The sequence below is a fragment of the Streptomyces sp. CB01249 genome (assembly GCF_001905735.1).
GTDB lineage: Bacteria > Actinomycetota > Actinomycetes > Streptomycetales > Streptomycetaceae > Streptomyces.
The window spans coordinates 1-57671 of the sequence record NZ_LISW01000001.1; the positions used below are offsets into that span (position 1 = coordinate 1).

General features: G+C 71.6%; 46 protein-coding genes and 1 tRNA gene (1 of these 47 running past the window's edge). 31 read left to right on the plus strand and 16 right to left on the minus strand.

Translation table 11 applies throughout. The features are described from left to right. Window positions 1-131 precede the first annotated feature (131 nt). Both AMK18_RS00005 and AMK18_RS00010 read left to right on the plus strand, forming a co-directional pair. Window positions 132-204 (plus strand) — tRNA-Thr (locus AMK18_RS00005). Window positions 205-307: 103 nt separating this feature from the next. After that, a complete protein-coding gene (locus AMK18_RS00010) occupies window positions 308-1093 on the plus strand; it encodes a DUF4253 domain-containing protein (protein WP_241836406.1) in 786 nt (261 codons plus the stop codon). 61 nt (window positions 1094-1154) lie between these two features. Here AMK18_RS00010 and AMK18_RS00015 read toward each other — a convergent pair whose 3' ends face one another. Beyond that, on the minus strand, window positions 1155-3761 hold the full coding sequence (locus AMK18_RS00015; protein ID WP_073861160.1) for a SpoIIE family protein phosphatase: 2607 nt from the start codon (window positions 3759-3761) through the stop codon (window positions 1155-1157). 411 nt (window positions 3762-4172) lie between these two features. On the opposite strand from AMK18_RS00015, the gene AMK18_RS00020 reads away from it, so the two are divergent. The 11 genes from AMK18_RS00020 to AMK18_RS00070 all read left to right on the plus strand — a co-directional run bounded on the left by AMK18_RS00020 (window position 4173) and on the right by AMK18_RS00070 (window position 19297). Further along, the gene (locus tag AMK18_RS00020; RefSeq protein ID WP_073862254.1) at window positions 4173-9599 is read left to right on the plus strand and encodes a HAMP domain-containing protein; all 5427 of its coding nucleotides are present in this window, start codon (window positions 4173-4175) and stop codon (window positions 9597-9599) included. 245 nt (window positions 9600-9844) lie between these two features. Continuing rightward, complete coding sequence (locus tag AMK18_RS00025; protein ID WP_018105279.1) at window positions 9845-10522, plus strand: response regulator; 678 nt, start codon at window positions 9845-9847, stop codon at window positions 10520-10522. A gap of 185 nt (window positions 10523-10707) precedes the next feature. After that, window positions 10708-13467, plus strand: a complete 2760-nt coding sequence (locus AMK18_RS00030; RefSeq protein ID WP_073862255.1) for a DNA translocase FtsK — start codon at window positions 10708-10710, stop codon at window positions 13465-13467. A gap of 201 nt (window positions 13468-13668) precedes the next feature. Beyond that, window positions 13669-14472, plus strand: a complete 804-nt coding sequence (locus AMK18_RS00035; RefSeq protein WP_073861161.1) for a helix-turn-helix domain-containing protein — start codon at window positions 13669-13671, stop codon at window positions 14470-14472. A 133-nt stretch (window positions 14473-14605) separates the two neighbouring features. Beyond that, window positions 14606-16084 carry a 30S ribosomal protein S12 methylthiotransferase RimO gene (gene rimO / locus AMK18_RS00040; RefSeq protein ID WP_073861162.1) on the plus strand — a complete coding sequence of 493 codons (1479 nt, stop codon included), beginning with the start codon at window positions 14606-14608 and terminating at the stop codon, window positions 16082-16084. Continuing rightward, complete coding sequence (gene pgsA / locus AMK18_RS00045; RefSeq protein WP_073861163.1) at window positions 16081-16890, plus strand: CDP-diacylglycerol--glycerol-3-phosphate 3-phosphatidyltransferase; 810 nt, start codon at window positions 16081-16083, stop codon at window positions 16888-16890. Before rimO ends, pgsA begins: the two co-directional genes overlap by 4 nt. After that, window positions 16887-17396, plus strand: coding sequence for a CinA family protein (locus tag AMK18_RS00050; RefSeq protein WP_073861164.1), 510 nt, complete (start codon window positions 16887-16889; stop codon window positions 17394-17396). The genes pgsA and AMK18_RS00050 overlap by 4 nt, the downstream gene beginning before the upstream one ends. Window positions 17397-17505: 109 nt before the next feature. After that, the gene (locus tag AMK18_RS00055) at window positions 17506-17889 is read left to right on the plus strand and encodes a helix-turn-helix domain-containing protein (RefSeq protein WP_018105285.1); all 384 of its coding nucleotides are present in this window, start codon (window positions 17506-17508) and stop codon (window positions 17887-17889) included. A 265-nt stretch (window positions 17890-18154) separates the two neighbouring features. Next, the gene (locus AMK18_RS00060; protein WP_026171807.1) at window positions 18155-18625 is read left to right on the plus strand and encodes a Dps family protein; all 471 of its coding nucleotides are present in this window, start codon (window positions 18155-18157) and stop codon (window positions 18623-18625) included. 48 nt (window positions 18626-18673) lie between these two features. Next, on the plus strand, window positions 18674-18862 hold the full coding sequence (locus AMK18_RS00065) for a CsbD family protein (protein ID WP_073861165.1): 189 nt from the start codon (window positions 18674-18676) through the stop codon (window positions 18860-18862). Between the two features lie 171 nt (window positions 18863-19033). Continuing rightward, window positions 19034-19297, plus strand: a complete 264-nt coding sequence (locus AMK18_RS00070) for a hypothetical protein (RefSeq protein ID WP_018105288.1) — start codon at window positions 19034-19036, stop codon at window positions 19295-19297. Between the two features lie 60 nt (window positions 19298-19357). Here AMK18_RS00070 and AMK18_RS00075 read toward each other — a convergent pair whose 3' ends face one another. Next, on the minus strand, window positions 19358-20182 hold the full coding sequence (locus AMK18_RS00075; RefSeq protein WP_073861166.1) for a DNA-formamidopyrimidine glycosylase family protein: 825 nt from the start codon (window positions 20180-20182) through the stop codon (window positions 19358-19360). Window positions 20183-20228: 46 nt separating this feature from the next. After that, window positions 20229-24902 (minus strand): Lhr family helicase, encoded by a 4674-nt coding sequence (locus AMK18_RS00080; RefSeq protein ID WP_073861167.1) that lies wholly within the window; start codon window positions 24900-24902, stop codon window positions 20229-20231. Window positions 24903-25003: 101 nt separating this feature from the next. Here AMK18_RS00080 and AMK18_RS00085 point away from each other — a divergent pair, with 101 nt between their 5' ends. Genes AMK18_RS00085 through AMK18_RS00095 form a run of 3 tightly spaced genes read left to right on the plus strand, consistent with a single transcriptional unit; the run spans window position 25004 to window position 27025 of the window. Beyond that, on the plus strand, window positions 25004-25867 hold the full coding sequence (locus tag AMK18_RS00085; protein ID WP_073861168.1) for an AraC family transcriptional regulator: 864 nt from the start codon (window positions 25004-25006) through the stop codon (window positions 25865-25867). A gap of 10 nt (window positions 25868-25877) precedes the next feature. Further along, window positions 25878-26723, plus strand: coding sequence for an AzlC family ABC transporter permease (locus AMK18_RS00090; protein WP_241836407.1), 846 nt, complete (start codon window positions 25878-25880; stop codon window positions 26721-26723). Continuing rightward, entirely contained in the window at window positions 26720-27025 is a 306-nt protein-coding gene (locus AMK18_RS00095) for an AzlD domain-containing protein (RefSeq protein WP_073861170.1), read from the plus strand. The genes AMK18_RS00090 and AMK18_RS00095 overlap by 4 nt, the downstream gene beginning before the upstream one ends. Window positions 27026-27110: 85 nt before the next feature. Here AMK18_RS00095 and AMK18_RS00100 read toward each other — a convergent pair whose 3' ends face one another. After that, the gene (locus tag AMK18_RS00100; RefSeq protein WP_073861171.1) at window positions 27111-28025 is read right to left on the minus strand and encodes a hypothetical protein; all 915 of its coding nucleotides are present in this window, start codon (window positions 28023-28025) and stop codon (window positions 27111-27113) included. Window positions 28026-28104: 79 nt separating this feature from the next. Here AMK18_RS00100 and AMK18_RS00105 point away from each other — a divergent pair, with 79 nt between their 5' ends. The 4 genes from AMK18_RS00105 (at window position 28105) to recX (ending at window position 32019) form a co-directional block, all read left to right on the plus strand. Continuing rightward, window positions 28105-28299, plus strand: a complete 195-nt coding sequence (locus AMK18_RS00105) for a DUF3046 domain-containing protein (protein ID WP_018105295.1) — start codon at window positions 28105-28107, stop codon at window positions 28297-28299. A gap of 172 nt (window positions 28300-28471) precedes the next feature. Beyond that, window positions 28472-29668 carry an AI-2E family transporter gene (locus AMK18_RS00110; protein ID WP_073861172.1) on the plus strand — a complete coding sequence of 399 codons (1197 nt, stop codon included), beginning with the start codon at window positions 28472-28474 and terminating at the stop codon, window positions 29666-29668. Window positions 29669-30249: 581 nt separating this feature from the next. After that, window positions 30250-31374 (plus strand): recombinase RecA, encoded by a 1125-nt coding sequence (gene recA / locus AMK18_RS00120; RefSeq protein WP_018105298.1) that lies wholly within the window; start codon window positions 30250-30252, stop codon window positions 31372-31374. 3 nt (window positions 31375-31377) lie between these two features. Continuing rightward, entirely contained in the window at window positions 31378-32019 is a 642-nt protein-coding gene (gene recX, locus AMK18_RS00125; protein ID WP_018105299.1) for a recombination regulator RecX, read from the plus strand. Window positions 32020-32030: 11 nt separating this feature from the next. On the opposite strand, the gene AMK18_RS00130 is transcribed toward recX, so the two are convergent. Beyond that, on the minus strand, window positions 32031-32675 hold the full coding sequence (locus AMK18_RS00130) for a DUF6197 family protein (protein WP_073862256.1): 645 nt from the start codon (window positions 32673-32675) through the stop codon (window positions 32031-32033). Window positions 32676-33727: 1052 nt separating this feature from the next. Between AMK18_RS00130 and AMK18_RS00140 the strand changes: the two genes are divergently transcribed. After that, window positions 33728-36283 carry an FtsX-like permease family protein gene (locus AMK18_RS00140; RefSeq protein WP_073861174.1) on the plus strand — a complete coding sequence of 852 codons (2556 nt, stop codon included), beginning with the start codon at window positions 33728-33730 and terminating at the stop codon, window positions 36281-36283. A 43-nt stretch (window positions 36284-36326) separates the two neighbouring features. Here AMK18_RS00140 and AMK18_RS00145 read toward each other — a convergent pair whose 3' ends face one another. The 8 genes from AMK18_RS00145 to AMK18_RS00175 form a co-directional block, all read right to left on the minus strand. After that, entirely contained in the window at window positions 36327-36716 is a 390-nt protein-coding gene (locus tag AMK18_RS00145; RefSeq protein ID WP_018105302.1) for a rhodanese-like domain-containing protein, read from the minus strand. Then, window positions 36713-37228, minus strand: coding sequence for a cysteine dioxygenase (locus tag AMK18_RS00150; protein WP_018105303.1), 516 nt, complete (start codon window positions 37226-37228; stop codon window positions 36713-36715). The genes AMK18_RS00145 and AMK18_RS00150 overlap by 4 nt, the downstream gene beginning before the upstream one ends. Window positions 37229-37332: 104 nt before the next feature. Further along, on the minus strand, window positions 37333-37419 hold the full coding sequence (locus tag AMK18_RS35640; protein WP_311307652.1) for a putative leader peptide: 87 nt from the start codon (window positions 37417-37419) through the stop codon (window positions 37333-37335). Between the two features lie 32 nt (window positions 37420-37451). Then, window positions 37452-39068 carry an FAD-dependent monooxygenase gene (locus tag AMK18_RS00155; RefSeq protein ID WP_073861175.1) on the minus strand — a complete coding sequence of 539 codons (1617 nt, stop codon included), beginning with the start codon at window positions 39066-39068 and terminating at the stop codon, window positions 37452-37454. Between the two features lie 221 nt (window positions 39069-39289). Continuing rightward, on the minus strand, window positions 39290-40201 hold the full coding sequence (locus tag AMK18_RS00160) for an amino acid ABC transporter permease (RefSeq protein ID WP_073861176.1): 912 nt from the start codon (window positions 40199-40201) through the stop codon (window positions 39290-39292). Then, complete coding sequence (locus tag AMK18_RS00165) at window positions 40198-40866, minus strand: amino acid ABC transporter permease (protein ID WP_073862257.1); 669 nt, start codon at window positions 40864-40866, stop codon at window positions 40198-40200. Before AMK18_RS00165 ends, AMK18_RS00160 begins: the two co-directional genes overlap by 4 nt. A 75-nt stretch (window positions 40867-40941) precedes the next feature. Further along, a complete protein-coding gene (locus tag AMK18_RS00170; protein WP_073861177.1) occupies window positions 40942-41784 on the minus strand; it encodes a glutamate ABC transporter substrate-binding protein in 843 nt (280 codons plus the stop codon). A gap of 69 nt (window positions 41785-41853) precedes the next feature. Beyond that, the gene (locus AMK18_RS00175) at window positions 41854-42642 is read right to left on the minus strand and encodes an amino acid ABC transporter ATP-binding protein (protein WP_026171813.1); all 789 of its coding nucleotides are present in this window, start codon (window positions 42640-42642) and stop codon (window positions 41854-41856) included. A 327-nt stretch (window positions 42643-42969) separates the two neighbouring features. Here AMK18_RS00175 and AMK18_RS00180 point away from each other — a divergent pair, with 327 nt between their 5' ends. Together AMK18_RS00180 and AMK18_RS00185 are read left to right on the plus strand one after the other, a co-directional pair. Then, window positions 42970-43662: a response regulator transcription factor gene (locus tag AMK18_RS00180; protein WP_018105309.1), complete on the plus strand. Its 693-nt coding sequence runs from the start codon at window positions 42970-42972 to the stop codon at window positions 43660-43662. 15 nt (window positions 43663-43677) lie between these two features. Then, window positions 43678-45072: a sensor histidine kinase gene (locus AMK18_RS00185; protein ID WP_018105310.1), complete on the plus strand. Its 1395-nt coding sequence runs from the start codon at window positions 43678-43680 to the stop codon at window positions 45070-45072. 12 nt (window positions 45073-45084) lie between these two features. Here AMK18_RS00185 and AMK18_RS00190 read toward each other — a convergent pair whose 3' ends face one another. Further along, window positions 45085-46083, minus strand: a complete 999-nt coding sequence (locus AMK18_RS00190) for a TAXI family TRAP transporter solute-binding subunit (protein WP_073861178.1) — start codon at window positions 46081-46083, stop codon at window positions 45085-45087. 99 nt (window positions 46084-46182) lie between these two features. Between AMK18_RS00190 and miaB the strand changes: the two genes are divergently transcribed. Beyond that, on the plus strand, window positions 46183-47703 hold the full coding sequence (gene miaB / locus AMK18_RS00195) for a tRNA (N6-isopentenyl adenosine(37)-C2)-methylthiotransferase MiaB (RefSeq protein WP_198956919.1): 1521 nt from the start codon (window positions 46183-46185) through the stop codon (window positions 47701-47703). Window positions 47704-47753: 50 nt separating this feature from the next. Beyond that, window positions 47754-48467 carry a class III extradiol dioxygenase subunit B-like domain-containing protein gene (locus AMK18_RS00200; protein WP_073861179.1) on the plus strand — a complete coding sequence of 238 codons (714 nt, stop codon included), beginning with the start codon at window positions 47754-47756 and terminating at the stop codon, window positions 48465-48467. A 57-nt stretch (window positions 48468-48524) separates the two neighbouring features. Here AMK18_RS00200 and AMK18_RS00205 read toward each other — a convergent pair whose 3' ends face one another. After that, window positions 48525-48770, minus strand: a complete 246-nt coding sequence (locus AMK18_RS00205) for an antitoxin (RefSeq protein ID WP_018105314.1) — start codon at window positions 48768-48770, stop codon at window positions 48525-48527. Window positions 48771-48915: 145 nt separating this feature from the next. Here AMK18_RS00205 and miaA point away from each other — a divergent pair, with 145 nt between their 5' ends. The 6 genes from miaA (at window position 48916) to hflX (ending at window position 56879) form a co-directional block, all read left to right on the plus strand. Further along, window positions 48916-49854: a tRNA (adenosine(37)-N6)-dimethylallyltransferase MiaA gene (gene miaA, locus AMK18_RS00210; RefSeq protein WP_026171815.1), complete on the plus strand. Its 939-nt coding sequence runs from the start codon at window positions 48916-48918 to the stop codon at window positions 49852-49854. Window positions 49855-49957: 103 nt separating this feature from the next. Beyond that, entirely contained in the window at window positions 49958-50410 is a 453-nt protein-coding gene (locus AMK18_RS00215; protein ID WP_018105316.1) for a hypothetical protein, read from the plus strand. 107 nt (window positions 50411-50517) lie between these two features. Next, window positions 50518-51390, plus strand: a complete 873-nt coding sequence (gene dapF, locus AMK18_RS00220) for a diaminopimelate epimerase (RefSeq protein ID WP_073861180.1) — start codon at window positions 50518-50520, stop codon at window positions 51388-51390. A gap of 140 nt (window positions 51391-51530) precedes the next feature. After that, window positions 51531-53645: a RelA/SpoT family protein gene (locus AMK18_RS00225; protein WP_073861181.1), complete on the plus strand. Its 2115-nt coding sequence runs from the start codon at window positions 51531-51533 to the stop codon at window positions 53643-53645. Window positions 53646-53761: 116 nt separating this feature from the next. Beyond that, on the plus strand, window positions 53762-55216 hold the full coding sequence (locus tag AMK18_RS00230) for a M1 family metallopeptidase (RefSeq protein WP_073861182.1): 1455 nt from the start codon (window positions 53762-53764) through the stop codon (window positions 55214-55216). Window positions 55217-55358: 142 nt separating this feature from the next. Beyond that, window positions 55359-56879: a GTPase HflX gene (gene hflX / locus AMK18_RS00235; RefSeq protein WP_073861183.1), complete on the plus strand. Its 1521-nt coding sequence runs from the start codon at window positions 55359-55361 to the stop codon at window positions 56877-56879. A gap of 81 nt (window positions 56880-56960) precedes the next feature. Here the strand turns inward: hflX and AMK18_RS00240 are convergent, their stop codons facing one another. Continuing rightward, window positions 56961-57671: the 3' portion of a trypsin-like serine peptidase gene (locus tag AMK18_RS00240; RefSeq protein WP_018105321.1), read on the minus strand. The gene runs 471 nt beyond the window's last position; 711 of the gene's 1182 nt are visible here — the last part of the coding sequence; its start codon lies off the right edge, out of view; the stop codon is at window positions 56961-56963.

The window sequence follows — 57671 nt, forward strand, 5'->3', positions numbered from 1 at the left end:
GCACGGGGCTCTTTCGCGTTTATGGGGGTTGCACGCTTCGCCCTCAGTACCTCTCTGCACCGCCGGCCCAGGCGGTTTTGCATACCCCCTGGATCAGGGTATGCTTTAGCTCGTTGCCGCAGGGCAGCAAGGCCCCAATAGCTCAGTCGGTAGAGCGTCTCCATGGTAAGGAGAAGGTCTGCGGTTCGATTCCGCATTGGGGCTCAGAAGAAAGAAAGGCCTCGCCAGTCGGCGGGGCCTTTCTTCATGTCCGGGGCCCAGTCCTGCGGGCGGCTGCGATGTCAGTGTCACGGTCTACGGTGCGACCATGTCGTTTGTCCTGCCCGATGGTCTGCCTCCCGGCCGGTTCCTGTCGTCGGGGCCCGCACACACGTGGGTCTCTGACGATTTTCCTGAGGCCGTCGATGACTTGTGGCCCCGCCTGCTGAGCGAGCAGAAGGCCCGTGGCCTGGTTCCGCTCCTGTGCCGGCCCTATGCGCTGGGGAAGCCGCTCGGCCTGGACCAGGTCGATGCCGTCCGCCTGGAAGAGGTGCTGGCCGCGGACTTCGCCGAGTACCGGCGTACGAGACTGCCCTTCTGGACGGACACGACACCGGCCCCGGTGCCTGACGGGATCGAACCATGGCCTCACGACCCCGGGCCGCCCTTCGAGCAGTGGCCGGGCCTGGCACCGGAGATGCCGACTGCGTCCGGGGACCCGAAGCCTGAGGAAGCGGCGGCAAGCCTGCTGTCCGGGCTGATCGAGAGGGGGCAGTCCGGGCTGGACGAGTACCGACTCGTGCTTGTCGCTGCCCGGCGCAGCAGCGATGCTCTGGCGTCGATCGGCTGGTCCGCGGAGGCACCGCTGCCTCTGCTGTGTGCACTCCTGCGGAGCTGGGAAGACCGCTTCGGCGCCCGGGTCGTGGCGGTGTCCGGCAGCGAGCTGCACGTATCGGCCGCGAGGCCGCCCGTCGAAGCGGAGCACACGAACCTGCTCGCCTTGGAACACGTGCTCTCGACCGCCAACAACATCGTCGACGACCCGCCCACACCGTTCCCCGAGTACGCGACGGACCTCAGGGGACGGACTTCCTGGTCGTTCTGGTGGGACTAGAGCCGTCGGATCCGCATGGGAGGGCGGTGCCATGCCCTTGGTGAGCAGGCGGGGGCGGCCACTACTGCGGTTCCGGGACCCTCATGGTCAGGATGGCCATGTCGTCCGAGGGCGGCTCGGCGGCGAAGCGTTCGACGGCTCGGAGGATGCGTGCGGCCACCGCGCCCGCCGTGAGTCCCGTGCAGTGGGCGAGCACATCCGCCAGGCCGTCGTCGCCGAGCATCCGCGTACCCTCACGGCGTTCCGTCACACCGTCCGTCACGCACAACAGGACGTCGCCCGGCTCCAGGGTGAACTCCTGCTCGTACAGCTCCAGGTCCTCCATGACGCCCAGCAGCGGCTGCGGGTCCGCCGCGGGCTCCACCGAGCCGTCCTGGCGCAGGCGCAGCGGCAGCGGGTGGCCGGCGCAGACGACCTTCAGGAGGGCGCTGCCGTCCTCCTGCGGCCACAGCTCGCCGTAGAGCAGCGTGAGGAAGCGGCTGCGGGCGCCCTCGTCGAGGATCGCCGCGTTGAGCCGCTCCAGGACCGCGGGGCCGGCGAAGCCCTCCCGGGCCAGCAGGCGCAGCGCGTGGCGGGCCAGGCCCGTGACGGCCGCCGCCTCCGGCCCCGTACCGCATACGTCGCCGATGGCGAACCCGTACGCGCCGTCCCGGATCGGGAAGACGTCGTAGAAGTCGCCGCCGACCTCGTTGCCCTCGCCGGCCGCGCGGTAGATGACGTCCACCTCGACGTTGGGCACGGCGGGCAGGCCCGGCGGAAGGAGGCTGCGCTGGAGGGACTGGCTGATCGCCGTGCGCTCCGAGTAGAGGCGGGCGTTGTCCAGGGCCAGGGCGGCCCGGCGGGACAGGTCCTCGGCCAGCTCCAGGATCTCCTGGCGGAAGTGGTCGTCGGACGGCTTGCCGAGCGTCAGCATGCCGATGACGCGGTTACGGGCGACCAGGGGCAGGACGACGGTCTCGCCGCCCACCGCCGCGGCGGTCGCCAGCGTCGTACGCGTGGTCGAGCCGAGGCCGCCCGCGTCGCCGATCCCGATACTCCGCATCGAGGTCCGCAACGCCGCCTCGTGGGCGGCCTGGGCAGGAGCGGCCCACAGCCGCGCCCCAGGGGTCCGTACGGGCTCCGGCGGGGAGATCCGGGTGAGCAGGCTCTTGAGCCCGTCGATGCGCTCCTCGTCCTCGTGCAGCACGTAGGAGAGCTCCGGGTCCGACGCCGGGTCGGCGATCGTGTAGACGGCGCACCACGTCGCCAGCGTCGGAACCGTCATCTGGGCCATCAGGGCCAGCGTCTGGTCCCGGTCCAGGGTGCCCGCCAGCAGGTCCGACGCCTCCACGAGGAAGGACAGCGAGCCGCGGCGCAGCCGCTCCAGCTCGCCGAGGCGCGCCGACTCGACCGCGAGGGCGATCCGGTCCGCGGCGAACTGGAGGCGCAGCGCCTCCTCGTTGGAATAGCGGCCCGCGGCCTCGGCCGCGACGCCCAGCGAGCCCGTGAGGCGCCCCTCGACCTTCAGCGGGACCGTGACCACCGAGCGCATGCCGGTGTTGCCGAGCAGCGGGACCGCGCCCGGGACGGCGTCCAGGTCCTCGTGGACGGCGGGCATCCGGGCGGAGCCGTACCGGCCGGTTCCGGCCTCGACGGGGACGCGGGCGAAGCGCTGACGGGCGGAGGGCAGGCCGGTCGTGGCGCGCACCTCCAGCTCGGTCTCGTCGTCCGTGGCGAGCAGGAGGAAGGCGGCGTCGGCGTCCAGCATGTCGCGCGCCCGCTCGACGGTGCGCTGGAGCAGGCCGTCGAGGTCGTCGGGGGCGGGGGAGCCGATGAAGACCTCGAAGGGGTCCGTCTTGCGGCTCTCCGCGGTGTCCGAGACCGGGGCGCGCACGGGGGTCTGGAGGACCGCGCGCTCGTAGTCGCGCACCAGCAGGCAGACCGTGGACGGTTCGCCCTGAGGGTCCCGTACGCGCAGGTGGGAGCCGTAGACCGGGATGGTGCGGCCGTCGGCGCCCCGGATGCCGTAGCTGCCCTCCCAGCGGGAGAGGCGCAGGGCGTCCGCGATGCCGGTGCTGGTGCCGGGGGTCTGCGGCCAGGCGGTGAAGTCGGTGAGCTGCTTGCCGATGACCTGGTCCGCCGTGTAACCGAAGAGGTACGCGGCGTCGTCGTTCCACGCGGCGACAGCGCCCTCGCTGTCGACCTGGACGACGGCGACCCGGACGCGTTCGTCGGTGACCGGGAGCAGGCCCACGGGCAGCAGCGGACCGGCCGAGCGGACGCCCACCGGGCGGTCCGGGAGATCGAGCTGGAACCAGACATGTTTGCGCGTGGGGGAGTATTCGACGCCCCACCGGGAAGCGAGAGCCGCGCACAGCAGCAGACCGCGGCCGTTCTCGCTGTCCAGGCTGCCGAGATCGAGGGCGGCCGGCTGGAGCGGGATCTCCCGCTCCGGGTAGTGGTCGGCGATCTCCACCCGGACGCCGTCCTCCGTGCGCAGACACAGCACGTCCGCGGCGGTGCCGGCGTGGATCACGGCATTGGTGACGAGCTCGCTGGTCAGGACGACGGCGTCGTCCACGACGTCGGTGTACCCCCAGCCCTGGAGCGTGTCGCGGACAAAGGCACGGGCCGTCGCGACGGAGCGTGCCACCGGGTCGAAGGTGGCAGCCGCACGCGCCGTGATCACAGCACTCCCCATATGGTGTCTCGTCGCTTCCCCGAGTCCGTGCCCGTTTCTCGCCGCTTCGATTCGCCTGCCAGGCTAGACGCTCCCCCCGCGCACCGGGTACACGAGGGCGGACTTCGGACAGGGCCGGGCGGGAACGGTCGGACGACCGGACAGGATGGGCTTCCCCTCGGAGGGATGTGGGACAACCATGGGAGGTTCCACCCCGACCGGTTCCCGCCTGGTACGTTTCAACGATTTGACGTCCGCATGGTCACCCGTCGACGGTGGGCTGTGGCGGTGAGCCGTGGAAGTTCTGGGCAGGCTCTCGGACGAGGTTCTAGCTAGATGGTCAACCCCTGCGGGAGGGACACGGTGGAGTCTGACGTGGCGGCGCGGGGTTCGGGTACGCGCAGTAAGGGCGGGCAGTCCGTGAAGAAGCAGCGCAATGGAACCGTCGAGGTAGACGCGGCGGCGCTCCACAGACTGCTGGCCGGCCTGGTCGCCATGCGCGACGGGAACTTCCGCAGGCGCGTCACCGTCTCCGGCGAAGGCGTGATGGCGGAGCTCGCCGCGGTCTTCAACGAGGTCGCCGACCGCAATGTGCACCTCACCGGCGAGCTGGCCCGGGTGCGCCGCGTCGTCGGGCGGGAGGGCAAGCTCACCGAGCGCCTGGAGACGGGTGCCTGCGAGGGCTCCTGGGCCGCCGCGATCGACGCCTCCAACGAGCTGGTGGACGATCTCGCGCGCCCGGTCTCGGAGGTCGGGCGCGTGCTGTCGGCGGTGGCCGACGGTGATCTCGAACAGCGGATGGAGCTGCGCTCCCACACGGCGGACGACACGGTACGGCCGCTGCGCGGCGAGTTCCTGAAGGTCGCCCGTACCGTCAACAACCTGGTCGACCAGCTGTCGGCGTTCACCGAGCAGGTGACGCGGGTGGCGGTCGAGGTGGGGACCGAGGGCAAGCTGGGCGGCCAGGCGCAGGTGCGCGGGATGTCCGGTTCGTGGAAGGACCTCACGGACTCCGTCAACACCATGGCGTACCGGCTGACCGCACAGGTGCGCGACATCGCGCTGGTGACGACGGCCGTGGCCAAGGGTGACCTGTCGCGGAAGGTCACCGTCCATGTGGCCGGCGAGATGCTCCAGCTGAAGAACACCGTCAACACGATGGTCGACCAGCTGTCCTCGTTCTCCTCCGAGGTGACCCGGGTCGCCCGCGAGGTGGGCACGGAGGGCGAGCTCGGCGGCCAGGCCGTAGTGCCGGGCGTGGCCGGGGTGTGGAAGGACCTCACGGACTCCGTCAACACGATGGCCGGCAACCTCACCTCCCAGGTGCGTGGCATCGCGGAGGTGACGACGGCGGTCGCCAACGGTGACCTGTCGCAGAAGGTTCAGGTCAGCGCGCGCGGCGAGGTCGCGCAGCTCGCCGAGACGATCAACCAGATGACCGAGACGCTGCGCACCTTCGCGGACGAGGTCACCCGCGTGGCCAGCGAGGTCGGCGGGCAGGGCGTGCTCGGCGGCCAGGCGCAGGTGCCGGGCGCCGCCGGGACCTGGAAGGACCTCACCGACTCGGTGAACACGGTCTTCCGGAACCTGACGACCCAGGTGCGCGACATCGCCCAGGTGACGACGGCGGTGGCCAGCGGCGACATGACGCAGAAGGTCACCGTCGATGTGGCCGGCGAGATGCTGGAGCTGAAGAACACCGTCAACACGATGGTGGACCAGCTCCAGTCCTTCGGCTCGGAAGTGACCCGGGTGGCCCGGGAGGTCGGCGTCGAGGGCCGCCTCGGCGGGCAGGCCGAGGTGCCGGGCGCCGCCGGGACCTGGAAGGACCTCACGGACTCCGTGAACACAGCCTTCCGCAACCTGACCGGCCAGGTCCGCGACATTGCGCAGGTCACGACGGCCGTCGCCAACGGCGACCTGTCGCAGAAGGTCACCGTCGACGTCGCGGGCGAGATGCTGGAGCTCAAGAACACCGTCAACACGATGGTGGCGCAGCTCTCCTCGTTCGCCGACCAGGTCACGCGGATGGCGCGTGACGTGGGCACCGAGGGCCGCCTCGGCGGTCAGGCGCGGGTCGACGGCGTCTCCGGTACGTGGAAGGAGCTCACCGACTCCGTCAACTTCATGGCGGGGAACCTGACCTCCCAGGTGCGCCAGATCGCCCAGGTCACGACGGCGGTGGCGCGGGGCGACCTGTCGCAGAAGATCGACGTGGACGCGCGCGGCGAGATCCTGGAGCTGAAGAACACCATCAACACGATGGTCGACCAGCTCTCCGCCTTCGCCGAGCAGGTGACCAGGGTCGCCCGCGAGGTGGGTACGGACGGGCGGCTCGGCGGCCAGGCGCAGGTGCCCGGCGTGGCCGGTGTGTGGCGTGATCTGACCGACTCGGTGAACGGCATGGCGGGGAACCTCACCGCTCAGGTCCGTAACATCGCGCAGGTCGCCACGGCGGTGGCGCGCGGTGACCTGTCGCAGAAGATCGACGTGGACGCGCGCGGCGAGATCCTGGAGCTGAAGAACACCCTCAACACCATGGTCGACCAGCTCTCGAACTTCGCGGAGCAGGTCACGCGGGTGGCACGCGAGGTGGGTACCGAGGGCATCCTGGGCGGTCAGGCCGAGGTGCAGGGCGTCTCGGGTACGTGGAAGGACCTCACGCAGTCCGTCAACGGCATGGCCAACAACCTCACCCTTCAGGTGCGGAACATCGCCGAGGTGACGACGGCGGTCGCCAACGGCGACCTGTCCAAGAAGATCACCGTCGACGCCAAGGGCGAGATCCTCGAACTGGTGACGACCGTCAACACGATGGTCGACCAGCTGCTCAACTTCGCCGACGAGGTGACCCGCGTCGCGCGTGAGGTGGGCACCGAGGGCATCCTCGGCGGCCAGGCGCGGGTGCGCGGGGCGACGGGCATCTGGAAGGACCTCAGCGACAACGTCAACCTGATGGCCAACAACCTGACCAGCCAGGTGCGGAACATCTCCCGCGTCTCGTCCGCCGTCGCCAACGGCGACCTGACGAAGAAGGTCACCGTCGAGGCGCGCGGCGAGGTCGCCGAGCTGGCCGACACCGTCAACACGATGGTGACGACGCTGTCCTCGTTCGCGGACGAGGTGACCCGCGTCGCCCGCGAGGTGGGCACCGAGGGCGAGCTGGGCGGCCAGGCGCGCGTCCCGGGCGTCTCCGGTACGTGGAAGGACCTCACCGAGTCCGTGAACTCGATGGCGTCCAACCTGACGGGCCAGGTGCGCCAGATCGCCGCGGTCACGACGGCCATCGCCAAGGGCGACCTGACCAAGAAGATCGACATCGATGCGCGCGGCGAGATCCAGCAGCTGAAGAACACCATCAACACGATGGTCGACCAGCTGTCGTCGTTCGCCGAGCAGGTGACCCGGGTCGCCCGCGAGGTGGGCACCGAGGGGCAGCTCGGCGGTCAGGCGCGGGTGCGCGACGTGGACGGCACCTGGCGCGACCTGACCGAGTCGGTGAACGAGATGGCCGGGAACCTGACCCGTCAGGTGCGCGCCATCGCGGCCGTCGCCACGGCGGTGACGCGCGGCGACCTGAACCTGAAGATCGACGTGGACGCGGCGGGCGAGATCCAGGCCCTCCAGGACAACATCAACACGATGATCGCGAACCTGCGCGACACCACCGCCACCAACAAGGAACAGGACTGGCTTAAGGGAAACCTGGCCCGCATCTCCGGTCTGATGCAGGGGCGGCGCGACCTGGACGACGTTGCCTCGCTGATCATGAGCGAGCTGACCCCCGTGGTCTCCGCGCAGCACGGCGCGTTCTTCCTGGCCACGCCCACCGGCGAGACCGACGCGCTGGGCGCCGAGGCCGAGGGGGCGTACGAGCTGCGGATGCGGGGGAGCTACGGCTACTCCGCCGGCTCCATGCCGACGTCCTTCCGGCCGGGCGAGACGCTCATCGGCACGGCCGCCGAGGAGAAGCGGACGATCCAGGTGGACAACGTTCCGCCGGGGTACCTGAAGATCTCCTCCGGGCTCGGTGAGGCGCCGCCCGCGCATGTGATCGTGCTTCCGGTGCTGTTCGAGGGCAAGGTCCTCGGAGTCATCGAACTGGCCTCGTTCCAGCCGTTCACGCACATCCAGCGGGACTTCCTGAACCAGCTCGCGGAAATGATCGCCACGAGCGTCAACACCATCAGCGTCAACACGACGACCGAGAAGCTGCTCGAACAGTCGCAGGAGCTCACCGAGCAATTGCGCGACCGCTCGCAGGAATTGGAGAACCGGCAGAAGGCCCTCCAGGCGTCCAACGCCGAACTGGAGGAGAAGGCCGAGCTGCTGGCCAGGCAGAACCGCGACATCGAGGTCAAGAACACCGAGATCGAGGAGGCGCGGCAGGTCCTGGAGGAGCGCGCCGAACAGCTCGCCGTCTCGATGCGCTACAAGTCCGAGTTCCTGGCGAACATGTCGCACGAGCTGCGTACGCCGCTCAACTCTCTGCTCATTCTGGCCAAGTTGCTCGCGGACAACGCCGAGGGCAATCTCTCGCCGAAGCAGGTGGAATTCGCCGAGACGATCCACGGGGCCGGTTCCGACCTGCTCCAGCTGATCAACGACATCCTCGATCTGTCGAAGGTCGAGGCGGGCAAGATGGACGTCAGCCCGACGCGGATCGCCCTGGTGCAGCTCGTGGACTATGTGGAGGCGACCTTCCGGCCGCTCACCGCGGAAAAGGGGCTGGATTTCTCCGTACGGGTGTCGCCGGAGCTGCCGGCCACGCTGCACACGGACGAGCAGCGGCTCCTCCAGGTGCTGCGCAACCTGCTGTCCAACGCCGTGAAGTTCACCGACGGCGGGGCCGTCGAGCTGGTGATCAGGCACGCCGGTCAAGAGGTGCCGGACGCCATCCGCGAGCAGCTGCTGGAGGCCGGTTCGCTGCGGGACGCGGACGGCGAGCTGATCGCCTTCTCGGTGACGGACACCGGCATCGGGATCGCGGCCAGCAAGATGCGGGTCATCTTCGAGGCGTTCAAGCAGGCGGACGGGACGACCAGCCGCAAGTACGGCGGCACGGGCCTCGGTCTGTCCATCAGCCGCGAGATCGCCCGGCTGCTGGGCGGCGAGATCCACGCGGCGAGCGAGCCCGGCCGCGGCTCCACGTTCACCCTGTACCTGCCGCTGCACCCGAGCGAACTCCCGCCGCAGGGCTACCCGCAGCTCGCTCCGGGGCAGTCCGACGGCCAGACCGGCGCGATCGAGGGCGGCCGGGCCCCGGAGCCCGGACAGGTGTACGTGCCGGACGCCGCCCAGGCCGCCCCGCGCCGCCGGCGCAAGGCGCTGGGAGGCGCACAGCAGCAGCCCGCGCTGCCGCCGCGTCCGGTGCCCGCCCCCGCCCCGCAGCCGGGTCGGGCCACCGAGCCCGAGGCGTGGACCGTGGGCGGTCAGGAGGAGCCCGAGCAGCCGCGCAGGACGTTCCGGTTCGGCGGCGAGAAGGTGCTGATCGTGGACGACGACGTCCGCAACGTCTTCGCCCTCACCAGCGTGCTGGAACAGCACGGACTGACGGTCCTCTACGCCGAGAACGGGCGCGAGGGCATCGAAGTCCTGGAGCAGCACGACGATGTGACGGTCGTACTGATGGACATCATGATGCCGGAGATGGACGGTTACGCGACGACCTCGGCGATCCGCAGGATGCCGCAGTTCGCCGAGCTGCCGATCGTGGCCCTGACCGCCAAAGCGATGAAGGGCGACAAGGAGAAGGCGCTCGAATCGGGTGCGTCCGACTATGTCACCAAGCCGGTCGATCCCGACCATCTTCTTTCGGTCATGGAAGGGTACGTGCGCGGTGAGTGAGCGCCCACTGAGAGAATCCATGAAGATTTGTTGACCGGTGGTGTACGAAGGAGTGTGGGAACGCGGATTGCGGGGAACCTTCTGGTCTCCCGCCACGTTTCCGGTACGTGCACAGTGACATCACGGTGACAGGGTGTGGTGACCGCCGGGGTGCGGCTACCATGACCGGCACAAGGACGGGCGGCGTAAGGGAGTCGTCCCCCGGGGCGGCGCCCGGTGCAATTCCGGGGCGAGGAGGGCGGGCCATGGTGCAGAAGGCCAAGATCCTCCTGGTCGATGACCGGCCGGAGAATCTGCTGGCGCTGGAGGCCATCCTCTCTGCGCTCGATCAGACACTGGTACGGGCATCGTCAGGGGAGGAGGCGCTCAAAGCGCTGCTCACGGACGACTTCGCGGTCATTCTGCTGGACGTCCAGATGCCGGGCATGGACGGTTTCGAAACCGCCGCGCACATCAAGCGGCGGGAACGGACCCGGGACATCCCGATCATCTTCCTCACCGCGATCAATCACGGTCCGCATCACACCTTCCGGGGTTACGCGGCCGGCGCGGTGGACTACATCTCCAAGCCGTTCGACCCGTGGGTGCTGCGCGCCAAGGTCTCGGTCTTCGTGGAGCTGTACATGAAGAACTGCCAGCTGCGGGAGCAGGCTGCGCTGCTGCGGCTCCAGCTGGAGGGCGGCGGCCAGACCAGCGCCCAGCAGGAGAGGGAGCCCGCCGGTCTGCTGGCCGAGCTCTCCGCGCGGCTCGCGGCCGTCGAGGAGCAGGCGGAGGCGCTGTCGAAGCAGCTCGACGACGAGTCCGCGGACGCGGGCGCCGTCGCCACGGCCGCCCATCTCGAACGGAAGCTGACCGGACTGCGCCGCGCGCTCGACGCGCTGGAGCCCGGCACCGGCGGGGCGTCGGCGGCCGTTCCCTCATAACGGCGCATCCGCCTTGTGTGCGGGGCGCCTTCGGGTGCGGCCGGGCAACTGACCGGTGGCTGCCGGTTTTCCGTGCGCGGCCGCCGGTGAGGGCGCGTCAGTTTCCGGCCCGCGCAGGGCGACACGGACGGGTGAACCGGCACGCACCGGTGTCCACAGACGTGGACACCGGTAACCTCGGCCCCATGGCCTCACGTACGTCCGGCAAGGGTTCCCAGGGCACTGCGGGCACCGCGAAGCGCGTCGGCGGTGGCCCGGGTCCGGCGAAGAAAGCCGCGCCCGCCAAGAAGACCGCAGCGAAGAAGGCGCCCGCGAAGAAGGCCCCGGCCAAGAAGACCGCGGCGAAGAAAGCCGCTCCGCCACGTCCGGCACCCTCGCCCACCAACGGCGTGTACCGGCTGGCGCGGGCCCTCTGGCTCGGCGCGGCCCACGCCGTCGGCGCGATGTTCCGCGGCATAGGGCGCGGTGCCAAGGGCCTCGACCCCGCCCACCGCAAGGACGGCGTCGCGCTGCTGCTGCTCGGCCTCGCGCTGATCGTCGCCGCGGGCACCTGGTCGAATCTGCGCGGTCCCGTGGGCGACCTGGTGGAGATGCTGGTCACCGGGGCGTTCGGCCGGCTCGACCTGCTCGTGCCGATACTGCTGGGCGCCATCGCGGTACGGCTGATCCTGTACCCCCAGCGGCCCGAGGCCAACGGCCGCATCGTCATCGGCCTCTCCGCCCTGGTCATCGGCGTGCTCGGACAGGTCCACATCGCGTGCGGTTCGCCGGGGCGCGACGAGGGGACCGAGGCCATGCAGGACGCGGGCGGCCTCATCGGCTGGGCCGCCTCCAAGCCGCTGATCTTCGCCATGGGCGAGGTGCTGGCCGTGCCGCTGCTCCTGCTGCTCACCGTCTTCGGGCTGCTGGTCGTCACGGCGACCCCGGTGAACGCCATCCCGCTGCGGCTGCGGCTGCTCGGCGTGAAGCTGGGCATCGTGGAACCGGCGTACGACCCCGAGGCGCAGGAGGACGACGACGAGCGCTACGACGAGCAGTGGCGCGAGGCGCTCCCGCCCCGCTCCCGCCGCTCCCAGGCGCCCGACGGGTACGACCCGGACCTCGCGGAGTCCGAGGCGCTGTCCAAGCGTCGCAGGCCGCGCAGGCCCTCGGTGCAGCCCGCGATGAACCGCACGATGGACGCGGTGGACGTGGCGGCCGCCGCTGCCGCCGCGCTCGACGGGGCCGTGCTCAACGGCATGCCGCCCTCGCCGGTTGTCGCGGACCTGACGCAGGGCGTCTCGGTGGACCGCGAGCAGGCGGGCACGCCGGTGCCCGGTGCCAGGGAGGCGGAGCCGGCCGGGAAGTCCGCCGGGAAGCGTACGGAGGCCACGCCCGGGGCCGGTGTGCCCGATCTGACCAAGCCGGCGCCCGAGCCCCCCGAGCCCCAGTCGCTGCCCGCCAGGGCCGAGCAGCTCCAGCTCTCCGGCGACATCACGTACTCGCTGCCCTCGCTCGACCTGCTGGAGCGCGGCGGTCCCGGCAAGACCCGGAGCGCCGCCAACGACGCGATCGTCGCCTCGCTGACCAACGTGTTCACCGAGTTCAAGGTGGACGCCGCCGTCACCGGCTTCACCCGCGGACCGACGGTGACGCGGTACGAGGTGGAGCTCGGCCCCGCCGTGAAGGTCGAGCGGATCACGGCGCTCACCAAGAACATCGCGTACGCCGTCGCCAGCCCCGACGTCCGCATCATCTCGCCGATCCCGGGCAAGTCCGCGGTCGGCATCGAGATCCCCAACTCCGACCGGGAGATGGTCAACCTCGGCGACGTGCTGCGCCTGGCGGACGCGGCCGAGGACGACCACCCCATGCTCGTCGCGCTCGGCAAGAACGTCGAGGGCGGCTACGAGATGGCCAACCTCGCGAAGATGCCGCACGTCCTGGTGGCCGGTGCGACCGGCTCCGGCAAGTCGTCCTGCATCAACTGCCTGATCACCTCGATCATGGTGCGGGCCACGCCGGAGGACGTCCGGATGGTGCTGGTCGACCCGAAGCGCGTCGAGCTCACCGCGTACGAGGGCATTCCGCACCTGATCACGCCGATCATCACCAACCCCAAGAAGGCCGCCGAGGCGCTTCAGTGGGTCGTACGGGAGATGGATCTGCGCTACGACGACCTCGCGGCCTTCGGCTACCGGCACATCGACGACTTCAACCACGCGGTGCGCACCGGCAAGCTCAAGACGCCGGAGGGCAGCGAACGCGAGCTCGCGCCGTACCCGTATCTGCTGGTGATCGTCGACGAGCTGGCCGACCTGATGATGGTCGCCCCGCGTGACGTCGAGGACTCGATCGTCCGCATCACCCAGCTGGCCCGCGCCGCCGGCATCCACCTGGTGCTCGCCACACAGCGCCCCTCGGTGGACGTCGTCACCGGCCTGATCAAGGCGAACGTGCCCTCGCGGCTCGCCTTCGCCACGTCCTCGCTCGCCGACAGCCGCGTCATCCTGGACCAGCCCGGTGCCGAAAAGCTCATCGGAAAGGGTGACGGCCTGTTCCTGCCGATGGGCGCGAACAAGCCGACCCGTATGCAGGGCGCCTTCGTCACCGAGGACGAGGTCGCGGCCGTCGTCCAGCACTGCAAGGACCAGATGGCCCCGGTCTTCCGCGACGACGTCGTGGTCGGCACGAAGCAGAAGAAGGAGATCGACGAGGACATCGGCGACGACCTCGACCTGCTGTGCCAGGCGGCCGAGCTGGTCGTCTCCACCCAGTTCGGATCGACCTCGATGCTCCAGCGCAAGCTGCGGGTCGGCTTCGCCAAGGCCGGGCGGCTCATGGACCTGATGGAGTCGCGCAACATCGTCGGACCGAGCGAGGGCTCCAAGGCGCGCGACGTCCTGGTGAAACCCGACGAGCTCGACGGGGTGTTGGCACAGATTCGTGGGGAAACCGCTTCGTAAGAGTTTTACGGGCAACCGTTTCGCCGGGCCGTACGTCAAGTTGAAGGGAAGGAAGGAACGTCCTTCCCCGGGGCGTCCCGGCGAAACCGGCTCTGTTCGAATCTGATGGCGTACAAAGTCCACCCGCCCGGTTGCCCCACCCTTTCGTACCCCCCCTAGACTGAACACCCAGCAGGTGGCTCACGCTCGAAAGGCGCCCCCGTGTCCATCGGCAACTCCCCCGAAGACGACCAGCCTTCGATCGGTCGAGTGCTCCAGCAGGCTCGTCTCTCCGAAGGCCTCACGGTCGAAGAGGTCAGCACGTCCACCCGGGTGCGCATCCCCATCGTGCACGCGATCGAGCAGGACGACTTCTCCCGCTGCGGCGGCGACGTGTACGCCCGCGGCCACATCCGTACGCTCGCCCGAGCCGTCGGCACCGATCCGGAACCGCTGATCGCGCAGTACGACGCCGAGCACGGCGGCCGTCCCGCGCCCACCCCGGCGGCGCCGCTGTTCGAGGCCGAACGCATCCGCTCCGAACCCCGCAGGCCCAACTGGACGGCGGCCATGGTCGCGGCGATCGTCGCCGTCATCGGCTTCGTCGGCTTCACCTTCTTCAAGGGTGGCGACGACGGGCCCTCGACGGCCGGCCGGGTGGCCGAGGGCCCGACCTCCGACAAGATCGCCCCGAAGCCCTCCGCCAGCAAGCCCGCCGACCCCAAGCCGGCCCCGTCCGAGAGCGCCATCGCCGCGGCGCCCCAGGACAAGGTCACCGTCAAGCTCAGCGCCACCCAGGGCAAGAGCTGGATCTCCGCCAAGGACCACAACGGCCGGGCCCTCTTCGACGGCACCCTCCAGCAGGGCGAGTCGAAGACCTTCCAGGACAAGGAGCGCGTCGACCTCATCCTCGGCAACGCGGGCTCGATCGAGCTCTTCGTCAACGGGAAGAAGGTCGAGGACCAGTTCAAGCCCGGACAGGTCGAACGCCTCTCGTACACCAAGGGCGACCCCGAGGTCGGCTGACCGGTCACCCGGAGACATCGCGGCGCGGCGAGCGCCCGGCCACCGTGCCGGGCGCTCGCCGTCTTTGTCACCGTGGGTAACGGCGCAACCCTCCGCGGCGGGGTCGGTGCTGGGACAAAGTAGTCTTGAGTCCATGCCCGAACGCCGTACCGTCGCCCTTGTCACTCTTGGCTGCGCCCGTAACGAGGTGGACTCGGAGGAGCTCGCAGGCCGCCTGGCAGCGGACGGCTGGGAGCTCGTCGAGGATGCCTCCGATGCCGATGTCGCCGTCGTCAACACCTGTGGGTTCGTGGAGGCCGCCAAGAAGGACTCCGTCGACGCCCTCCTCGAAGCCAATGATCTGAAGGACCACGGCCGCACCCAGGCCGTCGTCGCCGTCGGCTGCATGGCCGAGCGCTACGGCAAGGACCTCGCCGAGGCCCTGCCGGAAGCGGACGGCGTCCTCGGCTTCGATGACTACGCCGACATCTCCGACCGCCTCCAGACCATCCTCAACGGCGGCATCCACGCCTCCCACACCCCCCGCGACCGCCGCAAGCTGCTGCCGATCAGCCCCGCCGAGCGGCAGGACGCCGCCGTGTCCCTGCCCGGCCACGCGCAGGAGATCGCCCCGGCCCCCGCCGACCTGCCGGAGGGCGTCGCCCCGGTCTCCGGGCCGCGCGCGCCCCTGCGCCGCCGGCTGGGCACCAGCCCCGTCGCCTCGGTCAAGCTGGCCTCCGGCTGCGACCGGCGCTGCTCCTTCTGCGCCATCCCGTCCTTCCGCGGCTCCTTCATCTCCCGCCGTCCCTCGGACGTGCTGGGCGAGACCCGCTGGCTCGCCGAGCAGGGCGTGAAGGAGGTCATGCTGGTCTCCGAGAACAACACCTCGTACGGCAAGGACCTGGGCGACATCCGTCTCCTGGAGACCCTGCTGCCCGAGCTCGCGGACGTCGACGGCATCGAGCGCATCCGCGTCAGCTACCTCCAGCCCGCCGAGATGCGGCCCGGCCTGATCGACGTCCTCACCTCGACGCCGAAGGTCGCGCCCTACTTCGACCTGTCCTTCCAGCACTCCGCGCCCGCTGTGCTGCGGGCGATGCGCCGCTTCGGGGACACCGACCGCTTCCTGGAGCTGCTGGACACGATCCGCGGCAAGGCACCGCAGGCCGGCGCCCGGTCCAACTTCATCGTCGGCTTCCCCGGCGAGACCGAGGACGACCTCGCGGAGCTGGAACGGTTCCTCACGGGCGCCCGTCTCGACGCCATCGGCGTCTTCGGCTACTCGGACGAGGACGGCACCGAGGCGGTCGGCTACGACAACAAGCTCGACGCCGACGTCATCGCGGAACGCCTCGCGCACATCTCCCAGCTCGCCGAGGAGCTGACCTCGCAGCGCGCCGAGGAGCGCATGGGCGAGACGCTCCAGGTGCTGGTCGAGTCCGTCGAGCCCACCGAGGACGAGCCGCGCGCCTACGGCCGCGCCGCGCATCAGGCGCCCGAAACCGATGGCCAGGTGCTCTTCACCACACGCGAGGGCCTGGTCCCGGGCCGTATGGTCGAGGCAAAGGTCGTGGGCACCGAAGGCGTGGACCTGATCGCCGAGTGCAGTGAGCTTGTGGAGGTAGCCAGATGACCGGAGTCCCGGCATCCGCGGCAGGCGGTTCCGGCGCGACGCCGGTCCGCGGCGGAAAGCTGGGCGCCGCTGCGGTCAATCAGGCCAGTCTGTGGAACATCGCCAACCTCCTGACGATGGCCCGGCTCGTGCTCGTTCCCGGCTTCGTCGTGCTGCTGCTCCACAACGGCGGGTACGACCCGGCCTGGCGCTCCTTCGCCTGGGCCGCCTTCGCCATCGCCATGATCACCGACCTGTTCGACGGGCATCTCGCGCGTACGTACAACCTGGTCACCGACTTCGGGAAGATCGCCGACCCGATCGCCGACAAGGCGATCATGGGCGCCGCGCTGATCTGTCTGTCGTACCTGGGCGATCTGCCCTGGTGGGTGACGGGCGTGATCCTGTTCCGTGAGCTGGGCATCACGCTGATGCGGTTCTGGGTGATCCGGCACGGGGTCATTCCGGCCAGTCGCGGCGGCAAGATGAAGACGCTGGCGCAGGGGACGGCCGTCGGGATGTACGTCCTGGCGCTGACCGGTCCGCTGGCCACCCTGCGCTTCTGGGTGATGGCTGTGGCGGTCGTGTTGACGGTCGTCACCGGTCTCGACTACGTCCGCCAAGCCGTCGTGCTGCGGCGCCAGGGCCTCGCGGCGGAACGGGCGGCCGCGGAAGAGCCTCAGGCCGTGGAAGAGCCTCAGGCCGTGGAAGAGCCTCAGGCCGTGGAAGAGCCTCAGGCCGTGGAAGAGCCTCGGGCCGCCGCCGAGGAGCCCGGAGCGGTCGCTGAGGCGGCGGGGGCCCGGGGGTCGGCGGAGGCCGAGCGGTGACTGCGGCGGGCCGGGTGCTGCGGCGCCTTGTCGAGCGGGGGGAGACCCTTGCCGTCGCGGAGTCGCTGACCGGCGGCCTGGTCGCGGCCGAACTGACGTCCGTACCGGGTGCCTCCCAAGCCTTCAGGGGCTCGGTGACGGCTTACGCGACCCCCCTCAAGAGTGAAGTCCTCGGGGTGGACGCGGGTCTCCTGGCGGAGCGCGGAGCGGTCGACGCGGACGTCGCGCGTCAGATGGCGACAGGCGTAAGGCGGGCTCTGGGCGCAGACTGGGGAGTGGCGACCACCGGCGTCGCCGGCCCCGAACCACAGGACGGCCGGCCCGTCGGAACGGTCTTCGTCGCGGTCAGCGGCCCGGACGGCACCGAGAAAGTGTCCGCGCTGAGGTTGAACGGCGACCGGGCGGACATCCGTAAGAAGAGCGTACGAAGCGCGCTCGACCTGCTCTCAGGCGAACTCCACGAGAATGCGAGCGCACAGGATACGGAAGAGAACGGGGGGAATTGATGTTTGCAGCCCTGAGTGAACACGACATCGCTCCCCGCACGGCCGCAGCGCTAGGCGGTACGGTGGGGCGTGAAGGATGCGGCTACGCGGTCCGAGGAGGGAGCCACCGATGATTCTGCTCCGTCGCCTGCTGGGTGACGTGCTGCGTCGGCAGCGCCAGCGCCAAGGCCGTACTCTGCGCGAAGTCTCCTCGTCCGCCCGAGTTTCGCTCGGCTATCTCTCCGAGGTGGAGCGGGGGCAGAAGGAGGCATCCTCCGAACTGCTCTCCGCCATTTGCGACGCGCTTGACGTACGGATGTCCGAGCTCATGCGTGAAGTGAGCGATGAGCTGTCCCTGGCCGAACTGGCCGAGTCGGCAGCGGCCAGCGATCCGGTACCTGTACCGGTGCGCCCCATGCTCAACTCCGTCTCCGTTACCTCGGTGGCGGGTGTACCGACGGGGCGGGTGACCATCAAGGCACCCGCGGAAGCGGTGGACGTGGTCGCCGCCTGACCGATCGGTTCGGTGTGAAGCCGGAGCCCCGGCTCTCCCCCTGCTTGTGGGGAGGGCCGGGGCTTTCGTGTGCCTGCGTGTGGATTTGGTCCGCCGGGGCGTGTGTCAGCGGGGCGATGGGGGGCAGGCGCGTGGATGAGAGACCGAGGAACCGTCCCGAAGGCACGTGGCGGAACCATCGGAGACTTCCTCGAATGACCGTTTTGCTTCGTTTGTGCCATCGTGGGTGGTGCTGAACGGAACGGATTCCAGATCGGAGACGTGCATGTCTGTGGTGAAGAGCCCACTGTCCGAGACCGACCTCAAGACCGTCGGAGACGCCCTCCAGGGCGCTCTGGTGGATCTCCTCGACCTTTCTCTGGTGGCCAAGCAGGTCCATTGGAACGTGGTCGGGCCGCGGTTCAGGTCCGTGCACCTCCAGCTCGACGATGTCGTGGACACCGCTCGCCAGCACTCCGACACGGTCGCTGAGCGGGCGTCCGCGCTCGGCGTCAACCCGGACGGCCGATCGGCGACGATCGCCAAGAGCACGGCCATCGCCTCCGTGTCCGAGGGCTGGATCAAGGATGTGGACGCGGTCAAGACCCTGGTCGACGCCCTCGGCGTGGTGATCGGGCGGATGCGCGAGCGCATCGAGGTGACCGAGACCCCGGACCCGGTCAGCCAGGACATCCTGATCTCGCTGACCGCCGACCTCGAAAAGCACGCGTGGATGTTCCAGGCCGAGAGCGCCTGAGCGCACGCCGTCACTCAACCCGATTTCTCCAACGGAGGTACGAGCATCATGAACGAAGGCGCGAAGGACAAGGTCACCGGCAAGGCGAAGGAAGCCATGGGCAAGATCTCCGGCGACCGTCGCAAGGAGGCCGAGGGCAAGGCGGACCAGGCCAAGGGCAAGGCGAAGGACGCCATGGGCGGCGCCCGCGACCGGGCGGACGGCGTCAAGGACTCCCTGAAGAACGACAAGGACTGACCAGCCCTCGGCGAGCCCCCACCCGTGCGGTGGGGGCTCCGTGCTGAAAGGGGCCGGTGCGGGGTTGTGCGACCGGCCCCGTGCGCGCCGGGGGTGCAACGGTGCGCTCTCGCCCCGGCGGAACGGGCGCGACTAGGGTCCTTCGTTTGGATCAAGCCGGAGGAGGCAGCCATGGTACGGCGATGGGTGCCGGCGCTCGTTCTCTGCGGCCTGTGGTGGTGGGCCGTGCTGCGGCTGATACTGGCCCCGGCGCACGCGGGGGTGGTCGAGGGAGCGGTGGCGGCGGGCGGCTGGGGGCTCAGCCTCCTGCCGGTGCACGTGGCCGCGACGGCCAGGCCCCTCGGCATCTTCGACGCGGGCACGGGCCTGCTGCGGCGCGGTACGGCGTGGGCCCGGAGGCGCGCGGGGGCGTGGCGGCGGTGGGTGGTCAGGTAGGTGCCGGGGTGGCCGTTCCGGCTGCGCGGGCCTGGGGCTCTGCGCCGGTAGCGGAGTACGTCAGGTGGGCCCCGGGCCGGTCTGGCAGCGGGGACACCAGTAGGCGGGGCGGTCGTCCTGCTCGGCCGCGCGGATCGGGGTTCCGCAGCGCAGACAGGGGCGGTGCGTCCGGCCGTAGACCCAGAGGTTTTCGCTCGGCCTGCGCGCGCGGGCGTGGGCGACGGTACGGGAACGGCCCCCGGCGGTCGTGACGCGGTTCGGGCGGTCGCGGTTGGCGTCGAGGAGCTGGTGCGCCGTGCTGACCAGCAAGGCGGCCGTCCGGGCGGGCAGCTCGCCGATGGGGAGCCAGGGGGTGGCCCGGGCCAGGAAGCAGAGCTCGGCCTTGTAGATGTTCCCGATGCCGGCCAGGTTGCGCTGGTCGAGCAGGGCTTCGCCGAGCGGGCGGGCCGGGTCGCTCAGGAGATTGCGCAGCGCGGTGTCGGGGTCCCAGTCCGGGCCCAGCAGATCGGGCCCGAGATGGCCGACCGCCTGATCCTCGTCCTGGGTGCGCAGGAGCTCCAGGACCGGGAGGCGGTAGCCGACGGCGGTGTGGGCCGTGTTGCCCAGGACGGCGCGGATCTGGTGGGCGGGGCCGCCGCGCCAGCGCTCGCCCGGGGCGTAGATCCGCCAGGCGCCGTCCATCCGGAGGTGGCTGTGCAGGGTGAGACCGCCCTCGATCCGGGTCAGCAGGTGCTTGCCCCGGGCGGTGACGTCCAGCACCGCCCGGCCCGTGAGGTCGGCGGTGGCGAACCGGGGGACGCGGAGGTCGGACGTGGTGAGGACCTGTCCGGCCAGCGCGTGATGCAGCCGCGCGGCGGTCTGCAGGACGGTGTCTCCTTCGGGCATGCCTCCATGATGCGTGGGGCGGAGTGTTGCGGTGCGAGGTGTCGCGTTACGCGCGCAGGCGCAGGCCCCTCGGGGTGGCGAGGAAGCCGGCCGCCTCCAGCGTGCGCCCCAGGGGTGAGGTCAGGGACGAGGCGCCGTTGGTGCGCTCGACCGTCACCGTGCCGAGGGCCCCGGCGCGGGCGGCCGTGGCCAGCGCCCCGGCCGCCGCCCGGAGCGCGGGGTCGTCCGGATCGGTCGGCCAGGCCAGCAGTGTCTTGCCGCCGCGCTCCATGTACAGCGTCAGCTCACCGTCGACCAGGACCACGAGCGAGCCCGCCTTGCGGCCCGGCTTGTGACCGGCCCCGTCCGGCGGCTCCGGCCACGGCAGGGCGGCGCCGTACGCGTTGGCCGGGTCGGCCGCCGCGAGGACCAGGGCGCGGGGGTCGGCGCCCGGCTCCGTACGGTCGCGGGCCGTGGACACCGCGCGGAGCCGGTCGACCGCGCCGTCCATCGCGAACTGGGCGGCCCCCAGCCCCTCCACCACGTACCCCCGGCGCGCCTGCCCGTTGTCCTCGAAGGCCGACAGCACCCGGTACGCCGCCGAGAAGCCGCCCTCGACGCCCTCGGCCTGCACCGCGCCCCGGGTCACCACCCCGTGGCGGTCGAGCAGCGTGCGGGCCAGGGCGTGGGCGCGGTGCGTGGGCTCGGGCTCGATGGCCGGCAGCAGGGACCAGCGGCCCGAGACCGTGGGCGGCCCGGTGCGTGAGGCCGGGCGGGCGGCGGCGGTGAGGGTGCCGTAACGGCCGCGCGGCACATTCCGCCGGGCGCGGTGCGCGGTCGAGCCTGCCGTGCGGCCCGAGCCCAGGAGGGAGCGCAGCGGGGCGAGGGTGTCGTTGGTCAGGCGGCCGGACCAGGCGAGGTCCCACAGGGCGTCCGCCAGTTGCGGATCGGTGCAGTCGGGGTGGGTGGTGGCGCGGACCTGATCGGCGATCTGGCGGAAGAACAGGCCGTACCCGCCGCCGAGCGCGGTCAGCACGGACTCGTGCAGTGCACTCAGCTCCAAGGGGCGCGGCGGGGGGAGGAGCAGGGGCGCGCTGTCGGCGAGGTAGAGGGAGATCCAGCCGTCCTTGCCGGGCAGGGCGCCCGCACCGGCCCAGACGACTTCGCCGGTGGTGGTCAGCTCGTCCAGGAGCGCAGGGGTGTAGCCGGTGACACGGCCGGGCAGGACGAGCCGCTCCAGCGCGGAGGCGGGGACGGGCGCCCCCTGGAGCTGTTCGACGGCGCGGGCCAGTCCGTCGATGCCGCGCAGGCTGTTGCCGCCGAGATGCTGCCACTGCGGCAGGAACCCGGCCAGGGCGGCGGGCGGGACCGGCTCCAGCTCATGGCGGAGGGCGGCGAGCGAACGGCGTCGCAGCCGCCGCAGCACCGTGGCGTCGCACCACTCCTGGCCGATGCCGGCGGGGTGGAACTCGCCCTGGACGATGCGGCCCGACGCCGCGAGCCGTTGCAGCGCCCCGTCGGTGACGGCGGTGCCGAGGCCGAACCGGGCCGCCGCCGCGGTGGAGGTGAACGGACCGTGCGTACGGGCGTACCGGGCGAGGAGGTCGCCCAGGGGGTCCTTCACCGGCTCGGTGAACGCTTCGGGGACGCCGACCGGGAGCGCCGTGCCCAGGGCGTCGCGCAGTCGGCCCGCGTCCTCGATCGCCGCCCAGTGGGCCGCCCCGGCGATCCGGACGCGGATGGCGCGGCGGGCGGACTCCAGCTCCGTCGCCCATGTGGGGTCGGCCCCGCGCTCGGCCAGCTCCTCGTCGGTGAGCGGGCCGAGCACCCGCAGCAGGTCCGCGACACCCTCGGCGTCCTTGACCCGGCGGTCGTCCGCCAGCCACTGGAGCTCCCGCTCCAGCTCGGTGAGCACATCGGCGTCGAGCAGTTCGCGCAGCTCCGCCCGGCCCAGCAGCTCGGCGAGGAGCCGGGAGTCCAGCGAGAGCGCGGCGGCGCGCCGTTCGGCGAGCGGCGAGTCGCCCTCGTACAGGAACTGGGCGACGTAGCCGAAGAGGAGGGAGCGGGCGAACGGGGAGGGCTCCTGGGTGGTGACCTCGACCAGGCGGATGCGCCGGGCCTCCAGGTCGCCCATCACCTCGGTGAGCCCCGGGACGTCGAAGACGTCCTGGAGGCATTCGCGGACCGCTTCGAGAACGATGGGGAAGGAGCCGAACTCGGAGGCGACCTGGAGGAGCTGCGCGGCCCGCTGGCGCTGCTGCCAGAGCGGGGTGCGTTTGCCGGGGCTGCGGCGGGGGAGCAGGAGCGCCCTGGCGGCGCACTCGCGGAACCGCGAGGCGAACAGGGCGGAGCCGCCGACCTGGTCGGTGACGATCTGCGCGATCTCGCCCTTGTCGAAGGCCACATCGGCGGCGCCGACCGGGGGCTGATCGCTGTCGAAGGCGGTGTTGGCGGGGGCGAGCGGCGCCGAGGCGTCCTGGCCGGGCTCCTGAGCCGGGTCCTGCGCCGGGTCGAAGTCCAGGAGGTCCAGGCCCATCATGTCGGCGTCGGGCAGCCGCAGCACGATGCCGTCGTCGGCATGCATGACCTGGGCGTCCATCCCGTACCGCTCGGCGAGACGGGCGCTCAGCGCCAGCGCCCAGGGGGCGTGCACCTGCGCGCCGAACGGGGAGTGCACGACGACCCGCCAGTCGCCCAGCTCGTCCCGGAAGCGCTCGACCAGGATGGTCCGGTCGTCCGGGACATGACCGCAGGCCCGGCGCTGCTCGTCCAGATACGCCAGGACGTTGTCGACGGCCCAGGTGTCGAGCCCGGCGGAGAGCAGGCGCTCCCGCGCGTCCTCGGGGGAGAGCCCGCCGAGCTCGCGCAGGAAGGCCCCCAGGGCACGGCCCAGCTCCAGCGGGCGGCCCAGCTGGTCGCCCTTCCAGAACGGCAGCCGCCCGGGGACACCCGGCGCGGGGGAGACGAGGACCCGGTCACGGGTGATGTCCTCGATCCGCCAGGAGGTCGTGCCCAGGGTGAAGACGTCACCGACCCGGGACTCGTAGACCATCTCCTCGTCCAGCTCACCGACCCGGCCGCCGCCCTTCTTGGGGTCCGCTCCGGCGAGGAACACCCCGAAGAGGCCGCGGTCCGGGATGGTCCCGCCCGAGGTGACGGCGAGGCGTTGCGCCCCGGGGCGGCCCGTGACCGTACCGGCGACGCGGTCCCAGACGACGCGGGGCCGCAGCTCCGCGAAGGCGTCGGACGGATAGCGGCCCGCGAGCATGTCGAGGACGGCGGTGAACGCCGACTCGGGGAGCGAGGCGAAGGGGGCGGCCCGGCGGACCACCGTGAGCAGGTCGTCCACCTGCCAGCTGTCCAGCGCGACCATCGCGACAAGCTGCTGGGCCAGCACGTCCAGCGGATTGGACGGCACGCGCAGCGCCTCGATGGAGCCCGTGCGCATCCGCTCGGTGACCACGGCCGCCTGCACCAGGTCGCCGCGGTACTTCGGGAAGACGACACCGGTGGAGACCGCGCCCACCTGATGGCCGGCGCGGCCGACCCGCTGGAGGCCGGAGGCGACCGAGGGCGGCGACTCGACCTGGATCACCAGGTCGACCGCGCCCATGTCGATGCCCAGCTCCAGGCTGGAGGTGGCGACCACCGCGGGCAGCCTTCCCGCCTTCAGGTCCTCCTCGACCTGGGCGCGCTGCTCCTTGGAGACCGATCCGTGGTGGGCCCGGGCGAGCAGGGCGGGGGCGCCCTTGGCCGCGCCGGACTCCGCCATGATCTCGGCGGGGGAGTGCGCCTCCGGCATGGTCTCGCCGGTGGCCCTCTCGTACGCGATCTCGTTGAGCCGGTTGCACAGGCGCTCCGCGAGGCGGCGGGAGTTCGCGAAGACGATCGTGGAGCGGTGCGCCTGGACGAGATCGGCGATCCGCTCCTCCACATGCGGCCAGATCGACGGCTTCTCGGCCTGCCCCGAGGTGTCGTCGGCGGCAGGGGAGCCGCCCAGCTCGCCCAGGTCCTCGACGGGCACCACCACCGACAGGTCGAACCGCTTGCTGGACGGCGGCTGGACGATCTCCACCTTGCGCCGGGGCGACAGGAAGCGCGCCACCTCGTCCACCGGCCGGACGGTGGCCGACAGACCGATGCGCCGGGCCGGCCGGGGCAGCAGCTCGTCCAGGCGCTCCAACGAAAGGGCGAGATGGGCGCCGCGCTTGGTGCCCGCCACCGCGTGCACCTCGTCCAGGATCACCGTCTCGATACCGGACAGGGCCTCGCGGGCCGAGGAGGTCAGCATCAGGAACAGCGACTCGGGCGTCGTGATCAGGATGTCCGGCGGGCGGGTCGCCATCGAGCGGCGCTCGGCGGCCGGGGTGTCGCCCGACCGGATGCCCACCCTGACCTCGGGCTCCGGCAGCCCCTGGCGCACCGACTCCTGGCGGATGCCGGTCAGGGGTGAGCGCAGATTGCGCTCCACGTCGACGGCGAGGGCCTTGAGCGGAGACACGTACAGCACGCGGCAGCGCTTCTTCGCTTCCGCCGGCGGGGGGACGGCCGCCAGCCGGTCCAGGGCGGCGAGGAAGGCGGCCAGCGTCTTGCCCGAGCCGGTCGGGGCGACGACCAGCACGTCCGATCCCTCGCCGATCGCCCGCCAGGCGCCCTCCTGCGCGGCGGTCGGCGCGCTGAAGGCCCCCGTGAACCAGCTGCGGGTCGCGGGTGAGAAGGAATCGAGTGCGGAGCCGGTCATGTTCCCCATCGTGCACCCCGCCACTGACAACGGCCCCGACAACCGCCCGGCGGGCCGTACGACCGGCAGCCGGACCGCCCGCGAGCTGGGAGAATCCCACCATGGCAGGAGCACAGCAACCGGTGGAATGGGCGCGGCACTGGAGTTACGCCGAGCTGCCCGACCTCGACCTGCTGCGCGCCCGCTACATCCGGCACACCTTCCCGCGCCACAGCCACGAGGGCTATGTCGTCGCCACGGTGAGCGACGGCGTCGAGGACATCGGAACGCCTGCGGGGACCCTGCACGCGGGGCCGGGGACCGTCATCATGATCAACCCGGAGGTGCCGCACAGCGCCCGCGCGGGGGTCCCCGAAGGCTGGGTGTACGACACGCTCTACCCGTCCGCGCAGGTGATCAACGACATCGCGGCCGATACGACGCGCATGCGCGGCACCGTCGGCTTCGCCGAGACCGGGGTGGCCGATCCGTACGCGGCCCGGCTGATAGCCGAGGTCCACCGGGCGGCCGAGGAGGGCAACGCCCTGGCCGCCGACAGCGTGCTGCGGGTCGTCGTCACCCGCCTGCTCACCCGGCACGGCACCGCGTTCCCCGTCGCGGCCCCCCGCGCCGCCGGTGCCCGCGACGCGGCGCGCGCCCGGGCCCTCCTGGAATCCCGGATGGCCGAACCGCCGACCCTGGAGGCGCTGGCCGCCGAGCTGGGCACGAGTCCGTTCGCGCTGCTGCGCGCGTTCAAGAAGCAGTACGGCATGCCTCCGCACACCTGGCTCACCGACGCCCGGGTGCGGCGTGCGCGCCGGATGCTCGACGCGGGCACGGCCCCCTCGGTCGCGGCGACGGAGGTCGGCTTCACCGACCAGCCGCATCTCAACCGTCATTTCACCCGGATCGTGGGAGTGCCACCCGGCGCCTACCAGCGCGAACGCGCAAGAACGTACAAGACCGGTCCGGAACGGCCCCGGTAGCGTGCTCGACGTGGCAAAACAGACAGCACCCCTCTGCACCACCGCCGACCCGGCCGGCGGCAGCACACTCGACGCCGGAACCAAGCCGGACTCGGCCGTCGTACGCGACGCGCTCGGCGTCGGCATAGCCGTCGGCCTCTCCGGCTTCGCCTTCGGCGTCACCTCGGCGGGCTCCGGCCTGAGTCTGCTCCAGACGTGCGCGCTCAGCCTGCTCGTGTTCACCGGCGCCTCCCAGTTCGCCCTGGTCGGCGCCCTCGCCGCCGGCGGCAACCCGTACACCGCGGCCGCCGGGGCCTTCTTCCTCGGCGTACGCAACGCCTTCTACGGCCTGCGGCTCTCCCAGCTCCTCGCCCTGCCGCGCGCCCTGCGTCCGCTCGCCGCCCAGTGGGTCATCGACGAGACGACCGCCGTGACGCTGCCCCAGCCCACCCGGCGGGCCGCGCGGATCGGCTTCACCGTCACCGGGCTCACCCTGTACGTGCTGTGGAACCTGACCACCCTGGTGGGCGCCATGGGTGCCGAGGCGCTCGGTGACACCGACGCCTGGGGGCTCGACGCGGCCAGCCCGGCCGTCTTCCTCGCGCTGCTCGCCCCGATGCTGAAGTCCACGACGGAGCGTGTGACGGCGGCGCTCGCCGTCCTGCTCGCCCTCGGCCTCCTGCCGGTGCTGCCGGCCGGGGTGCCCGTGCTGCTGTCCGCGCTGGCCGCGCCCGTGGTCCTGTTTCTGATGGGGCGGGCCAAGGGGGACGGCCCGGGCGGGACCGAGGATGCCGGTGCGACCGGTGCGACCGGTGCGACCGGTGCGACCGGTGCGACCGGTGCGACCGGGGCGACCGGGGCGGAGGGCGGCCGATGAACGTCTGGATCGCCATCGCGCTGACCTTCGTCGGCTGCTACCTGGCCAAACTCCTCGGCCTCCTGGTGCCGGCCGGCGCACTGGAACGGCCGCTGGTGCAACGCCTGGCAGCCCTGCTTCCGGTGGCCCTGCTGGCCGCGCTCACCGCCCAGCAGACCTTCGGCGACGGACAGCACCTGGCCCTGGACGCGAGGGGCGCGGGCCTCGCGGCCGCGGCGCTCGCTCTTGTCCTGCGTGCCCCGTTCCTGGTGGTCGTGGGTGCGGCCGTGGTCGTCACCGCGGGGGTGCGTGCGCTGGGCTAGGTGCTGTCGGGCCCCGGAAACGTAAGGGGCATGCCGTCTGGAGCGTGCCCCTTACCGGTGGCCCTTGCCCCGCCGCGCCGCCCTCCTAGAACAGGACGCGGCCGTGCGCCCGTAGCGTTTCCAGCGCCCTGAGGGTCACCAGGGGGCGCCCTTCCAGCGCCGTCCCGGGGGCCCACTGCCGCCAGGTGACCGGCCAGCCCCCGTCCTCCTCCTGCGCGGCGGCGAGATGGTCGAGCGAGCGCTCCATCTCGGTGTCGGAGAACCACCGCCGGGCGAGCGACGCGGGTGTACGGGCGTAGTCGTACGGGAAGTGCTGCTCGCCCGGTGCGTACCCGGGGGCCACCGGGTATTCCGCGCGCCGGTCCGGATCGAGCACGGCGAGCCGCTGGTCGCGCACCAGCCGCCCCAGCCGTTCGGCGGCTTCCTCCGCCCGGCGCCGGTCCGGCACCCCGTCGAGGAAGGCGACGGCCGCCTCGATCTCGTACGGATGCGACACCTCCAGGGCGTCCACGGCCGACCAGCAGAAGTCCGTCGCCCGGAAGAGCCAGGCGTGCCACACCTCATTGCGGTGCAGCAGCCCGACGACGGGCCCGGTGGCCAGCAGCTCGGCCGGCGGGTCGTCCACGATCGGGATGAAGGGGGCCGCCGGATAGTCGCGCTGGGAGGGCAGCAGCGCGGGCAGGGCGCCCTCCTTCGTGGACACCTCCGTCAGATACCGGCAGATCCGTTCCACCCGCAGACCGCCGCACCGGCCGATGGAGTCGAGGACGCTGAGCGCGTGGGCGGTGTGCAGGGGCTGACTGACGGGGCCCCGCAGATCGGGTTCGAGCGCGTGGCCGTAACCGCCGTCCTCGTTGGCATACGCGGTGAGAGCCGTCTCCACCGCGTCCGCGCCTCCCTCCAGATACTGATGGGCGAACCGCCGCTGTTCGAGGACACGGGCCGTGAGCCAGATGAACCGCTCGGCACGGTCGAGGGGATTTGTTCCAGTTGCAGCCATGGACCGACCGTAGGGCTTCGGGCCCCCGAGCAGGGCGGATGCGGACCGGCTGCACTCTCAGGAGCGGGATACTGAAGGCATGCGGTTGACGATTTTCTGGGAACGGATGGCGGACCACTTCGGCGCGGGCTACGCGGACTCCTTCGCGCGCGACCATGTGATGGCCGAGCTGGGCGGACGTACGGTCCACGAGGCGCTGGCGGCCGGCTGGGAGGCGAAGGACGTCTGGCGCGGGGTCTGCGCCGCGATGGACATCCCCGCCGACAGGCGCTGACGCCGGGGGCGGGAAGGCCGCCTTCCGGGGTGCGCGAGGGAGTGTCACCCACATAGGCGAGACTTGCTCCGTGGCCCCCACAGACGAGACCGCTCAGATCCAGCCGCCGCGCACGCCGCCCGTACTACCGGCCGCGCCCCCGGCCCCGCCGTCCGGCGCCGGGCCCGCCCGCATGCCCGCCTGGCTGCCGCGTGCCATGGTCCTCGCCCTCGCGCTCTACGCCTGCTTCCGGCTCGGCAGCTGGGCGTTCGACCAGCTCATCGGCCTGCTGATCAATGTGCTGATCGCCTTCTTCCTGGCGCTCGCCATCGAACCCGCCGTGGGCCGGATGTCCGCCCGGGGCATGCGCCGGGGCCTCGCCACGTTCCTGGTCTTCCTCGGGGTGATGATCGCGGGGGCCGGTTTCGTCTTCCTGCTCGGCTCGATGCTCGCGGGTCAGATCGTGGACATGGTGGAGGACTTCCCGAAGTACCTCGACTCGGTGATCAACTGGGTCAACCAGACCTTCCACACGGAGCTGTCCCGCGTCGAGGTGCAGGACAGCCTGCTGCACTCCGACTGGCTGCAGAAGTACGTGCAGAACAGCGCGACCGGTGTGCTCGACGTCTCGGCGACCGTCCTCGGCGGCCTCTTCCGCCTGCTGACGATCTTCCTGTTCTCCTTCTACTTCGCGGCGGACGGCCCCCGGCTGCGCCGCGGGCTGTGCTCCGTGCTGCCGCCCGCCCGCCAGGCCGAGGTGCTGCGGGCCTGGGAGATCGCCGTCGACAAGACCGGCGGCTATCTCTACTCGCGCGGCCTGATGGCGCTCATCTCCGGCATCGCGCACTACATCCTGCTGGCCGCCCTCGGCGTGCCGTACGCTCCCGCGCTCGCGGTCTGGGTCGGGCTCGTCTCGCAGTTCATCCCCACGATCGGCACCTACCTCGCGGGCGCCCTGCCGATGCTGATCGCCTTCACCGTCGACCCCTGGTACGCGCTCTGGGTCCTCGGCTTCGTCGTGGTGTACCAGCAGTTCGAGAACTACATGCTCCAGCCCAAGCTCACCGCGAAGACGGTGGACATCCACCCCGCCGTGGCGTTCGGCTCGGTCATCGCGGGCACGGCGCTCATGGGCGCCGTCGGCGCGCTGATCGCCATCCCGGCCGTGGCCACGCTCCAGGCGTTCCTCGGCGCGTACGTGAAGCGCTACGACGTCACGGACGACCCGCGCGTCCACGGCAGCCGCCCCGGCGTGCGGGGGGAGCCCCTGTGGACGCGGCTGCGACGGATGCGTAGCGCCCTCGCGGGTGAGGACGGCCGGGGGCCGGACGGCGACGAGCCGGAGGAGCCGCGTCGGCCGGAGGGGCCTTCCGGGCCGAGCGGCACCTGAACCGCTCTTCCCGCCGGAGCGGGGAACAGCGCGACTGCATGGAGCGGTATGGGGCCTCCCTGGGCAGGAGCCGCGTCAACGCGCCGTCATGAAGCAGATCTCGCGGATCGGCAGCAGCCTGGCCAGGATCGACACGGTGAGCAACGAGCTCCGGCTGTTCGGCGCCCAGCAGCGGGCCATCGGCGAGCTCATGGTCCATCCCGACGGCGAGCCGGGCCGGCGCCGCTGCCTGGGTACGCCGAGTTCTGCTCGAAGCTGGAACGGGACCAGGAGTTCGCCGCGTGGCTCTCCGATCTGCTGGACCCCCGACGGGAACGGTTTCCCCAGTTCAGGCTCGCCTACAGCTCTCGCAGCCGCCCCCGGAGCTGACCGGACCGGCCCTCCGGCCCCGTCCTGGAGGGGCGGCGTGGTGCGCTTGACACTAAAATCGAACATCCATTCTCATGGGATTCCGGCCGGGTTTTCCCGGGCCCGACCGTGGAGTTGTCCACAGGCCGGGAGGACGTCGAGGCCCATTGTCAGTGGCAGGGGTTAGCGTCTTTGACGTGAAGCGATCGACTCAAGCAAATCGGGTGGAACCCATGGCAGGAACCGACCGCGAGAAGGCGCTGGACGCCGCACTCGCACAGATTGAACGGCAATTCGGCAAGGGCGCGGTGATGCGCCTCGGCGAGCGGCCGAACGAGCCCATCGAGGTGATCCCGACCGGGTCCACCGCGCTCGACGTCGCGCTCGGTGTCGGCGGTCTGCCGCGCGGCCGTGTGGTGGAGGTGTACGGACCGGAGTCCTCCGGTAAGACGACGCTGACGCTGCACGCCGTGGCGAACGCGCAGAAGCTCGGCGGCTCGGTGGCCTTCATCGACGCGGAGCACGCGCTCGACCCGGAGTACGCGAAGAAGCTCGGCGTCGACATCGACAGCCTCATCCTGTCCCAGCCGGACAACGGTGAGCAGGCCCTCGAGATCGTGGACATGCTGGTCCGCTCGGGCGCCCTCGACCTCATCGTCATCGACTCCGTCGCGGCCCTGGTGCCGCGCGCGGAGATCGAGGGCGAGATGGGTGACTCGCACGTGGGTCTCCAGGCCCGCCTGATGAGCCAGGCGCTCCGGAAGATCACCAGCGCGCTGAACCAGTCCAAGACCACCGCGATCTTCATCAACCAGCTCCGCGAGAAGATCGGTGTGATGTTCGGCTCGCCGGAGACCACCACCGGTGGCCGGGCGCTCAAGTTCTACGCCTCGGTGCGTCTCGACATCCGCCGGATCGAGACGCTGAAGGACGGCACCGACGCGGTCGGCAACCGCACCCGCGTCAAGGTCGTCAAGAACAAGGTCGCGCCGCCCTTCAAGCAGGCGGAGTTCGACATCCTCTACGGCCAGGGCATCAGCCGCGAGGGCGGTCTGATCGACATGGGCGTGGAGCACGGCTTCGTCCGCAAGGCCGGTGCCTGGTACACGTACGAGGGCGACCAGCTCGGCCAGGGCAAGGAGAACGCGCGCAACTTCCTCAAGGACAATCCCGACCTCGCCAACGAGATCGAGAAGAAGATCCTGGTGAAGCTGGGCGTCGGCGTCCAGCCCGAGGACGCGGCGGAGTCCGGGGCGGACGCGGCGGGAGCGGCGGCTCCGGCCGAGGCCGCGGCGAAGCCGGCGACGGCGGCGGCCGGCAAGACCAAGCCGGCCAAGGCGGCCGCGGCCAAGAGCTGATCCGTGACGCGTCGTACTGAGTGGCCGGCCGGCGCCGTCGACCCCGGCGCGGCCCCCGGATCCGGTGAGGGAGCGGGACGCCGTTCCCGCTCCCGGTCCCGTGACAGCGGTTCCCCCTCCTCGTCGAGGGCCGAGAAGGGGGAACCGCGCGACCCGGTCGAACAGGCCCGCAACATCTGCCTGCGCCTGCTCACCGGCACACCGCGCACCCGCAAGCAGCTCGCGGACGCCCTCCGCAAGCGGGAGATCCCGGACGAGGCGGCCGAAGAGGTGCTGTCCCGCTTCGAGGACGTCGGGCTGATCGACGACGCCGCGTTCGCCGACGCCTGGGTGGAGTCCCGGCACCACGGCCGGGGGCTCGCCCGCCGGGCGCTGGTCCGTGAGCTGCGGACCAAGGGTGTGGACGCCGCCGTGATCGATGAAGCCGTCGGGCAGCTCGACTCCGAGCAGGAGGAGGAGACCGCGCGGGAGCTCGTCGCCCGCAAGCTCCGGTCCACCCGGGGACTGGACCGCGACAAGCGTCTGCGCCGCCTCGCGGGCATGCTCGCCCGCAAGGGATACGGCGAGGGGATGGCCCTGCGCGTGGTGCGCCGGGCGCTGGAGGAAGAGGGGGAGGACACGGAGGGGCTGGACGAGCCCTTCTGAGCTGGCTGCCGTTACTGGCCGGCGCGGGCCGCACGGCTGATGGTGGCGTCGATCAGCGCGAGGGCGTCCTCGGCGGTGCGCCCCGGGTAGCGGTTCCAGGGACCGATCAGCCCGGTCCAGCCCTGGGAGCGGAGCTCCGCGATCAGCCAGGCCCCGGCCCGGTCGACCGTCTCTGTCGAGCCGAAGCCCAGGCGGTGCGCGGTGAGCATGGCACCGCAGACGCAGCGAGCGCCCCGGATGTCGCGGAGCCGGTACGGGGTGTTCTGCCAGCCCCACTCCGTCAGGATCCGCCGGGCGTGGGCGAGATGGACGGACGGCAGCACATCGGGCCGCCCGACGCGCCGCCACGCGTGGAGCCGGTCGGGCAGGATCGCACCGATGCGCCCGGGGAGCGGACGCTCGCGCGGCGCGGCCGGGGGCAGTGCCCGGACGCTGTCGGCGATCAGCTGGTCCACCGGCACGGAGAGCAGGGCGCGCCAGTCGGCAGCGGGGGTCGGCGTGGCCGACGTGGGCGGGGCGCTGATCGCGGGGTTCGGGGACTCGGGCGTCGGGGCAGTCAGGTCCCAGCCGGTGACGATCTGGCGCCAGGCGTACGTGTCATGGAGGCGCGCGGCTTGGGCGTCGAGTTCGTCGGGGGTGAGGGCGGTGGTCGGCATCGGTGCGTGCTCCCCGTCGTAGCGGCGTACCGGCGCCCTGACGGCGTCCCGGCGGGCGGGGCGCCGGAGCGGCCGCACCCGCCGTGTGGCGAATGTCCGCCCGCCACCCGGGCCGCTCCACCTGAGCGACGCCATACGGGTGTGTCACGGGGGCATTCCGGTGGCGGCGGCCCAGGGCTGAGACAAGGACGGTGCGCCCGGCAGGGTGCGGTGTCCGCGTAGGCGGCGAGCGGCGCCGGGCCCGAACCGGGGGCCAGTGTCCGCCCGGTGCTCCGGTGAGCCACCGCCGCCGGTGGGGGCCTGCCGTGCCCGAGCCGAGGGCCGGTGTCCGCACGGTGCTCGGCTCTTTTCGGGGCCACGCCGTGACGCTCCGGTGAGCCACCGCCGCCGGTGGGGGCCCGCAGCGCCCGAACCGGGACGCCGATGCCAGCCCGGTGCCCCGCTCCTGCCGGTGCCCCGCCGTACCGCCCCGCGGGCCCCCGCCGTGCGGAGTCGGGTCGGGCTCCGGTGGGGTGAGCCGGTGCGGGCGTCGGTACTGTCGCGCGGGCGTCTGCGTACCGCACCTGCGCCCGTGCGGAGCCCCCCCCCGCACGCCGCCGAGCCCGCGTCCGGTGGTGCCTCGGCCCCGCACGGGTACGCCAGCTCCCGGCGCCCCGCGCGGACGCGCCGGTGTGCAGCCGTGCGCCGCACCCCCCGTAAAGCCGCGCGCCCCCGCCCGCCGCCCGCCGCCGTACCTCCGGGGGACAACCCCCCTACGGAGACGCCGGAATGCTCCAGTGCACAGGTGCCCTCGTGCAGAGGAGGGTGTGACGCATGCCAGGGATCACGGAGTTGGCCGTTCTCACAGCGCTTGGCCAGGCGCGGCGTCAGCAGTTAGTTCAACGCCTCACCCCGCACGGCCTCGTGGCGGACACCGGGCCGCAAGAGCCGGCCGGGCGTCGGGGGCGGCCGGGGCGGCACACGTACGCCGCCGACGCCGCACCGGACGCCCGGGCGATCCGCACCTGCCTGCTCGTCCTTCCGGACCCCGATCGATCAGAGACGGACGCCTCATGATGCTGCGCTATGCCCTGCGGACGATCCGGCACCGCAAGGCGGGATTCCTCGGGGCGTTCCTCGCCCTCATGTGTGCCGCCGCGCTCGTCACCGCCTGCGGCACCCTGCTGGAGACCGGGCTGCGCGGCCGGATCGCCACCGAGCGGTACGCGGCCGCCCCGCTGATCGTCTCGGCCGACCAGAACGTCCACCGCACGACCGTCAAGCACAAGGGCAACGGCAAGACGAAGGTCAAGCACAAGGCGAAGCCCGTCGCCGAGCGGGCGTGGCTTCCCGCCGCCACCGCCGACCGGCTGCGCGACCTGCCGGGCGTCCGCACGGTCGTCCCCGAAGTGACCTTCCTCGCCCAGCCGCTGGGGCTCCCCGCCCACGCGGCGGACGACGACGTCCCCTTCCACGGGCACGCCTGGTCGTCCGCCGCGCTGACCCCCTTCACGCTCACCGCCGGCCGCGCCCCGGCGTCCGCCGACGACGTGGTGATCGACCGGACCCTCGCCGTACGGGCGGGCCTCGCGACCGGGGACCGGGTCACCGTGCAGTCGACCCGCGCCCCGCGCACGTACCGGATCAGCGGCATCGCGACGCCCCAGGGGCAGGGCGAACTCCGGCAGCAGCGCTCGCTGTTCTTCTCCGCCGGGGAGGCCCAGCGGCTCGCGGACCGCGCCGGCCGGGTCAGCGCGATCGGCGTCCTCCCCGAGCCCGGGACCGACACCGGCACGCTCAAGGAACGGGTCACGGCCGCCCTCAAGGGCACCACCGCCCAGGTGGCGACGGGGGACGGGCGCGGTCCGGTCGAATTCCTCGACGCGGCGGGGGCCCGCGTCAAGCTGGTCTCGATGGGCGGGGCCATGGGCGGCACCTCGCTGCTGGTCGCGGTGCTCGTCGTCGTCGGGACGTTCGCCCTGTCCATCCAGCAGCGCCACCGCGAGTTGGCCCTGCTCCGTACCATCGCCGCCACCTCGCGGCAGGTCCGCCGCCTGCTCGGCCGGGAGGCCCTGGTCGTCGGGGCCTTCGCCGGGGTCCTGGGCGCGCTCGCCGGACTGCCGCTCGCCGCCTGGCTGTACGGCAGGTTCACCGATATGGGCGTGACACCGCCGACCCTGGAACGTACGGCCGGGATCTTCCCCGCCTGCGTCGCCGTCGCGGTCACCCTGCTCGGCGCCTGGGCCGCCGCCCGGATCTCCGGCCGCCGGATCGCCGGTCTGCGTCCGGCCGAGGCCATGGCCGAGTCCGCGGTCGAGCGCCGCCGCCCGGCCCGAGTACGCGTCCTTGTGGGGCTGCTCCTGCTCGCCGGCGGCGGCACGCTGGTCGGTGTCCTGAGCGTGCTGCGTACCGAGGCCGCCTCGACCCCCGTGACCTTCCTGGCCGTGGTGGTGCTGGCCACGGCGGTCTCGCTGCTGGGTCCCCTCCTGGTGCGGGCCGCCGCCTTCCTGATGGCGGGCGTGCTCCGGCGGACGGGCCCGATGAGCACCCTGGCCGCCGCGAACGTCCGGGGAAACTCCACCCGGATGGCCTCCGTCGTCACCCCGCTCACCCTGCTCATCGGCATGACCTGCACGGTCCTCTTCCTCCAGCCGACCATCGGCGACGCCGCGCGCGCCCAGGCCAGGGAGGGCACCCGAGCCACCTGGGTGCTCGGCGCGCAGGGGCCGGGCGTCCCGTCGTCGGCCACGGAGGCGGTCCGCGCGACGCCCGGTGTCACCGCCGCCACGGAGGTCGTACGGACCACCGTGCGGGTCGGCCTGGAGAAGTACGCCGCACAAGGCGTCACCGGTCCGGGGCTCACCCGCACCTGGGACCCGGGCGTGACGAGCGGTTCCCTCGCCGCGTTCGCCGCGAACGAGCAGACCGCCGCGATCAGCGAACTGGCCGCCGACCGGCTCGGGCTGCACGTCGGCAGCGTCCTCGCCCTGCACCTCGGGGACGGCACCCCCACCACCCTCACCGTCGCCGCGGTCTACCACCGGGGCCTCGGCTTCGGGGATCTCACCCTGCCGCACGACCTGGTCGCGGGCCACATGGACAACCCGCTCGCCTCGACGGTCCTGGTGGCCGGGGACGTGTCCGGGGGCGAACTGTCCGCCGCCGTGAAGAAGTTCCCCGGTGTCGAGGCCGTCACCCCGGCGGTCGCCGACCGGCTCCAGGCCGACCGGGGGCAGGAGAACGCCGAGGTCAACCTCCTTGCCATGGGGCTGGTTCTCGCCTTCACCGCCATCGCCGTCGTCAACACGCTGGCCGTGTCGGTGTCGGAACGGTTCAGGGAGTTCGCCCTGCTGCGCCTCGCGGGCGCCACCCGCCGCCAGGTGCTGCGGATGCTCCGTACCGAGACCCTGTCGGTCCTGGTGATCTCCGGGGCCCTCGGTACCGGTATCGCGCTCGCCGTGCTGACCGCGTTCAGCATCGGCATGACGGGGAGCGCGGCGCCCGGTGTCCTGCCCCTGGTGTACGGGACCGTGGTCGGTGTCGCCGCGCTGCTCGCCCTGGTCGCGACGGCGCTGCCCGGCCGGTTCGCGCTGCGGACCCGCCCGGTGGAGGTGGCCGCGGGCCGGTGACGAGGAGGCCATGAGGGGGGCGGCCCGAGCCGCCCCCCTCACCTCACGTCTCGACCGGCAGACCCGCCTCGCGCCACGCCTGGAAGCCGCCCACCAGGTCCGTCGCCCGGTACAGGCCGAGCCGGTGCAGCGACTCGGCCGCCAGGCTCGACGCGTAACCCTCGTTGCAGATCACCACCACCCGCAGGCCGTGGTCCACCGCCTCCGGGACACGGTGGCTTCCCCGCGGGTCCAGCCGCCATTCCAGCTCGTTGCGCTCGATGACCAGCGCCCCCGGGATCAGCCCGTCGCGCTCGCGCAGTGCGGCGTAGCGGATGTCCACGAGCAGCGCGCCCTCGGCGGCCGCCGCCCGCGCTTCCTGCGGACCGAGCCGTTCGTAACCGGCCCTGACCCGCTCCAGCAACTCATCGATCCCGCGGGGCTCGTCGCTCACTGCCAGTCCTCCGGTCCCTCGGTCTGCTCCAGGCGCAGCACCGCGCCGGTGCGGCTGTAGCGCCGGATGCGCGGCAGCGGCGGGTAGTACGCGTGAACGGAGACGGCGTGTTCCGTGGCCGACTCGTTCAGCACCTCGTGGACGTGATGGCGGCCGAAGGCCCTGCCCCGGCCGGGGGTCAGCTCCCGGGTGCGGTCGATGTCCTCGGCCAGTTCCAGGGTCTTCCAGCCGTCGGTGGGCAGCCGGGCCGCGAGCGAGTGTTCCCTGAGCGTGCCGGCCGCGGTGAGGAAGGCGCCGATCGAATCGGCGTGGTCGTGCCAGCCGGTACCGGTACCCGGCGGCCAACCGATCAGCCAGGCCTCGCTGCCACCGGGCCCGTCGAGCCGGATCCAGGTGCGGCCCTCGGGGTCGAGGGGAAGGGAGGCGATGAGTGCGGTGTCCTCGGCGGTGCGGCGGACGAAGTCGAGCAGTTCCGCGGCGGTCGGAGCCGGAGCGGACGTGCGTGTGGGCACGGGAACAGCGGGGAAGGGGGAGGCAGACACGGAGACCGTCCTGAGAGTTCGCGCGGATGCCCCGCCGTACGGCACAGCGCACGGCGACGGCAGGTGAAGGCGATTCAGCAGGACGGGCGACACACGCAGCCCGCATAGCGGAGCAGGTCCATATGGACCCTCCGCCACAGGCGCACATCGGTGTCGGTCATGACCGGGAGTAGACCATGTGCGCCCGTGAGGGTCAATTGACGTCCGCGGTCCTGTCGGCACGCACCGCCGTCCGGGCAGCGCCGCCGCGCGCCGCGTCCGCCGCCGCGAACAGCTCGGCCGGACGCACCCCACTGAACGCCTCCACGAGGTGCCCGTCCGGCCTGACCAGCAGAACCGTGTGCGCGGACGCCCCTGGATAGCTCTCGGCCACCAGCAGTTCGGCCTTCACCGGCAGCCCCGCGACGGCCTCCGCCAGCCGGGGCATCACTCCGGCGCGCATCCAGTGGCGCCGGTCCCAGACTCCAGTGCCGGGCGCCACCAGCACCACGAGCAACTGCCCCTGCCCCAGCCGCTCCCGCAGCCGCACCGGGGTGCCGTCGGGTGCCGTGACCCGCACATCGGCCACCGGCGCACCGGGGGGCGTGCCCACCGAGGCGTGCGCCTCGCTGCGCGCGGGCGCAAGGGGGGACAGGGCATAGGAAGGGGGCGCACCGAGGGGGCCGCAGCCCAGATGTCCGTCCATCAGCAGGGTGTCGTGCCCCCGTGCGCTCCCCGGTACGAGCGTCCGCAGGCCTCCGCCGCCCCGCAGTATCGGCAGCGACTGGTCGGCGGCCCGCAGCCGTGCGGCGACGGCGGCCCGGCGTTCGGCCTGGTAGCTGTCGAGGAGCGCGTCGGACGCCCCGTGGTGCCAGGCGAGGGCCAGCTTCCAGGCCAGGTTCTCCGCGTCCCGCAGCCCCTCGTCGAGCCCCTGGGTGCCCAGGGCGCCGAGCAGATGGGCGGCGTCCCCGGCCAGGAAGGAACGCTTCACCCGCCACCGCCGGGCCAGTCGGTGGTGCAGCGTGTAGACCCCGGTGTCCAGCAGCTCGTACGGGGGTGTCTCGCCGCACCAGCCCGCCAGGGTGTCCCGGACCCGGGTCACCAGCGCGTCCGGCGTGACCAGTTCGCCGCGCGCGGGCAGCAGCCAGTCCAGCCGCCACACGTCGTCGGGCAACGGGCGCGCCGTGACCTCGGCGCCCCCGGTGCGCCAGGGCGGCGACCGGTGCAGCACGGCCTCACCGGGCCTGGGCAGCTCGGCGCGCAGTGCGGCCACGGCGTGCCGTTCGACCGCCGTACGCCCGGGAAACCGGATGTCGAGGAGTTTGCGCACGGTGGATCGGGCCCCGTCGCAGCCGACCAGGTAACTCCCCCGCCACCAGGTCGATCCGGGCTCTCTGGTGTGCACGGTGACCCCGGCCGGGTCCTGCTCCAGCGTGTCGATGCGACTGGGCCCGGCGGTCTGCACCAGCTCCTGCGCGGCCACCGCGTCCCGCAGGCCCCGGACGAGCGCGTGCTGCGGTACGTGGACGGGGGCGGCCGGCACCTCGCTGCCCGGGACCGGGTCCTCGCCGAGCGACAGCTCGCGCACCACCTGCCTGCGCCGCACCGAACGCCAGCCGGACCAGCGCAGTCCCTCGTCCCGCAGCGCCTTGCAGCCCAGCCGCTCCAGGAAGGCCGCGGTGTCCTCGCGCAGCACGACCGTACGGGCGGGGCGTGTCTCGTCGTTGTCGGGGTCCTCGTCGAGCAGCACGGACGGCACGCCCTGTGCGGCGAGGGCCAGCGAGAGCGCCAGGCCGACCGGCCCGGCACCGACGACGATCACCGGGTCCACGGTGCGTCCCCCGTCGGAAGCGCGGCGAAACGGAACGGTCCGGTGGAACGGAACGGAAGGTGCGCGGGCGTCGAAGGGGGTGCTGCGGCGTCGGGGACTCGGTGCGCGATCACAGAACGTATGCAACCTACTGCCGGTGCTTGCGTCAAGCGACGCCGGAACGCGGCGAGGGGCGGTGGCAGGTGTGCCACCGCCCCTCCCGGGCGTCGTACGACGAGCCGTCAGGCGGCGGTTCCGTCGTCCATGTTGAGCGACGGCGCACCGATCGTCTCCAGTTCGCCCCCCGGCCCGGTGCCCACGACCGCACCCGTGCTCTTCTTCCCGCGCCGGAGCCACCGCTCCAGCCAGCTGGCGAAGGACGTCAGGGCGAAGTTCAGGGCGAGGTAGACCACCGCGACGATCGTGAAGCACGCGATGGTGTTCGCCCCGTAGTTCGCGGACATCGGCCGGACCGACGCGAGCAGCTCCGGATAGCTCAGTACCGCGCCGCCGAGAGCGGTGTCCTTCACGATCACCACGAGCTGGCTGACGATGGCCGGCAGCATCGCGGTGACCGCCTGCGGCAGCAGCACGAAGACCATCGTCTGGCCCTTGCGCATGCCGATCGCCTTGGCCGCGTCCGTCTGCCCGCGGGGGAGCGTCAGGATGCCGGCGCGCACGATCTCGGCGAGCACCGAGGCGTTGTAGAGCACCAGGCCCGTCACGACGGCGTACAGGAGACGCGTGTCCGGTTCCAGGTCGGTGTACTCGGAGTACATCGCGTTGGCGATGATCATCAGGAGCAGTACGGGAATGGCGCGGAAGAACTCCACGATCACTCCGCCGGGAACGCGCACCCAGCGGTGGTCCGAGAGCCGGCCGATCCCGAAGAGCGCGCCCAGCGGCAGCGCGATGAGCAGCGCGTAGAACGCCGCCTTGATCGTGTTCTGGAAGCCCGGCCAGATGTACGTCTCCCACGCCTGGGTGTCGGCGAAGAACGGCTTCCACTTGACCCAGTCGAGCTGGTGCTTCTCGGCGAGGCCGTCGTACACCCACCACACCACCGCCGCGGCGGCCAGTACGAAGAGGACGGTGTACAGGATGTTGCGCCGCTTGGCGCGGGGCCCCTGCGCGTCGTAGAGGACGGAACTCATCGCTTCACCGCCACCTTCTTGGCGACCCAGCCGAGGATGAGGCCGGTCGGGAGGGTCAGGATGATGAAGCCGAGGACGAACACACCGGAGATCAGCAGCAGCTGGGCCTCGTTCTCGACCATTTCCTTCATCAGGTACGAGGCTTCCGCGACCCCGATCGCCGCTGCGACGGTGGTGTTCTTCGTCAGTGCGATGAGTACGTTGGACAGCGGGTTGACCACCGACCGGAACGCCTGCGGGAGCACGATCAGCCGGAGCACCTGGCCGAAGCTGAGGCCGAGCGCCCTGGCCGCCTCCGCCTGGCCGACAGGCACCGTGTTGATGCCCGACCGCAGGGCCTCGCACACGAACGACGCGGTGTAGGCGGTGAAGGCGAGCACCGCGAGCCGGAAGTTGATGACCTTGAAGTCGCCTCCGCCCCCGAGTGTGATCTGAAGGGTCTGGAAGAGGCCCAGCGAGGCGAAGACGATGATCACGGTCAGCGGAATGTTCCGGACCACGTTCACATAGACGGTCGCGAAACCGCGCATCAGGGGGACCGGGCTGACCCTCATGCCGGCCAGCAGCGTTCCCCATATGAGGGAGCCGAGGGCGGAGAACACGGTGAGCTTCACCGTGACCCAGAAGGCCCCCAACAGGTCATAACCATCAAGAAAGTCGAACACGATCTCCCGTGCTTCCACGTGTAGGAGGGCGCGGCGCGCCGCCGTTCAGCGGCGGCGCGCCCGGTCAACCCTGCTTCACTTGACGACGTTGCCGATCTCCGGAGCCTTCTCGTTCTTGTAGCCGGCCGGACCGAAGTTGGCGTCCACGGCCTTCTGCCACGAGCCGTCCGAGACCATCTTGGTCAGCGCGTCGTTGATCTTCTTCTTGAGGTCGGCGTCGCCCTTCTTCAGGCCGATGCCGTAGTTCTCGTTGGTCATCTTGAAGCCGGCCAGCTTGAACTTGCCCTTGTTGGCGTCCTGCGAGGCGTAGCCGGCCAGGATGCTGTCGTCCGTGGTCAGCGCGTCGACGGCCTTGTTCTCGAGGCCGGTCAGGCACTCCGAGTAGCCGCCGTACTCCAGCAGCTGCGCCTTCGGGGCCAGCTTGTCGTGGACGTTCTGCGCGGAGGTCGAACCGGCGACCGAGCAGAGCTTCTTGTTGTTCAGGTCCTCGGGCTTCTTGAACGAGTCGTCATCCGCGCGGACCAGGATGTCCTGGTGGGCCAGCAGGTACGGACCGGCGAAGTCGACCTTCTGCAGGCGCTCGTCGGTGATCGAGTAGGAGGCGACGATGAACTTGACGTCACCGCGCGAGATCGCCGTCTCGCGGTCGGCGCTCTTCGTCTCCTTGAACTCGATGTTCTTGGCGTCGTAGCCGAGCTCCTTGGCGACGTACGTGGCGACGTCGACGTCGAAGCCGGTGAACTTGCCGTCCGGCGTCTTCAGGCCGATACCCGGCTGGTCGATCTTGATGCCGATGGTGATCTTCTTGCCGCCACCCGAACCGGCCGAGTCGTCCTTGTCGTCGGAACCACAGGCGGTAGCGGTGAGAGCGAGGGCGAGCACGGCGGCCGAGGCGGCGGTGACCTTACGAAGCTGCATGGTGGAATTCCCTAGAGTTGACGCGAAGTGAGTGATCAGCGGATACCGGAGCCGGTACGGCGGGCTCCGTCAGTGGTGAAGGATCTTCGACAGGAAGTCCTTGGCCCGGTCACTGCGCGGGTTGCTGAAGAACTGGTCGGGCGTGGCCTCTTCGACGATCTTTCCGTCCGCCATGAAGACGACCCGGTTCGCCGCCGAGCGCGCGAAGCCCATCTCGTGGGTGACGACGACCATCGTCATGCCCTCGCGGGCGAGCTGCTGCATGACCTCCAGCACCTCGTTGATCATCTCCGGGTCGAGAGCCGAGGTCGGCTCGTCGAAGAGCATGACCTTCGGGTCCATCGCCAGGGCCCGGGCGATCGCGACGCGCTGCTGCTGGCCGCCGGAGAGCTGGGAGGGGTACTTGTCGGCCTGCGTACCGACGCCCACCCGGTCGAGCAGCGAACGCGCCTTGTCCTCGGCCGCCTTCTTGTCCGTCTTGCGGACCTTCAGCTGCCCGAGCATCACGTTCTCGAGGACCGTCTTGTGGGCGAAGAGATTGAACGACTGGAAGACCATGCCGACATCGGCACGCAGCCGCGCCAGCTCCTTGCCCTCCGCGGGCAACGGCTTCCCGTCGATCGTGATCGCGCCCGAGTCGATCGTCTCCAAGCGGTTGATCGTGCGGCACAGCGTGGACTTACCGGACCCGGACGGCCCGATGACGACCACGACCTCGCCGCGGGCGATCGTCAGGTCGATGTCCTGGAGCACATGCAGCGCGCCGAAGTGCTTGTTGACGTTGCTCAGGACAACCAGATCGCCGGCGGGCGCGGGTGCAGCGTCCTCGGCGCCCTTGGTCACTGAAACTCCGCTCATCGGCTTCTTGCTCCGTCCTCCTCGGTTGGGAAGGACCCTAGTGACGCAGTGCTACGAGCGTCATTACATCTGAGCGGAAATTGAGCATAACGATCCGGCGGCAACCGGACACTCCGTGTGAACGGGACGTCACGCCGCTCGTACCGGCCGTACCGGGTGCATAACGGAAACCCGGATACAACGGGCAAGCCCTTGACTGTCCACCGCGCATCGGCGTGGATTCCCTGGTACACCCCTACGTGGAACGCCCCGGAACGGGGAAGTGTCCGGGGGCGTACGCGACCGTACGGACCGACCACCGACACACACCACCGCCAGAGGGGGGCCATGAGACTGCTGCTCGTCGAGGACGACAACCACGTCGCCGCCGCCCTGTCCGCGATCCTCGCCCGGCACGGCTTCCAGGTCGTCCACGCCCGCAGCGGTGACGAGGCCCTGCAGGCGCTCCTGCCCACCGACACCGAGCCCTTCGGCGTCGTGCTCCTCGACCTCGGCCTTCCCGACCAGGACGGCTACGAGGTGTGCGGCAAGATCCGCAAGCGCAGTTCCGTGCCGGTGATCATGGTCACCGCCCGCGCGGACGTACGCTCCCGCATCCACGGACTCAACCTCGGCGCCGACGACTACGTGACCAAGCCGTACGACACCGGGGAGCTGCTGGCCCGTATCCACGCCGTCAGCCGGCGGAAGGCGAGCAACGAGGACACCGTGTCCACGCCCCTCGCGGCGCTGCGCCTGGGGCACGTCAGCATCGAGCTGCCCACCCGCCGGGTCAGCGTCGACGGCACGGAGGTGCAGCTCACCCGCAAGGAGTTCGACCTGCTCGCGCTCCTCGCCCAGCGCCCCGGAGTGGTCTTCCGCCGCGAACAGATCATCAGCGAGGTGTGGCGCACCAGCTGGGAGGGAACGGGCCGCACGCTGGAGGTGCACGTCGCCTCGCTCCGGTCCAAGCTGCGGCTGCCCGCCCTGATCGAGACGGTGCGCGGGGTCGGCTACCGCCTCGTCTCCCCGTCCGCGTAAAGGCGTACGTCCCCGGTGCGTACCCGGCTGCTCCCGCTGCTCATCGTCCTGATGGCGAGTGTCCTGCTCGCCCTCGGGTTCCCGCTCGCCGTCAGCGTGGCCGCCGCCGAACAGCAGCGCGTCGTGATCGACCGCATCGACGACACGGCACGCTTCGCCGCACTCGCCCAGTTCATCACCGAGCGCACCAGCGGCTACGACGAACGGCGCCGTACCCTCCAGACCGAGTTGGAAACGTACAACTCGGTGTACGGGATCCGCGCCGGTGTCTTCTACCGCGACGACTCCGCCATGGCGAAGGCCCCGGACGCGTGGCGGCTGCCCGTCGAGGGGGAGGGGCGTGCCGCCTTCAGCGAGGCGCTGCTCGGCCGTCGCAGCCACGACCCGCCGCAGGTCTGGCCCTGGCAGAACGGGCGCGTGGTCGTCGCCTCGCCCGTCGTACGCGACGGAGACGTCATCGCCGTCGTCGTCATCGACTCGCCCACCGGCCAGATGCGCGGCGACACGATCCGCGGCTGGCTGCTCATCGCGGCGGGCGAGGCGGTCGCGATGCTGGTCGCCGTCGGCGCCGCGATCCGGCTCACCGGCTGGGTCCTGCTGCCCGTCAAGACCCTGGACGCCGCGGCCCACGACATCGCCAGCGGCCGGATGCGCTCCCGGGTCGCCGCATCCGGCGGGCCCCCGGAACTCAGGCGGCTGGCCCGCTCGTTCAACGAGATGGCCGACAACGTCGAGGACGTCCTGGAGCAGCAGCGCGCGTTCGTCGCCGACGCCTCCCACCAGTTGCGCAACCCACTGGCCGCCCTGCTGCTGCGCATCGAACTGCTCGCACTCGAACTGCCGGAGGGCAACGAGGAGATCGCCTCCGTGCGCACCGAGGGCCGCCGCCTCGGCCAGGTCCTGGACGACCTGCTCGACCTCGCGCTCGCCGAGCACGCCGAGAGCGACCTCCAGCTCACGGACATCGGCGCCCTCACCGCCGAACGCGTCGCGTCCTGGCGGCCGGTGGCCGAGGAGAAGGGGGTACGGCTCCGAGCCGACGGACCGCCCGCCGTCACGGCCTGGGCGGACCCCATCGCCCTGTCCAGCGCGCTCGACGCCATCATCGACAACGCCCTCAAATTCACGCCCGCCGACGAGGAGGTCCGCGTCACCGTCGCCTCCGGCAGCCAGGACGTCACGGTGGCCGTCGCCGACGGCGGGCCCGGCCTCACCGACCAGGAGCTGGAACGGGTCGGCGACCGCTTCTGGCGCAGCTCCCAGCACCAGAACGTGCAGGGCTCGGGCCTCGGCCTCTCCATCTCGCAGGCGCTCCTCGCGGCGGGCGGCGGCTCACTCTCGTACGCGCGCAAGGAGCCGTACGGCCTCAGCGTGACGGTCTCCGTGCCGCGCCACGACCCCAAGGGCTGAGGAGCGGGTGCGCTACGGCTTGACCGAGCGGTAGTAGCGCTTCGCCCCTTCGTGCAGCGGGAGCGGATCCGTGTAGATGGCCGTCCGCAGGTCCACCAGCTGCGCCGCGTGCACCTCGCGCCCGATGCGGTCGCGGCTGTCGATCACGGTCCGCGTGAACGCCTCGGTCATCGCCGCGTCCGTGCGGTCCGTGGTGACCAGCACGTTGGCGACCGCCACCGTGGGCACGGCCTGGCCCTGCTGCGCGTTGCGATACGCGTCGGCGGGCATCACGGCCGACCGGTAGTAGCGGGTGGAGCCGCCCGCCGCCTGGAGCTGCTTGATCAGCGGCTCCTCCAGCGGGACCAGCCGGATCGCGAACCGCTCCGACAGATCGGTCACCGCCGTCGTGGGCAGCCCGCCCGACCAGAAGAACGCGTCGATCCTGCCTTCCTCCAGCAGCTTCGGCATCGTGTCGATGCCCACCGGCAACGGCGTCACGTCGTTGACCGGATCGAGACCGGCGGCCGTCATCAGCCGGTCCGCGACCAGCTTCACCCCGGACCCCGCCTGCCCCACCGCGACCGTACGGCCGCGCAGATCCGCCACGCTGTCGATGTCCGAGTCCCGCTTCACGACCAGCTGTATGTAGTCGTCGTACAGCCGGACACAGCCGCGCAGCCGCTCGTAGCCGGGCTTCCGGGCGCGCAGATAGGTGGCGACGGCATCGGTGGTGGCGATGGTGAAGTCCGCCTTGCCCGCCGCGACCCTGGCCAGGTTCTGCTGCGAGCCCTCGCTGGTCTGGAGCTTTATCGACACATCGGGCAGATCCTTGGCCAGGGCTCCCTTCAGCCGCTCCCCGTAGCGCTGGTAGACGCCGCTGCGCACCCCCGTACTGAACGACAGGGTGCCGGTGGGCGCCGGGTCGCCCAGCGGGAGCAGCCACCAGAGCAGCAGTCCGAGCACGACGGCGAGGGCGGCGCCCGCCCGCAGGGAGCGACGCCGGCCGATTCGGGACAGGGCCGGGAACATGGCGGCGATCCTGCCAGGTCATTCCCGGCCGTGGCCAGGGGCGTCGTCGGATCACCCGCCCGAGGCGGAGGGAGCCCGGACACCACCTACCCTTGTCACATGAGCAGCGGCAACCGGAGCGAAGCAGTGGACGTCAGAAAAAGCTATGAGGTGCGCACCTACGGGTGCCAGATGAACGTCCACGACTCCGAGCGCTTGTCGGGGCTCCTGGAGGACGCCGGCTACGTGCGCGCGCCCGAGGGATCCGACGGCGACGCCGACGTCGTCGTCTTCAACACCTGCGCGGTCCGTGAGAACGCCGACAACAAGCTCTACGGCAACCTCGGCCGGCTCGCCCCGATGAAGACCAAGCGCCCCGGCATGCAGATCGCCGTCGGCGGCTGCCTCGCCCAGAAGGACCGGGACACCATCGTCCAGCGGGCGCCCTGGGTCGACGTCGTCTTCGGCACGCACAACATCGGCAAGCTCCCCGTACTGCTGGAGCGCGCCCGCGTCCAGGAGGAGGCGCAGGTCGAGATCGCCGAATCCCTGGAAGCCTTCCCCTCCACGCTGCCCACCCGCCGCGAGTCCGCGTACGCCGCCTGGGTCTCCATCTCCGTGGGCTGCAACAACACCTGCACGTTCTGCATCGTTCCGGCCCTGCGCGGCAAGGAGAAGGACCGCCGCACCGGCGACATCCTCGCCGAGATCGAGGCCCTGGTCGCCGAGGGCGTCTCCGAGATCACCCTGCTCGGCCAGAACGTCAACGCGTACGGCTCCGACATCGGCGACCGCGAGGCGTTCTCCAAGCTGCTGCGCGCCTGCGGGAAGATCGAGGGCCTGGAACGCGTCCGCTTCACCTCGCCGCACCCGCGCGACTTCACCGACGACGTCATCGCCGCCATGGCCGAGACGCCGAACGTGATGCCGCAGCTGCACATGCCGATGCAGTCCGGTTCGGACCGGGTCCTCAAGGCGATGCGCCGCTCCTACCGGCAGGAACGCTTCCTCGGGATCATCGAGAAGGTGCGGGCCGCGATGCCCGACGCCGCGATCTCCACCGACATCATCGTGGGCTTCCCCGGCGAGACCGAGGAGGACTTCGAGCAGACGATGCACGCGGTCCGCGAGGCGCGCTTCGCGAACGCCTTCACCTTCCAGTACTCCAAGCGGCCCGGCACCCCCGCCGCCGACATGGACGGCCAGATCCCCAAGGAGGTCGTCCAGGAACGCTACATGCGCCTCTCCGCCCTCCAGGAGGACATCTCCTGGGAGGAGAACAAGAAGCAGGTCGGCCGCACCCTTGACGTCATGGTCGCCGAGGGCGAGGGCCGCAAGGACGGCGCCACCCACCGGCTGTCCGGCCGCGCCCCCGACAACCGCCTCGTCCACTTCACCAAGCCGGACCAGGATGTCCGCCCCGGCGACGTGGTGACCGTCGAGATCAGCTACGCCGCCCCGCACCACCTGCTCGCCGAGGGCGCCCCGCTCGGGGTGCGCAGGACCCGCTCCGGCGACGCCTGGGAGAAGCGGAACGCCGCCGCGGCCGCCAAGCCGGCCGGCGTCATGCTGGGCCTGCCCGGCATCGGAGCCCCGGCGCCGCTGCCCGCGACGGCGGCCCCTGGCTGCGGCTGCGACTGAGGCCCCGGGCTGCGGCTGCGGCCGAGGTGAGGCGCAGTACGCTGCCGACCATGCTTGTCGCCGCCGCTGTCTGCCCCTGTCCGCCGCTGCTCGTCCCCGACGTGGCCGCCGGTGCCGCACCCGAGCTGGACGCCGCCCGGACGGCGTGCACCGACGCCCTGGGCGTCCTCGCCGCCTCCCGGCCCGACCTGCTCGTGGTGATCGGCCCGGCCGGGCCCGACGGGCGCGGCAGCCACCCCGAGGGCGCCGTCGGCGGCTTCCGGGAATTCGGCGTCGACCGGGAGGTCCGGCTCGGCCGGGACCGGGGAACGCGCGACGCCCGCCCCCTCCCGCCCTCGCTCGCGGTGGGCGCCTGGCTCCTCGCCCGTACGGGAGGGGCCGACGCCCCCGTCGAGGGCCTGGGCGTCGGGGAGCCGCTGGAGACCGCGCGCTGTACGGAGACCGGGCGGGAGCTGGCCCGCCGGGCGGACCGGGTCGCCCTGCTGGTGATGGGCGACGGCAGCGCCTGCCGCACGGTGAAGGCCCCCGGCTATCTGGACGAGCGCGCGGCGGCGTTCGACGCGGAGGCCGCGCGGGCCCTGGGCGCCGCCGACACGAAGGCGCTGACCGCGCTGGACGAGGCACTCGCGTACGAGCTCAAGGCCGCGGGGCGCGCGCCCTGGCAGGTACTGGCGGGCGCGGCCGAGGGGGCCGGTCTGGCCGGCCGGCTGCTGTACGAGGACGCGCCGTACGGCGTGGGCTATCTGGTCGCCACCTGGTCCTGACGGACACGTGAGGGCCCCGGAGCGGTGCTCGCTCCGGGGCCCTCACGCATTCCGCCGTCAGGCTGCCGGCGGGGGCGTCGGAGGCGTGCCGCCGTCCTTGTTCGCCAGCTTGTCCACCGCGTCCTTGGCCTTCTGCCGACCCGTCACGATCTTGTCGCTGTACTTGCCCTTGGTCTTCTCGTCCACCGTCCGGGCCGCCTTCTCGAGCCCTTGGTCGATCTTGTCCCCGTGCTGCTGCGCGAGGTCGCTGACCTTCTCCTTGGCCGGGGCCAGCTTCGCCTTCACATTGTCCATGAAGCCCATCGGGCACCTTCTCCGCTCGGAAACTGTGAGAAATAACCCATATGTACAACCACTGTACGGGGAAGACCGCACTGTCGCGTCACCTTCCCCGCCCGGGCTTCCCTCATTCGGGATACGCGGCGCAGGTTTGAGGGAGACTGAGCCGGTGACAAGCTCAGCTCCCGCACCTCGGGTCATCACCGTCGTCGGTCCCACCGCAGCAGGTAAGTCCGACCTGGGGGTGTACCTCGCCCAGCAGCTCGGCGGCGAAGTCATCAACGCCGACTCCATGCAGCTCTACCGGGGGATGGACATCGGCACCGCCAAGCTGACGCTCGCCGAGCGCGCCGCCGTACCGCACCGGCTGCTGGACATCTGGGACGTCACCGAGACCGCCAGCGTCGCCGAGTACCAGCGCCTCGCCCGCGCCGAGATCGACCGGCTCCTCGCCGAGGACCGCACCCCGATCCTGGTCGGCGGCTCCGGCCTGTACGTGAAGGGCGCGATCGACGCCCTGGAGTTCCCCGGCACGGACCCCGGCGTCCGGGCCGCGCTGGAGGCGGAGCTGGACGCACACGGCTCCGGAGCACTGCACGCCCGGCTCGCCGCCGCCGACCCCGAGGCCGGCCGCGCGATCCTCCCGAGCAACGGCCGCCGCATCGTCCGCGCCCTGGAGGTCATCGAGATCACCGGCAAGCCGTTCACCGCGAACCTCCCCGGCGACGACGCGGTATACGACGCCGTCCAGATCGGCGTCGACGTGGAGCGCCCCGAACTCGACGAGCGCATCGCCCTGCGCGTCGACCGGATGTGGGACGCGGGCCTCGTGGACGAGGTGCGCGCCCTGGAGGCGCAAGGGCTGCGCGAGGGGCGTACCGCCTCGCGGGCCCTCGGCTACCAGCAGGTGCTGTCCGCGCTCGCCGGCGAGTGCACCGAGGACCAGGCGCGCGCCGAAACCGTGCGCGCCACCAAACGCTTCGCGCGCCGTCAGGACTCCTGGTTCCGCCGCGACCCGCGCGTCCAATGGCTCAGTGGTGCCGTGCAGCACCGCGGGGAACTCCCCAGCCAGGCGCTGGCGTTGGTCGAACGAGCGGTTACAGCCTGATCACGTGATGGCATCGGGACGCTCCGCCCGTCATTTCGGCGACCGCGGCCGTGCCATCATCGAGCATCGATCGACTGAGTCCGAGTTGGGAGGGCGCGTGGCGATGGAGGCCGGCCCTCGCGACACGGAACAAGACGCACCGGAACACGGCGCACCGGGCGCCGGGCACGAGGCGGACAGCCTCAGCCCGGACGGGCCCGACGAGCTCGACGTGACCCCCGAGGTCGAGGTCGAGCTGCGGCCCACCCGACGGCTGCGCATCTGGCAGCTCGCGCCCATCGTCATGCTCGCCGCGGTGGGCTCACTGATGTTCGCCTTCCCGCTGGCCTTCGAGTTCGGTGACGGCGGCGCGGTCGTCGCCATGCTGGGCCTCCTGATCAGCTGCTGCGCCGCCGGGTGGTCCATGATGGCCGCCCGTCGCGTCGGCTACGCCTGGCCCGGACTGCCCTCGCGAGGCTCCGCGCAGCGCCCGGACTGGCGCGTGATCGCGCTCTACGCCGGGGTCTGCGCGGTGCTCGTCGCGCTCGCCGTCTGGCGCGTGGCCCGGCTGCGCTGACCTGCCGGGACGCGGGGCCGGAGACACCGGCCCGGAGAGCGCCCCATGCCCCTGTCCGCGCAGCGGACCGTTTTCCGGCTGTCCGTGCCGCCTCGTACAGTTGTCCCGTGACCACCTCGCAGATCGCCTTCCTCAAGGGCCACGGCACCGAGAACGACTTCGTGATCGTTCCCGACCCGGACAACGCCCTCGACCTGCCCGCCTCCGTCGTCGCCCGGCTCTGCGACCGCCGCGCGGGCATCGGCGGCGACGGCCTGCTGCACGTCGTGCGCTCCGTCGCGCACCCCGAGGCCAAGGCGATGGCCGAGGACGCCGAGTGGTTCATGGACTACCGCAACTCCGACGGCTCGGTCGCCGAGATGTGCGGCAACGGCGTACGGGTCTTCGCCCGCTACCTCCAGCGCGCCGGCCTCGTCGAGCCGGGCGACCTCGCCGTCGCCACCCGGGGCGGCGTCAAGAAGGTCCACCTCGCCAAGAACGGCGACGTCACCGTCTCCATGGGGCGCGCCCTGCTCCCCGCCGACGGCGTCACCGTCACCGTGGGCGGCCGGGCCTGGGACGCCCGCAACGTCAACATGGGCAATCCGCACGCCGTCGCCTTCGTGGACGACCTGGCCCACGCCGGTGATCTGCTCACCGAGCCGGCCTTCGCCCCGGCCGCCGTCTACCCCGAGGGCGTCAACATCGAGTTCGTCGTGGACCGGGGCCCCCGCCACGTCGCCATGCGGGTGCACGAGCGCGGCTCCGGCGAGACCCGATCCTGCGGCACCGGCGCCTGCGCGGTGGCCGTCGCGGCCGCCCGCCGGGACCAGGCCGACCCCGCGCGGACCGGCGAGCCCGTCACGTACACCGTCGACCTCCCCGGCGGCAGCCTCGCCATCACGGAGCACCCGGACGGCGGGATCGACATGACCGGACCGGCCGTCATCGTCGCCGAGGGCATGATCGATCCGGCCTGGCTCGAAACGCCGAACGACTGACGCTTCGCTCGAATGGGTGATCCGTTTCACGCTGGGCGAGAGCGGGACTCCGCCACGTGGTGGGCTCGGTAGCATCAAGCACCGGCCCGGAGGCGCGCCGCGCCTCCCCACCGCCGGTCGACGTCGCCGGAGGTGCCCCCATGAGTGCAGAGGCCACCAGCCCAGGTGCTCCCATCCGCAGGCGGGGCCGTCCCCGGATCGACCTCCGCAGGCTCGGCAGAGCCGCGCTCTTCGGTCCGGTCTCCCGCGACCGGCTCCCCGACGCCATCGCGCATGTCGCCGAGGTGCACCGGGTCCATCATCCCGACGCCGACCTCTCGGTCCTGCAGCGGGCCTATCTGCTCGCCGAGACCTCGCACCGGGGGCAGATGCGCAAGAGCGGTGAGCCCTTCATCACCCATCCGCTCGCCGTCACCCTGATCCTCGCCGAGCTGGGCGCCGAGACGACCACGCTGACCGCGTCCCTGCTCCACGACACCGTCGAGGACACCGAGGTGACCCTCGACCAGGTGCGGGAGGAGTTCGGCGAGGAGGTCTGCTACCTCGTGGACGGCGTCACCAAACTCGAAAAGGTCGACTACGGGGCAGCCGCCGAACCCGAGACCTTCCGCAAGATGCTCGTGGCCACCGGGGACGACGTCCGCGTCATGTCGATCAAGCTCGCCGACCGGCTGCACAACATGCGCACCCTCGGCGTGATGCGCCCCGAGAAGCAGGCCAGGATCGCCAAGGTCACCCGCGACGTGCTGATCCCGCTCGCCGAACGGCTCGGCGTCCAGGCGCTCAAGACCGAGCTGGAGGACCTGGTCTTCGCCATCCTCCACCCCGAGGAGTACGCCCGCACCGACGCGCTGATCACCGAGGCGGCCGACGGCCCCGACCCGCTCGGCGCCACCGCGGGGAACGTGGCCTCGGTGCTCCGCGAGGCCGGCATCTCCGCGGAGGTCCTGGTCAGGCCCCGCCACTTCGTCTCCGTCCACCGCGTCCGCATCAAACGCGGCGAACTGCGCGGCAGCGACTTCGGACGGGTCCTCGTGCTCGTCGGTGAGGACGCCGACTGCTACGCCGTCCTCGGCGAGCTGCACACCTGCTTCACCCCGGTGATCTCCGAATTCAAGGACTTCATCGCCGCCCCCAAGTTCAACCTGTACCAGTCGCTGCACACCGCGGTCGTCGGTCCGGACGGCGAGGTCGCCGAGATCCTCATCCGCACGCACCGCATGCACAAGGTCGCCGAGGCCGGCGTCGTCGCCCTCGGCAATCCGTACGCCTCCGAGGGCGCCCCCCAGACCGCCGAACCGGCCGACGGCGAACGCGCCGACCCCACCCGCCCCGGCTGGCTCTCCCGCCTCCTCCAGTGGCAGCAGTCCGCGCCCGACCCCGACACCTTCTGGACCACCCTGCGCGCCGACCTCGCCCAGGACCGCGAGATCACCGTCTTCCGCACGGACGGCGGCACACTCGGCCTGCCCGCCGGCGCCAGCTGTGTCGACGCGGCCTACGCCCAGCACGGCGACGCCGCCCACGCCTGTATCGGGGCCCGGGTGAACGGCCGGCTGGCCACCCTGAGTACGGTGCTCAAGGACGGCGACACCGTGCAGCCGCTGCTGGGGGAGGACGCCGCCTCCGGCCCCTCGCCGGACTGGCTCGACCACACGCGCACCCCCGCCGCCCGCATCGCCATCACCGGCTGGCTCGACGCCCACCCGCAGACGGCGGAGACCGGCCGGCCCGGTGTGCCGGCCGACCCCGGCCCGCAGCCCGTCCCGCCCCCGGCGCCCCGGACCGCCCGCGCCCGCACCGCGACCGCCGTGACCGAGCGGCCGGACGCCGCGGTACGGCTCGCCGGCTGCTGTACGCCCGTGCCCCCCGACGAGGTCACCGGCATCCCCGTACGCGGCGGCGCCGCCGTCACCGTGCACCGGCTGGAGTGCCCCGCTGTGGCCCGCATGGAGGCGGTCGGGCGGACACCGGTCGCGGTGAGCTGGGGCGACGAGCAGGCATGCCGGGTGACCCTGGTCGCTGAATCGTTCGGCCGCCCCCGGCTGCTCGCCGACCTCACCGAGGCGATCGCAGGGGCCGACGCCGCGGTGATCTCCGCGACCGTCGAACCGCCGACCGAGCAGCGCGTCCGGCACACCTACACGCTGCGGCTCCCGGACGCGGCCGGTCTGCCCGCGCTGATGCGCGCCATGCGCGAGGTGCCCGGCGTGTACGACGTGAGCCGCGCGCAGCATCCGGCCGGGGCGCTCTGAGGGACCGGGCGGTCAGCCGCGTTCTCCTGGGCACCGGACCGTCAACCGCGTTCTCATTCGGGTGGCGCGGCGCGCGCCGCGCCCGTCCGGCGGGGCGGCGCTGATAGCCGTAGTGCATGCCGTTCCTCTCCCGCCGCTCGCGGGCCGCCCTGCTGGCCGCCGCGTCGGCCGCCCTCGTCGCCGCCACCCTGCCCGCGGACCCGGTGCCCCTCGGCATCGGTGACCCGCTCTTCCCGCACCTCGGCAACCCCGGCTACGACGTCCTCGCGTACGACATCGGCCTCACCTACAAGGGCCGCAACGACGAGCCGCTGGACGCCGTCACCACCATCGACGCGCGAACGACCGAGCCGCTGGACCGGATCAACCTCGACTTCACCCGGGGCACCGTGCGCTCCGTCGCCGTCAACGCGCTGCGCGCCGGATTCGAGACCGCGGGCGAGGACCTCGTCGTACGGCCGGCGGGCCGCATCCCGGCCGGAGTGCCCCTGCGCATCACCGTCCGCCACACCAGCGACCCCACCGGCGAACAGGACAGCGGCGGCTGGGTGCGCACGGCCGACGGGCTCGCGATGGCCAACCAGGCGGATGCCGGACACCGGGTCTTCCCGAGCAACGACCACCCCGCCGACAAGGCGTACTTCACCTTCCGCGTCACCGCGCCGAACGACCTGACCGTCGTCGCCAACGGCGTCCCCACCGGCCGCAGCCGCAACGGCGACAGCACCACCTGGACCTATCGCACCGAGCACCCCATGGCGACCGAACTGGCCCAGGTCAGCATCGGCGACTCGACCGTGGTGCGGCGGACCGGACCGCACGGACTGCCCGTACGCGACGTCGTACCGACCGCCGACCGCGACCGCGTGGAGACCTGGCTGAAGAGGACCCCCGCCCAGCTGGAGTGGATGGAGAAGCAGGTCGGCCGCTACCCGTTCGAGAACTACGGAGTCCTCGTCGCCGACACCGAGACCGGGTTCGAGCTGGAGACCCAGACCCTGTCCCTCTTCGAGAAGCGCCTGTTCACCGACACGCGCTTCCCCGCCTGGTACGTCGAGTCGGTCATGGTCCACGAACTCGCCCACCAGTGGTTCGGCGACAGCGTCTCCCCGCAGTCCTGGTCCGACCTCTGGCTGAACGAGGGGCACGCCACCTGGTACGAGGCGCGGTACACCGAGGACCACATGGACGCCCCGCTGGAGGCACGCATGCGGAACGCCTACATCCGCTCGGACACCTGGCGCGCCGCCGGAGGCCCGCCCGCCCGGCCCGCGGCCCCGAAGCCCGGCCAGAAGATCAGCCTGTTCCGGCCCGTCGTCTACGACGGCAGCGCCCTCGTCCTGTACGCGCTGCGCCAGGAGATCGGGCACGACGCCTTCGGCCGGCTGGAACGGCTCTGGGTCCACAAGCACCGCGACTCCAACGCCGCCACGGCCGACTTCGTCCGGCTCGCCTCGCAGGTGGCGGGACGCGATCTGACCGCCTTCTTCGACGGCTGGCTGTACGGGGCGAAGACACCGCCCATGCCGGGGCACCCGGACTGGCGGAGCACCGCGCCGGCCGCCTCGTAAACCGGGGTGACGCCCCGCGCCCGCCGTGCCACTATCGACGGGTCGCCGAGGCGGCCGGAGCGGAGCACTTCCCCCTCGGGAATCTTCCGCACAGGTCACGCGTTGTGACTGATGCAACCACTTCTATCGACGTAAGGATCCAATGACCTCCTCTTCTTCCCTTCCCCAGGACGCGCAGAACGCGCAGAGTGCCACGGAGAACGCGACCGAGAGCCTCACCGAGGGCCTGCGGGCCGACGCCCTGATGGAAGAGGACGTCGCCTGGAGCTTCGAGATCGACGGAGAGCGGGACGGCGACCAGCTGGATCGTTCCGAGCGTGCCGCGCTTCGGCGTGTGGCGGGCCTCTCCACCGAGCTCGAGGACGTCACCGAGGTCGAGTACCGACAGCTCCGCCTGGAGCGCGTCGTGCTCGTCGGTGTCTGGACCTCGGGCACCGTGCAGGACGCGGAGAATTCGCTCGCCGAGTTGGCGGCCCTCGCCGAGACGGCGGGCGCCCAGGTGCTCGACGCCGTCTTCCAGCGCCGTGACAAGCCCGACCCGGCCACGTACATCGGTTCCGGCAAGGCGCGCGAACTGCGTGACGTCGTCGTGGAGACCGGAGCCGACACCGTCGTCTGCGACGGTGAGCTCTCCCCGGGCCAGCTGATCCATCTGGAAGACGTCGTCAAGGTCAAGGTGGTCGACCGGACCGCCCTGATCCTCGACATCTTCGCCCAGCACGCCAAGTCCCGAGAGGGCAAGGCGCAGGTCTCCCTGGCGCAGATGCAGTACATGCTGCCCAGGCTCCGCGGCTGGGGTCAGTCGCTGTCCCGTCAGATGGGTGGTGGCGGTACCAGCGGCGGTGGCGGCATGGCGACCCGTGGTCCCGGTGAGACCAAGATCGAGACCGACCGGCGCCGTATCCGCGAGAAGATGGCGAAGATGCGCCGGGAGATCGCGGAGATGAAGACTGGCCGCGACCTCAAGCGCCAGGAACGCCGGCGCAACAAGGTTCCCTCGGTCGCCATCGCCGGATACACCAACGCCGGCAAGTCCTCGCTGCTCAACCGCCTGACCGGGGCGGGAGTGCTGGTGGAGAACGCCCTGTTCGCCACCCTCGACCCGACTGTGCGCCGGGCCGAGACGCCGAGCGGCCGGGTCTACACGCTCGCCGACACCGTCGGGTTCGTACGGCATCTGCCGCACCACCTGGTCGAGGCGTTCCGCTCCACCATGGAGGAGGTCGGCGACTCCGATCTCATCCTGCACGTGGTGGACGGCGCGCACCCGGTGCCGGAGGAGCAGCTCGCCGCGGTGCGCGAGGTGATCCGCGAGGTCGGCGCGACGGACGTGCCCGAGATCGTCGTGATCAACAAGGCGGACGCGGCGGACCCGCTGGTCCTCCAGCGCCTCCTGCGCAACGAGAAGCACGCCATCGCGGTCTCCGCCCGCACCGGAGCCGGCATCGACGAGCTGCTCGCGCTGATCGACAGCGAGCTGCCCCGTCCGTCGGTCGCGGTCGAGGCACTCGTGCCGTACACCCAGGGCGGACTCGTCTCCCGGGTGCACGCCGAGGGCGAAGTGGTCTCCGAGGAGCACACCTCGGAGGGCACGCTGATCAAGGCGCGGGTCAACGAGGAGCTGGCCGCCGAGCTCGCCTCGTTCATCCCCGCCGTGCACTGAGCCGTACCGCACCCGGAACGACCGGAAGGCCCGTCCCCTCGCGAGGGGACGGGCCTTCCGGCCTTCGTGCGGACGGCGTCGCTACTGGGCTCCGTACTTCTCGCTCATCATCGTGAAGATCTGCTCGGCGCCCTCACCGAGGTGCGGTCCCGCCAGCCAGCCCGAGGTGACCGGGCCGATGGACGTGTTCGAGACCAGCGCCAGCTTCCCGTCGCTGCCCTCGCTGAACCATCCGCCACCGGACGAACCACCGGTCATCGAGCAGCCGATGCGGTACATCGTGGGCGTGGCGGGGCTGATCGAGAGCCGGCCCGGACGGTCGACGCACTTGTGCATGATCAGACCGTCGTACGGCGGGGCCGCCGGGTAGCCCCAGGCGCCCATCGCGCTGATCTGCGAAATCTCGGGGGCGTCGAAGTTCACCGCGAGGGCGTTGCCCACCGTCTCCTCGAGGGACTTGGTGCCCTGCTCCGGCTTCACGTGCAGCACCGCGTAGTCGTACGGCGCGCCCTCGCCGCCGGTCGGCCCGCCGTCCTTGATCCACTCGCCGGAGGTGCTGGCCCAGTCGGCCCAGTACGCGCCGTACGGGGCGATCTCCTGCGGCTGCGCGTTCTGCAGCGCCGCGGGGCTCTTGCCCTGGTCGTTGTACGCGGGCACGAAGACGATGTTGCGGTACCAGCCACCGGCGGATCCGGCGTGCACACAGTGCCCGGCGGTCCACACCAGGTTGGACTTCCCCGGGTGCTTCGGGTCCTTGACGACCGTGCCCGAGCAGACCATGTGGCCCTTGGG

Coding starts and splice junctions, on each gene's coding strand:
- AMK18_RS00010 (WP_241836406.1), top strand. CDS start 308: ATGTCGTTTGTCCTGCCCGATGGTCTGCCTCCCGGCCGGTTCCTGTCG.
- AMK18_RS00025 (WP_018105279.1), top strand. CDS start 9,845: ATGGTGCAGAAGGCCAAGATCCTCCTGGTCGATGACCGGCCGGAGAAT.
- AMK18_RS00030 (WP_073862255.1), top strand. CDS start 10,708: ATGGCCTCACGTACGTCCGGCAAGGGTTCCCAGGGCACTGCGGGCACC.
- rimO (WP_073861162.1), top strand. CDS start 14,606: ATGCCCGAACGCCGTACCGTCGCCCTTGTCACTCTTGGCTGCGCCCGT.
- pgsA (WP_073861163.1), top strand. CDS start 16,081: ATGACCGGAGTCCCGGCATCCGCGGCAGGCGGTTCCGGCGCGACGCCG.
- AMK18_RS00055 (WP_018105285.1), top strand. CDS start 17,506: ATGATTCTGCTCCGTCGCCTGCTGGGTGACGTGCTGCGTCGGCAGCGC.
- AMK18_RS00060 (WP_026171807.1), top strand. CDS start 18,155: ATGTCTGTGGTGAAGAGCCCACTGTCCGAGACCGACCTCAAGACCGTC.
- AMK18_RS00065 (WP_073861165.1), top strand. CDS start 18,674: ATGAACGAAGGCGCGAAGGACAAGGTCACCGGCAAGGCGAAGGAAGCC.
- AMK18_RS00070 (WP_018105288.1), top strand. CDS start 19,034: ATGGTACGGCGATGGGTGCCGGCGCTCGTTCTCTGCGGCCTGTGGTGG.
- AMK18_RS00075 (WP_073861166.1), bottom strand. CDS start 20,182: ATGCCCGAAGGAGACACCGTCCTGCAGACCGCCGCGCGGCTGCATCAC.
- AMK18_RS00080 (WP_073861167.1), bottom strand. CDS start 24,902: ATGACCGGCTCCGCACTCGATTCCTTCTCACCCGCGACCCGCAGCTGG.
- AMK18_RS00085 (WP_073861168.1), top strand. CDS start 25,004: ATGGCAGGAGCACAGCAACCGGTGGAATGGGCGCGGCACTGGAGTTAC.
- AMK18_RS00095 (WP_073861170.1), top strand. CDS start 26,720: ATGAACGTCTGGATCGCCATCGCGCTGACCTTCGTCGGCTGCTACCTG.
- AMK18_RS00100 (WP_073861171.1), bottom strand. CDS start 28,025: ATGGCTGCAACTGGAACAAATCCCCTCGACCGTGCCGAGCGGTTCATC.
- AMK18_RS00105 (WP_018105295.1), top strand. CDS start 28,105: ATGCGGTTGACGATTTTCTGGGAACGGATGGCGGACCACTTCGGCGCG.
- AMK18_RS00110 (WP_073861172.1), top strand. CDS start 28,472: ATGCCCGCCTGGCTGCCGCGTGCCATGGTCCTCGCCCTCGCGCTCTAC.
- recA (WP_018105298.1), top strand. CDS start 30,250: ATGGCAGGAACCGACCGCGAGAAGGCGCTGGACGCCGCACTCGCACAG.
- AMK18_RS00130 (WP_073862256.1), bottom strand. CDS start 32,675: ATGCCGACCACCGCCCTCACCCCCGACGAACTCGACGCCCAAGCCGCG.
- AMK18_RS00140 (WP_073861174.1), top strand. CDS start 33,728: ATGATGCTGCGCTATGCCCTGCGGACGATCCGGCACCGCAAGGCGGGA.
- AMK18_RS35640 (WP_311307652.1), bottom strand. CDS start 37,419: ATGACCGACACCGATGTGCGCCTGTGGCGGAGGGTCCATATGGACCTG.
- AMK18_RS00160 (WP_073861176.1), bottom strand. CDS start 40,201: ATGAGTTCCGTCCTCTACGACGCGCAGGGGCCCCGCGCCAAGCGGCGC.
- AMK18_RS00170 (WP_073861177.1), bottom strand. CDS start 41,784: ATGCAGCTTCGTAAGGTCACCGCCGCCTCGGCCGCCGTGCTCGCCCTC.
- AMK18_RS00175 (WP_026171813.1), bottom strand. CDS start 42,642: ATGAGCGGAGTTTCAGTGACCAAGGGCGCCGAGGACGCTGCACCCGCG.
- AMK18_RS00180 (WP_018105309.1), top strand. CDS start 42,970: ATGAGACTGCTGCTCGTCGAGGACGACAACCACGTCGCCGCCGCCCTG.
- AMK18_RS00190 (WP_073861178.1), bottom strand. CDS start 46,083: ATGTTCCCGGCCCTGTCCCGAATCGGCCGGCGTCGCTCCCTGCGGGCG.
- miaB (WP_198956919.1), top strand. CDS start 46,183: ATGAGCAGCGGCAACCGGAGCGAAGCAGTGGACGTCAGAAAAAGCTAT.
- AMK18_RS00200 (WP_073861179.1), top strand. CDS start 47,754: ATGCTTGTCGCCGCCGCTGTCTGCCCCTGTCCGCCGCTGCTCGTCCCC.
- AMK18_RS00205 (WP_018105314.1), bottom strand. CDS start 48,770: ATGGGCTTCATGGACAATGTGAAGGCGAAGCTGGCCCCGGCCAAGGAG.
- AMK18_RS00215 (WP_018105316.1), top strand. CDS start 49,958: ATGGAGGCCGGCCCTCGCGACACGGAACAAGACGCACCGGAACACGGC.
- AMK18_RS00225 (WP_073861181.1), top strand. CDS start 51,531: ATGAGTGCAGAGGCCACCAGCCCAGGTGCTCCCATCCGCAGGCGGGGC.
- AMK18_RS00230 (WP_073861182.1), top strand. CDS start 53,762: ATGCCGTTCCTCTCCCGCCGCTCGCGGGCCGCCCTGCTGGCCGCCGCG.
- hflX (WP_073861183.1), top strand. CDS start 55,359: ATGACCTCCTCTTCTTCCCTTCCCCAGGACGCGCAGAACGCGCAGAGT.